This is a genomic window from Streptomyces sp. WAC 01529, from assembly GCF_003945545.1.
Taxonomy (GTDB): Bacteria; Actinomycetota; Actinomycetes; order Streptomycetales; family Streptomycetaceae; genus Streptomyces; species Streptomyces anatolicus.
On sequence record NZ_CP029617.1, the window covers coordinates 6,857,060 to 6,912,958 of the forward strand.

Consider the following 55,899-nt stretch of genomic DNA (forward strand, 5'->3'; position numbering starts at 1 on the left):
GCACCTTCCGGGTGGTCAAGCGCGCTCACCGCGGGATGCTGCGGGCCCGCAAGGGGCGCATCGTCCTCATCTCCTCGGCGGTGGCCCTCTACGGGGCAGCGGGTCAAGCGAACTACGCCGCCTCCAAGGCGGGTCTGGTGGGCTTTGCCCGATCCCTCGCCCGCGAACTGGGCCGCTGGAACGTCACCGTCAACGTTGTCGCCCCAGGGCTGACCTGCACCGATATGGCAGGGGCCTTGAGTCAGGAACAGCGGGACGAGCTTGTGCGCGGTGTCCCCCTGGGACGCATGGCCGAGCCGACAGAAATCGCCGGTGCCGTGCAGTTTCTGGCCAGCGACGACGCTTCTTACATCACCGGCGCGGTTGTTCCCGTGGACGGCGGCGCCGCCATGGGGCACTGACCGACCGCCCCATCCCCACCGCTCCCTCATCTCGGGCGCGAGCAGGAGGCCATCGCGGCCGCCTCGGGCAGGAGGCCGGCCCGTGATGCTTCCGCGTACGTAAGGACCCCCCATGTTTGTTCGGCGTGTCCGCAGGCGTGAGCAAGCCTGGCGCATGCGGACTGAGGTCCCCGAGCGCGAGCAGCGCATCCGGGACATCTGCGAGACCCAGCTTCAAGGCGTCCGTGTCTCCCGGCCCTTGGACATCGATCAGCTGTGCGCCAGCTTGGCCGTCAAGCGAGGCCGGCCGCTCATCCTCCATGAGCTGCCCGACCTGGTAGGGGCCGACGCTCCGTGTGGGCTGTGGTTGGCCTTCCCCGATGAGGACCACATCTGGCATGCCAAGGCCGTCAGCCAGCGTCAACGCACTCAGGTCATCAAGCACGAGATCGGTCACGTGCTCCTGGATCACCGCAGCGATCAGGTGGCCGCCCTGCTGGCTGCCCTGCCACCAGAGATCGCTCCTGAGAGAGTCCAGCGGATCTTCGGGCGAACCAGTTACGCGGATGAGCGAGAGCACGACGCCGAGCTTGCCGCTTCCGTCCTCGACGAGGTCATCGACAACATGCCCGCCGACACGTCCAGTTCGTGGCACAGCCTGGTCGCGCGAGCCGATGACGCGCTCAAATACCCACGGGAGAACCGTCGTTGATGACGCATCAGCTTGTCGTGGCGAGCCTGCTATGGGCGGTGGCCTTGTGGCGGCTGCCCTCCCTCAGCCACTCCCGTAAGCAGCGTGCTCTCGAAGTCGCCTTCCTGAGTCTGGCCGCCGCGATGACGTTCGAGGTGGCGCCCGTTGAGCGATGGACCGACGCGCTGACCGGCGCCCCCAGCACTGCCTACCTGCTGAAGCACCTTCTCGGTGTCGTTTCGGCAGCGGCCGTCCTCGACTTCGTCATTGCAGTGGTCCGCCCCCAGGGCCTTCTGCCACGCCCCCGCTGGGCAGTCCGGGCTGCGGCCCTCTTCCTCCTGACCGTCACCTTCCTGTTCGCGCCGCATGACCGCCGTGCCCCCGAAGACTTCCTCGTCGACCAGCGCAACTCCAACTGGGCCTTGCTGCACCTGGGCGTCTTCACGCTCTACATCGGCATCGCGATGGCCGTAGCGGCCTGGCTGTTCATCCAGGCCGCGCGCCATACCCCTGACCGGTGGGTCCGCGCTGGCCACGGCCTGCTGGGTGTCGGCTGCGCCATCGGCCTTCTGTACGCACTACAGCGCACTGCCTATCTCTGGAGCATGGCCAGCGGTCAGCCGACGGCAGCCCAGGCACACAGCGCCGCTCACACCTCCACGGTCCTGAAGGTGGCGGCCATCATCACCATCATTGTCGGCAGCTGCCTGCCGCCCCTCTCCCCGGTGGTGAAAACGACCAGCCAGCGCCGGGCGCTGGCCGCCCTCGACCCCCTCTGGCGCGGTCTTACCGCCGCAGTCCCGTCCGTCGTTTTGGAGACCGAGATCGCCGAGGGGCGCTGGGGCCTGCGCCTGAACCGCTGCCTCATTGAGATCGCCGACGCCTCACTCGCCCTGCGTGAGTACGTGCCGGCTGACATGCAAGCCAGAGCAGAGGCAATGGCGGCGAGCACTGGAGCCAAAGGCGAGCGCCAGGCCGCCATCGCTGAAGCCGGCTGGCTCAGAGCAGCCGCCGAAATCGCCGCGGTGTCCCGCCCATGTGCAGGAGATCACCCGGAACTCGGCGGAGTTGGAAAGGACCCCGACGCGGAGCTCCGTTGGCTGCGCCGAGTCAGCGCCGCCTACGACCGATCTTCGGCCGTGGCCGCCTTCGCAACGGCTGAAGCCGCCCGAGCGGGTACACAGGAAGACTTGGAGCCATCAGCACCATGAGCACCACGGAAATCTTCGGCACCGCCAACCGCGAACAGGCGCTTGCCCGGACGATCAGCGACCGCCTGCACCCGAAAACGTGGATAGTCGTGGTGTGCCTGCTGATCGGGTGGCACACCGACGGGTGGGCCGGAATGGCATGGAGCCTCATCGGAGTGCTCTTTGCCGCCGTCATCCCGATCCTCTTCATCGACCACGGCATCAAGAAGGGACGATGGAGCGACCGCAACGTCGGCGCCAAGCGAGCCCGCCTCCTGGTCATGGCGGTCATCTTGACATCCGTCCTGACCTGCTTCGCCCTCATGGCGGGTCTTGGGGCGCCCCGCATCCTCATCGCGCTCATCGCGAGCATGATGGTCACGCTGGCAGCACTTGCACTCATCACGCTCGCCTGGAAGATCTCCGTGCACCAAGCCGTCTCCGCGGGCGCCGTCGCCATGCTTGCCCAGACCTACGGCCCCTGGGCCCTCCTCGGCTACGCGCTCGTGGTCCTCGTCGGATGGTCGCGGATCGAGCTGAGGGACCACACACCTGCCCAGGTGATCGCCGGCACGGTCCTCGGATCCGCGGTCGCAGCGGCAACATTCGCGTCCCTGGGGTAATACACAACCCCGAGCGTCGGCCGAGGCGCCGTATGCGATCAAGGCATCGCACTGTGGAGGGCAAGCTGGGGTGAGAGGACGTACCGCAGCTTGCCCTCCAGCACTCTGGGGCCCTGGCAGGTGAGGCTGTAGTCCTCGTCATGATCAGGTTCTGGGCGGTCGATGCGCAGCACGTCCCCACGACCAGGTCGACCGTGTCCTCCAAGTCGTGGCCGAGCTGCGCAAACGGGTTTCCCAGCGCAACGGGATCTCGGACGTGCGCTCTGCAGTCTTGCAGCGGACCAGTTCGTCAATGTCCTGACGATGCACGTCGGCGACCTGGACACTCCGCTCGCGGGCCACGATGTCTAGGGCGGTGACTAGAACTGCCGTACCGTCTTCGAGCTGCCCCGCATTGGGGTCAGGCTCGTGAGCGGAGTGCTGGTCTGCCCAGAGCGGACCGAGTAAGGCGCGGGTTCGATCCCAGGCCGCAAAGGCCGCCGGCACTCGGTCCCCGTTTCAGCGGAGGCTGCAGTTGAGGCAGGGAGTCTCTCTGGCATCCTCCTTTTCTTCATTCCTGGATGAGCCCTGGAGGCGCGTAGTGACGTACTTCGTCCCCTTCTAAATAGGCCGTCTCGCCGGTGGCGAGGGCCTGTAATCCAACCAGGACCCGTAACCGTCCTGGCGTCGGAAGCTCGTCGACGACCCGCATGGTGGGCAGCACAAGTACATCAGCCCGTGGATCGCGGTAGATGAGCTGTCCGACGTCCTCGCGGGTCATCGGCTCCGTCGCCAGTACGTGCGTGATGACCTTCCTGCGGCGTGCCTGTACCCAGGCCAGGGCGACGCGCCGTAGAAGGGGGAGCCCGCCCGGGGTGCCGCGAAGAACGTCCTGGGCGGCCTGCTGCGGGGACTTGCCGTCGGGCACGGAGCCCGTGGGGATCATGAGGCCGCCGAGAAGGTCGACGACGACCAGCGCGTCCGCGCCTACCGGGACGAGTACGGACACTCCGATGATCGGAGGCCGCCAGTCCTCGTACGAGGCGGTCTTACGTGCGGGGAGGAGTGCGGGAGCTGTGATCGTCGGCATCAGTCATCGCCTGCCACAGCAGTAACGATCTCTTCGAGGTGCTGCGGTTGGCTTGTGCTCGGGATAGGGGCGACGTGGCTGCCGAGGTTGAGAAGCCAGAACAGAGGGGCGAGGACCCCATGAGTGCGGGTCAGGGCGCCGGCATCGAAGGGCCGGTACGGCACATACGGGATGTCGAGATCTCGGCAGAGCTCCAGGGCCAGGTCGTAAGGGTCGCTGATGTTGAGGACGTTCTGCACGGCCGCGACGGTGAGTCCCTTGGTCACGGTGCGAATGTCGTCCGGGGTGACCTTCGACAGGCCGATGTGCCCGATCTTGCCCTCGTCGCGCAGGGCCTGCAGAACGGCGATCTGATCGTTGAGGGCTACTTCGGGGTCGATGCGATGGAGGTAGCACAGCTCCAGCCGTTCGACACCAAGGCGGCGCAGGCTGGCTTCGACGCACGCACGGAGGTATGCAGGGTGGCCATGCGGGGCCCACACGTTCGGGGCGGGGCGGAGCATGCCGACCTTCGTGGCGATCAGTACGTGCTCCGGGTAGGGGTACAGCGCCTCGCGGATCAGGTGCTCGACGGTGTGGGGGCCGTAGGCGTCCGCGGTGTCGATGTGCGTGATGCCGTAGGTGTGCACAGCTTGGCGGAGCACGCTGAGTGCGGTGGGGCGGTCTTTAGGCTCACCCCAGATGCCGGGCCCGGTCAGGCGCATGGTTCCGAACCCGAGCCGCGAGACGGCCTTCCCCGCGATGGTGATGGTGCCGGCGGGCGGTGCGGCGGTCATACGGCGGCCTCCTGCGTGCACAGGTGCAGGGCCTGTTCGATGGCCTGCGACTGGCTGGCGGGGTCGCTGGTGACGCGGGTGTGCGGGATCGGGTCGTCGGAGAGGAGACCGTGGACGTGACGATCCACCAGGAGGCGATAGCGCGGGTCGTAAGCGTGGCGCTGGTCGACCGGTGTCTGTGGGTCGGGCACGGTGGCCAGGAGAAGGTCGTACTTAGGAAGCTGCGTCGAGGCGAGAAGCCGCAGCCGCTCCCTCTCCAGCCGGTGAAGGTGCTCGCCGCGGAACTCCATGGCGGCATGGAGGTAGGCGATGGCGTCGAGCGGTGCCCGGTCGGCGAGGATGACTTCGGCGCCCTGCGCGGCGGCCGTGATCTCGTCAGCGATGCCTTGCGTGATGATCCACTCGGTGGACGCCACGGTGTGCTGGTGCATCTTCGGCAAGCCGAGAGCGGCGGCGCGCTTGGCCAGCCGGCCGGTGCGGGCCACGGAGACGCCGTGACCGCGCAGCTCCATCTCTATCCGCTTCAGCAGCGTGGTCTTGCCGGTGGAGTGGGTACCGAGCACTCCAATACGAACGGGTGTGTTCACCACAGGGTCGGTTCCTCTTCGGGTTGGGGGGCTCCAGGCAGGCCGGGCGGCACTGCCGCGGCGACGAGCTGGTCCCAGGTGTCGTAGTGGGTGGCCATGGCGAGGAGGAGATGCGTCGTGGCGAAGGCATCGAACGTGGCACGGTGCCGCTGTGCGGGCGCCGCGCTCAGGTCCGGCTGGACGTGGTGGATCAGGGCGTCGAGGCTGTACTTCGACAAGCCGGGGTAGGTGGCCTTGGCCAGCCGGAGTGTGTCGAGCACTCCGGCTGGCTGCCACCGGGGAAGGTGCGCGGAGAGCACCTTGTAGTCCACATGTGCGTTGTGCGCGCAGATCCACGAATCACCGAGAAGGGTGTGGACCTGGTCGGCGATCTCCTCCCAGCCCGGCTCGCGTTCCAGCCTCTCGTTGGTCAGACCGTGGACGCGAGCGGCGAAGGGCGTCACGGGGCGACGCGGTTTGGTCAGCCACGCGCCCGCTGTGCTCGTGTCCGGCCGCCCTTCGACGACGGGCAGGGCAGCGACCTCTACCAGGTCGGGCGGGTTGGTGCCGTTGCCTTCGACATCGACGACGAACAGTGAGGGCCAGGAGGAGAAGTTCATGCGTTGGTGGTTCCGTTCTCCGCCTTCCAGCCGATGGGGGCCCGGCCGTGCTGGCGGTAGTGGTGGGGCTTGGCGCGGTCGTGGCACTGGTAACCGAAGCCGTGCTGGAGGAAGTAGCGCGGCGGCTCGTCCAGTCCCTCCACGACAATGGCACGGTCGTTGACCTGTACCTCACCCGTCGCGCCGAGGGCTCGGGCTTCTTGGGTGACCGTTGACAACTCCGGCTTGACCCAGGCGGCTCGGCATCGCGCGATCTGCTCCGAGGGGCAGATGTCGCACAGCTCCGGGACGCCGAAGTGGCCGTTGTAATCAGCCTCGCCATGCGCGTACGCCACCCCGCAGGAGGTCTTGCGGAACAAGGCGCCCCAGGAGTCGCCTTGCCCGAAGGCGTCGAGTATCCGCTGCTCGGCGGCCTCGGGCATGATCTTGCGCCGCGCTGTCTCCTCGTACGGCATGGGCAGATCGTGCGCCTCGTAGTAGGAGGCGATCTCCTCGCGGAAGAACAGACCGGTGAAGACCGTGGCGTGGGCGTGCTGGGACAGCTCCCTGGCCCGCTCGATGTCGGCGTCGGAGTCGTTCAGTCCTGGCACGATCGGCCGCCAGTACAGGACGGTGCGGTACCGCTCAGCGTGTGCGTGCAGGGTACGCAGGCTCTCCGCGGCGATGTGCGAGTCCACGGGCTCGATGGCGGGGTTAGCTATGTTGGAGTGGGTGACCAGCACGGTCAGACGCAGGTGCGTGAAGCTGTTGAGGACGGCGCAGTCCTCGGGGCCCACCCGCCAGCGCGTGATGATCAGGACGTGGTTCGTCAGACCCCGTTCGTCCAGCTTCCGCAGCACCTCGTACACGTGAGGCTTCACGATGGGCAGCATCGGGTCGGTGGCCCGGTTCAGGAGCTGGATCGGTGTCGTGTGCGCCCGGAAGTACGAGTGGCCGGTGAGACGGGCGACGGCCTCTCCGTCGCTCATGAGGCGTCGGGGAACCTTCATCTCGAAGTTGTCGAAGAGGTGCCGGACGCAGTATCCGCACTCCAGAGGGCAGCCGACGATCCAGTTCAGCGACAACCCCGACTTGCGGTACTCGATCACGTCGGCGAGTGCCGGCTTCAGACCGCGGATCTTCTCGGGGGAGAGGATCGGCAGGGCGCGGCGGTGCGGGGCAACGGGGACGTTCATGTGGTCCTCCAGAAGCAGGCGAAGGGAGTTACGCGTCAACGGGGGAGGTCTGGCGCGGCAGGGGTGCCAGCAGTTCGCGGCGGCCGGCACCGAACCAGGTGCCGAAGTCCCGACGAGCGGCGTCGGGGTCGTCGGAGGTGTGCACCAAATTCCGCACGAGACGCTTCTCAGCGAGGGCGGCGTTGAGGCTGTCCTCACCCAGGTCGCCGCGGATCGTGCCGGGAGCAGCGTGGGTGGGATCGAAGTGGCCGAGGAGCTGACGCAGACGGCCGTGGAAGCCGGGCTCGCCGTGCGCGAGCGCCACCGTGACGGGCCGCTCGGCGTACATCGAGTCCAGGCAGGCGGGAATGTCGCGGTCGGGGAACCAGTCGGCGTCCACCAGAAGGTCCCAGTAGTGCACGTGGATCTGCCACGCTTCCACGGTGACGTCGCGCCGGTCGGTGACGGTGAGGCCCGCGGCAGCGATCCGTGCGAGCACGGCGTCCACCTGTCCCTGCTCCACCGCGTCCGGCTTGCACAGGATGACGGCGCACCGCTCGAAGTCCGGGGCTGACGGGCGGGCTGCACCGAACCAGGTGCCGAAGTCGCGGCGGGCTGCGCCCGGGTTGTCCGAGGTGTGCACCAGGTTCCGGACCAGCCTGTTCTCCGCACGCGCAACGGCCAGGCTGTCGTCCCCGAAGTCGTGGCGGATCGTGCCGGGCGCGGCACGGGTGGGGTCGGTGTGGCCGAGGAGCTGTCGCAAGCGGGCATGCAGTCCCGGCTCCCCGTGAGCGAGGGCGACTACGACGGGCTGGCCGGCGTACGCGGCGTCGATGTGGGCGGGCAGGACCTGCGGGGCTGTACCGGTGCCCGCGAGCATGTCCCGGTAGGCGACGTGAGCTTGCCACGCCTGCGCAGTGAGATCGCGTCGCCCGGTGATGGTGACGCCTGCGGCTGTGATGCGTTCGAATACCGCGTCCACCAGCCCCCGCTCCACCGCGTCCGGCTTGCACAGGACGACTGCCCAGCGGGGGAAGTCGATGCCCGTCACCACGGCGCCGCTCGGCGGCTTGTCGTTCACTGCTCGGCTCCTGCGGTCGCGCACACCGGCCAGCGGTGCCCGAGCAGCCAACGCAGGCCCGGATGCAGTGCGTTGAGCACATCGCGGCTCACTGCCTCGGTCTTGTCGTGCTCGATCTGCCGGTACGCCTCGAACAGCAACACGGCCTGCTGCCAGTACGCGTCCACGTCGAGGCGGGCGATGTAACCCGCGCCGTACTGCGCCTTGTTCGTACGCAGCAGCTCCTCGTGCCGCAGGACCCGCCAGATGGTCTCGGGAGTGGTCTGCGCCGGCATCGCCGGGAACGGGAAGTGCTGAGGGCTGCGCCTGAGGGCCGCTTCGTCCAGGACCCTCTCCACGCGGTCGGCGTTCCTGTCGTTGACGTGCGCCGAACCGATGAAGTGGGTGTAGGTCCCCAACTCCAGCCCGAGCTGCACGGCGGCGTACTCCTGAACCATCGTGAAGCTGAACACGTCGGACAGCAGGCCGCAGTCCAGGTCATTGGCCCGCATGTTGCACACCATGTGCAGACGTCCGTCGCGCACGAGCAGGTGTAACCCGGCCAGGCACGCCACGTCGGGGTTGTCATCGACGGACAGCTCGGCGGCGGAGAAGACCGGCAGGTACCCGCGCTTGCTGTCGGTCTCCACGCGCAGCAGCTCCAGGACCCGGTCGAACGGCGAGATCGACTGTCCCTGGGCCGGGTTGAAGAGGGTGTAGCCATAGGCGGACCCGCCGAGATTGACCCCGTCGGGGGAGATGAAACGCATGGACGGCGCGTAGTAGCCGATCATTTCGAGGTCTCGACGGCCAGCGAGGTACCAGAGGGCTTCGGCGAACTGAAAGATCGGATTGGCCTTGCGTGCCACCAGGTACGGAAGCCTCTGGCGGGGATCGGTCAACCGGAAACCAACGCCAAGCACTTCGCGTGCTTGGTTGCCGCGGGCAGCGATGTGGTGTTCGTGCTCGCTGGTCGCCAGCTTGAGCAGGGCGAGGTACGCGGCTTCGACGCTGCGAAAGGTAGAGGTTGAGAGCATGCACGGCTCCTAAGACGTGGTGTTTGGTGACGGAGCGCTCAGGTGATCGGCCTTTCGGCGCTTCCACCGCGGCCGCGTACTGGGCCTGCTCACGGCCGGGGTGGGAGCGGGGGCGGTGTCTTCGGGGATCGGGCGGCAGGCGAGGAAGGTGGCCGCGGTGTCGGTGTCCGGGTGGCAGGGGCGTTTTCGGCGCCGGACCTGGTAGCCCGCGGTCGTGAGGGTTTTGGCGAGGTGTGCGAGGCCCCGTATCCAGTGGGTGTACGCGCCGGACGGCGCGGTCGGCTGGTCAGGGTCACGCTTGTAGGCCGGGTTCGGCTCCCAGGTGACAAGGGCGCAGTCCCGTGTTCCGGGGGGCCACAGGAACTCCTCGACCTCCCGCACGAGGCACCGTCCGACGGTGGTCGCCTTGTCACCCGCAAGGGACGGATCGGCTCGTGCGAGGAGGCTTGGGAGGCGCCAGGTGTTGATGGCGGCATGCGGCTTGAAGTTGGGGCGTGGAGGGTGGGCGTGGCGCAGGTCCTCGGCGGTTCGCGGGGATGGTTCGATGCCCTCGGGGAGCCGGTAGACGATGAGGTCGGCGCCCCCGTGCAGGTCCGGGGTCTTGGGCACGCCCCATTCCTCGACGACGAAGCCGCAGTCCGCCAGGGCGTCGGCGCACGCGTCGAGCCGTTCCGTCCAGTGCTGCATCGCGCCGGGTGGCACGCGCCCGGTTCTGTCGTCGCGGCGGAAGAGGGGGTCGGGGAAGAAGTGGACGACGGTGGCGAACTCGGCGTGGGCGGGCCACAGTTCCTCCGGCAGAGCTGCCGCCTGACACCAGCCGCGGCCCTCGGGGATATCCCGCGGAACCTTGGAGAAGTCCATGTACAGACCGCCGAGTTTCAACCACTTCAGGTGGTGGTTGACGAGAGCGCTACCGGACCGGCCGGGGTCGGCGGGGTCGAACAGCGGAGGTGTGCTCGCCGTCGTGTCCTTGACTGGGGGCTCAGGGGAACGATGCCGAGCATGGGCGCTCATACGGCGGCTCCGCGGGCGCTCGGTTCGGCGAACATCTTCAGCAGGCGTGCCTCGACGGTGCCGATCGTGATGGCCACAGGGATGGCGGCCAGGAGGCGATGGTGGAGCGGGAGCGGCATGAGGAGACCGCCGATCAGATCGAAGACGGCGTGGCCGATGATCAGCGGGAGTACGCGGCCGTGACGCAGGAAGATGGACAGTCGGCCGAGGGCGAAGAAGAGCATCCCAAGGGCGGGCGCTCCGAAGTACGCATGCAGGGCGACCTCGATCACGCAGACCGTGGTGTAGATCTGCCACGCAGGCCGTCCTGCGGCCGTCATCAGTGCGGCTGTGGCGGCCACGATCACGACATCCTCGACGGCGACGGCCACCACGAGCGCGGCCAGGAGATCGACCGGGCTCTTGACCCCGATGGCGGCCAGCTGGTCTCCCATGACGGGCAGGGCATCCACGTCGAACCAGCGCAGCGCCTGCACGCCCAGGAAGGACAGGGCCCCGCCGATCATGCAGAAGGCGAACACGCGCTTAGCGAGCTTGTATGCCTCGGCGTTCCTGAGCCGGGGACTCTTTTCGCGTGATGCTCTTTCCAGCGTGACGCCGTGGGAGCGGCAGACCTCCACCGCGAGCCACGCGAGCGTCACCCCGGTCACGACCGTTCCGGCATGGCCGAGGCTTGCGTCAGGGTCGGTGGCGCATAAAGAGAGAGCGCCGCAGCTCACCGCCGCGCAGCGGTGCAGCATCCGCTGGCGCGGGGACACCCGACCAAGGGGTGTGCGGGCTATGACCAGCCAGGGGAGCCAGAAGAAGACCACGATGCCCACGCCTATGCGGACCAGCGCGGTGTAGTGGAACGTGCGTTGCGACCAGTGAACGTCGTATAGCGCGCCGAGGCCCAGCCCTGCGTTGATCAGGGGTGTGATGGAGGCGAGTACCAGCAGCGCGCCGGCGTTGAGCAGGGCCCGCCGAGCTGCCGCACCGTGCAACTGGACGGGAGTGTGCGAGTGCGTCACGCCGCCACCATCGCGGCGGTCGCGGGCCGGTGCGGGGCGATGATCTGGCCGTCGGGCAGCAGCTCACCGGTGTCCTCGAAGAGCAGGACGTGGTTGCACAGCAGGCTCCAGCCCTGCTCCGGGTGGCTCGCCAAGGGGAGAGCGGCTTCCCGGTCGGTGGACTCGGCGCTCGGGCACGGCGGCTTGTGCTGGCACATCGTATGGCCTATCTGGGTCGGATCGGAACGGGGAGCGTGCACGGGGTGCGGCAGAAAAGATGGGGGTGGCCGACCGCCGCCTCGCACCCCTGAAGGGCGGCGGCCGGGGCGGCTCCCGCAGGTGCCGGCCTACGGGAGCGCCGCTTCCTCCCCGCGGTGGTCTCGGGCCGCTCCCGCACGGGGGCACGGTGGGCCAGCGAGACCGGGAGGAAGCCCAGTCTGGGAAGTGTTAGGTCTGTACGACGGTGCTGGTGCGCGGCACCGCCTTCAACAGGCCGTACTGGTGCGCCCGGGTTACGAGGTGCGCACGGGTATTGGCCTGCAAGGACGTCATCAGGTGCCGGGTGTTTCTGCGGATCTTTGAGGGCGGTCTGCGCGTCTTGGCTGCAATCTGGGCTTCGGTCAGGCTCTGCGCGAGCAGGAGTATCAACTCCTTTTGCTGTGGCGGAACGTAGACCGGGACGGGCTCGCGGGCGGGGGGTCGGATCAGCCCCAGCTCGTAGGAGCGGTTGACGAGAGCCGCCTGGCCCCGTACGCCCACCAATTTCGACGCCACGGTGATGTGGTGGCGCACCGTCGCCCTCGTGAGCCGAATGCGACCCGCGATCTCGCGGTCGGTCAGGCCCTCGGCGAGACCCTGCACCACCTGCCGCCCGCGGCGGGTGAACGAGACAGTCACGGCGTCAGCGGACACGTCAGTCCTCTCTTCGGTTTCCGGGTTGAGGGCCGCTCGATGAGCCGGGCGCGAAGTCTCCGGCTCACCGAGCGGCGGTCTGTGGTGGCCGCGCTCTGTCACAGGTCTTCCAGGTTGACGACCGTGAACGCCCGCACGGTGCGCACGAGCTGGGAGGCCACCATCCAGTCCAGGTCGGCGTGACCGTAGGGCACGGGGTCGCCGTCGAACGCCATGGCTTGGATGGTGCGGTCAACGGTGTACCGGTAGGGCGTGCCGACGACGCCGTACAGGGGTGCGCTCTGCGCCAGCAGCGCGACGCCGTGCTTGGCGAGGTGAGAGCACCCTTCCGGCGCCGTGCGCGCGTGTTCGCGGCAGAACGGCGGCTGGGTGGTGCGGAGCGAGGTGCTGGGGTCGAGCGCACCCGCCTTGGTGCTGTGGAGGAACAAGATCCCCTCGTCCGTCCTGGCCGGTTCGCGGCAGAACTGGCACAACAGCTGCGACATCGTCTCGCGCTGCCGGGCCGGGTTGATCATCTTCCAGCGCGGCGCGCCAGTCAGCACCCCGTGCTCGTCGAGCGACTGCGAGACCCGCGCCCACAAGACACCCTGCGCGTCGCGGTCCCTCCGCCTTTCGTCCGCGTACCTGACGCGGCTTCCCCCAGCGCTGCTGAAGGAAGCGCGTAAGGCGGAGAAGGACTCGTCCACCTCGCCCTCGCGGGCCGTGATATACGGGATCGGCGCCCGCGGCCGCGGGGCGCTGCCCCCAGTGCTGCTTCTGCCGTGCGGCCCAGCCGGTGCGGGAGGGCCAACCTCTCGGCGAGTAGCGGGACGTCGGAGCTGCCGGGTGGCCGTGCGCCGCCGCAGTACGAAGCGCAGCTGCGGGCGTAGTCCCCGGGATCGGCCCCCATCGGAGTCGTCATCGGCCGCGTCGGGGTCGGCGCTGGCGGGCTTGGACACAGACATGCGTGCTTTTCCTTTCGGACATGCTCAGACAAGGGGCCGCTCGGGCGAGAACACCGAGCAGGAGGCCGGGGGCGTGGTCGGCACCCGGGTGTGCTGGGCCGCCGTGTACTGGTCGATGGCGTCTTCGCTGTAGCCGTAGAAGCGGCCCAAGGTGGTCTCGTCGTGCCCCGGCCACCAGGGCATCGGTGGTCTTTCGCCCCACTCGACGACGCAGCCGTGGTCCGAAAAGACCGACCACCCCACCCGCACGAAGGGGAAGCCGGGACGCCCGCGCAGTGCGTCCCGGACGGCGAGCCCGAAGCACAGGCAGGGCACGGGGTAGTAGCCACCGCGGCGGCTGCCTCCGACGGGAACAACGAGCAGCGGTATTTGGATCATGCAGACTGCCAGGCTCTGCTTCAGCAGCTCCGGGTCAGCGAGTCGTTGCGTGTAGTACCCAAGGTCGTATGCTTCCCGCGCCTCCATCAGGACCGCGGCCACCGGCGGATGATCCTCGGCGTCGGGCGTATGCATCATTCGGTGTCCCGGAGGCCCGTGCCGAGTGCTTTCAGCAGGTCAAGGCTGGACCGTGCTTTCATGGCGCGTTGTCTCCCATCAGGTCGAGCACGTCGACGATGGCCAGGGCGAAGCGGAGGATGTACCGGTGGGCGTGCTGGGGCTGGGGTCGCTCGGCGCGCAGTTCGGTGAGGAGGTACATCGCATCGACGGGGTATGGCGTGACCGTGTACGGCACGAGCTGGATGAGGGAGAGCGTCGTCTGTCGGAACCGGGCGGCGAGTTCTTCGATCTCCTCTGGAGTGGGGCGCGCGTGTTCGCCGAGCACGGCTTCTAAGTCGGCGTACAGCGCCGGCGCGTCGATGCTGATCTGCGAGCGGCGCAGTGCGACGAGCAGCGGCCCCATCTCGTCGGGTGCGGTGGTGTACCGGCGGCGCATCAGCTCCGCGCAGACGCGTGCGGCGGTCATCGTGGCCGCCCCTCTGCGGTGGCGAGGGTGCACCACGTGGCCATGCCGTCGGGGCTGACGCCCCACTTGGTCGCGAAGGTGTCCACGAGGTACATCCCGCGGCCGTGCTCCTCCTCCGCGGACGCCTTATGCACCTGTGGCGTACTGACCGTGCCGTCGGTCACCACGATGGCGATCTCGTCCGTGGTGATGATCAGACGGAACCCGAGGACGATGCCGTACCGCAACGCGTTGGTGGCCAGCTCGCTGATCACCAGCATCGCTCTCTCGACGAGGACGGGGGACATCCCCCAGAGGTTCAGCTTGGCCATGCTGATCCGGCGGCAGCGCCCGGCCCACACGGCCTCGGACCGAGGGACGTCTGTGCCCGGGGCCCGGCGGTCGAGCTGGATGGCGAAACCCACGTCGTCGAGGACATCGTCCGCGTCCAGGGGGAGGTAGCCAGGAAGACGGTTGGTCGCGGTGCCCATCAGTTCCCGCCTCCGGTGATCTCCGCTGTTGACGACGAGCTGTACGCCCAAGGGGTGAGGGGACGCTTGCTTGTTCGCCGGTATCCACGACTCCTGAAGTGTCGGCTTCGTGGCTTTGAAGGTGACGTCGGTGATGGGCGTCATGGGGGAACTTCCCATCTGCTCAGTGCGGGGGACCCTGCAAGGTGTTGCACCGATTCCCGAGGCTGTGGTCGCCAACGGCATCCGTACGTAACGGCTGAGCGCCGGCGCTGGTGGTCCGGCCTGCGAGGTTCGGGGGTGTAAGGGTCGTCAGGAGGGCAGTCGGCAACAACCGTGACCCGAGGGCGTTTTACGGGTGCGCCGTCCGTTTCACGGTTTCGCGCCTCGGGACCGTGAAGAAGTCACGGATTCTCAACGCAGCGTTGCGGTCTGCTCACTACGCTCGTGGCGGGTGACCGCGTACGGAGAAGGGCCCGCTCATGAACCAGCGTTCGGTATCGCACAGCCCCTCGTGCGCCAAACGCATCCGCGAGACACGGTCCGAGGCGGGATACGGGCTGTCCCAGATCGCCTTAGAGATTCACCAGTGCTGCCACGTCAGTTTGCTCCGCGCCCAGCGGCTTGCGCGCGGGTGGACTCAGACCGAAGCCGTTGATCATTTGCGCGCCTTGGCGGAAGACCTGGGGCTGACCGCGCCACGTACTGATGCCGACCAACTGCGGCTGTGGGAGATGGGCATGCACCAGCCACGACAGGGAGCGATCTCCTTGCTGTGCCGACTGTACGACTGCTCGGCCCATGATCTTGGCTTCGCTGTTCCGGCGGGGAGCGCCTGGACGCCGGAACGGCAGCCCGAGAGAGCTGGCGCACTGGTCGATCTGATCGACGGCCGGATTGAGGCCGCCCGCCGTTCCATGGACCGGACTCTGGCGCTTGGCAGTGTCACCGCCGCGCAGATGGACTTGCTCGACGAACGCATCCTCGATGTCCGGCGGCAGTACCTCTACGCCCCACCCGCGAAGATGCTCACCGAACTCCTCGATGAGTTGGAGGAAGTCAAGAACCTGGCGGTGGACCGGCAGCCTGCCGCGGTGCAAGTCCGGCTGTCGGAGATGACGGCGGTGCTCGCCACACTGATCGCCGATGCCCTGATGAAGCTGGGGCGCCTCTCACCGTCTCGCGCCTGGTACGACACTGCGCAGAGCGCGGCTGACGACAGCGGCAACATCGAACTCAGGGCCCGGGTCCGCGCCCAGCGCGCCATGCTGCCGTACTACTACGGGCCCCTGGAAGGCGCCGTCACCCTGGGCCGGGAAGCCCGTCTGCTCTCGCGGGGCCGACAGACCGCGACAGCCGCCTTCGCGACCGCGGCAGAAGCCCGAGCCCTGGCCCGTCAAGGGAATGCCGCCGCAGCGGAAACCGCCATCGCCGCCGCCCAGCGCTTGTACGACCGTTGTGACCCCGGCGACCAAGACGATGCCTTCAGCTTCCCTGAGCGGCGGATGCTGCTGTACCTCAGCGGCGCCTTCACCGCCCTTGGCCGGAGCAGCCAGGCCCGCCGAGTTCAGGAAGAAGCACTCGCCATGTACCCGGCCCGCACGGGAATCGACCCTGCCCTCCTTCAATTGGAGGCGGCGATCTGCCTGGCACACGACCGCAGTCCAGCCGAGGCATGCCAACTCGCGGGCGCCACCTACCTCCGGGTACCGGCCGGCCACCGCACTCACATCCTGGAGGAGCGGGCCCGGGACGTCCTGGAAGTGCTCCCACCAGGGATACGCCGAGGACGCGCCGCACGCGAACTCACCGAAATCCTCGCGCTGCCCAAGGGCCCCGCGTGACAGCGCCCGGGATCGTCAGCCAGCCTGAACCCCATGACAGCTCCAGCACCGGCACCCGGCGGCTTCGACGAAACCGCACTGCGCCACATCGTCATGCGCACCTGCGAGGTAGCAGACCTCGACGGGTCGAATGCACGCCTCCTACGCGGACACACCAACGCCGTCATCCTGCTACCCGAGGCCGCCGCAGTGGTCAAGGTCGCCCGCCGCGGCACCCCGGCCAGCAACGTGCAACGCACCACCCGCTTCGTACGCTGGCTGATGGACTGCGGCTTCCCCACCGTGCCGCTGCACCCTGGACCGGAACAACCTCTCCTGGTGGACGGACACGCCGTCACCATCTGGACCTACCTCCCGCAGCCAGACCACCCAGTCAGCGCCGCACAGATTGCCAAGCCCCTCTTCCACCTCCACAACCTGCCCACACCACCCGTCGAGCTGCCAGAACACGACAACGTCCGTGCCATCCGCAAGTCCATCGCCGCGATCACCGCCTTCCCCACAGCGACTCTCCGGTTCCTCACCGAACACGTCGACCGGCTCGAAGCCGAACTCGCCAAAGTGAACTTCGCTTTGCCGACCGGCCCCTTGCAAGGCGACCCTCAGCACCGCAACGCCCTGCATCATGGCGATGAAGCAGTGCTGTGTGACTGGGACACCGTGGCGTATGGCCACCCGGAGTGGGACCTGGTCACCATCGAGGTTCACTGCCGACGCTTCGGTTACGGCCCGGAGCACTACGAGGACTTCGCCACAGCCTATGGGTACGACGTCACGACGCTGGCCGGTTATGCGACCCTGCGTGACCTCCGCGAATTGCGCATGGTCACTACAAATGCGCGCAAAGTGCACCACGCGCCGGAGAGCATCCACGAAGTTCTGCGCCGCGTACACGGTCTGGAAAACGAAGACTTGGGCATGCGCTGGCGCATTCTCTGACGAAGGCCCCGCGCGTTTTCAGTGATCCGTGCTCGCGGGAAGTCGCACCAGTCAGCGTCCCTGCCGAGCGGTAGCGGCATGGAGTTCCTTGACTCCGCTGGTGTGGGGGTGGCGTTGTGCCAGCTCGTCGACGATGCTGCGGATCGCGGGGCGGTCTCGGACTTCGCCGGGGCTGGCTCGGTAGGCGTCCAGGAGGGAGCGGGCGGTCTGCTCTGGCCGTCCCCAGGCCCACCAGGCGCGTGCCATGTCGGTGCCCATGCGGGCCTTGCGTTCAGCTGTGGGGAATTGGGCGGGGCGGAGGTTCTTCCCGGCTTCCAGGGCGGCTCCTGCATCTCCGAGCGCCCAGTGCACGCCGACGGCGTACAAGTCCACGGCGGCCGGGCTGATGGGGAACAGTCGGCCCGCTGGGGCGGCGGCCGGCAGCCGATGAGCGGCGCGGCGGGCTTCCTCGGTCATCGACAGGGCTTCGGCGCGGTGGCCGCCACGGGCAGCGGTGTAAGCCAGGGTGCAGAGCATCTGTGCATAGGCCGACGCGGTCGCATCGGTGCGCAGGCCGGTCGCCTCGACGGCAGAGGCTGCTGTCGTCATGAGGCGCTGGGCTTCGGCGCCGCGGTCCTGGTGGCGCAGGACGATGGCCAGCTCCCGGGCGGCGGCCGCGGAGGCGAGCGGAGAACCGGCGACCTCGGCCCAGGTGCGGGCCCGGTCCGCGGTGAGCCGGGCCTGGCCGTAGGAGCCGAGCTTGGTCAGCACCGCAGCGGCCAGGCTGTAGACGGAGGAGAGCCGGGCCTGATCGAGTTCGCGACGGGAGGAGGCCGCGGCATGTCCGTCAGCGATGAGGCCGGGCAGCGCGGCGAGGAGACGGGAGTGCGCGCCCTTGTCGTACAAGTCGCGGGCGGCCGCCATCCGGCCATGTAGGGGGCCTTGGCCGGTCGGGGCCGGTGTGTCGGCCAGGGCCTCGTCGAGCCCCATCATCAGGGCGACGGGCCCGGCGGCAGCCGTGGCGGTGAGCAGCGTACGGCGGCGCATCGGGTCCTCCTCGGCGTGCGGACTGGCCGTCACTCTAGTGGCCGTCGGCACCTTCGGGGCGGGTGGCGCCAGGGAAGTCATCAGGATGTGTGGCGGAACGCCGACCTCTTGCGCGGCGCGGTGGACCAGGTCCAGGTCGACGACCCTGCGGCGCCGCTCCAGCCGGGAAACTGTTGCGGGTGCGCAGCCGAGCCGGTCTCCGAGGGCGGCGAGTGTCCAGGAGAGGTGTTCACGGCCGAGACGGATGAGCGCGCCGGCGCGCCGCTGCTCGGCTAACTCGCGTGCCTTGGGGGTGCTCCAGAACGGGTCAACGGGCACAGGTCCTCCCACGCCGCACGACCGGGGCCCTCCACGGTACGGACGCTTCTTATCGTGGTCGAGGCTGTTTGCACGACGTGCAAAGCCCTTGCACGACATGGTTGGCGATCACCGTAGGAGGAGGCGTTGCGGTGTGCTGGGTGCAGCGCCCCGAACCACGGGGCACGTCCATCGGAGGCATCATGGCAACGGCTGTTGCAGCTCCTCTGGCCACGAACCCGATGAGCGGCCCGGTCCGCTCAGCTCGGGAGGTCGTATCGAGCGGTCTGTGGGACAAGCAGGTCGGGCTGCTCGTGCGCGACTACCCGTACGACTCGATCATGGCGGCCCGGGTTCTCGAACAGGGATACGCCTACCTGCTGACCGCGATGCGGCACCGGGGCGAGGGGCTGGGGCTCGCGCCCAGCAAGCTCGTCGACATCGGCGTCCACACGATCATCCTCGACACCGTGGCGTACGCCGAACTGTGCGAGCGCTTCAACGGCGGCAGCTTCTTGCACCACGTGCCCGAAGTCGAGATGAAGAACGACGGCTCGGTGATGCGGACGGCCCACATCGTCGCCGCCGACGGATGGGACGTCGACCTTCCGCTGTGGGCGGACGCCGCCCCGTGCGGCCCCTGCCACCCGGGCAGCGACTCGCACTGACCAGCGCCAGAGCCGTGCCCCGGCCGACGGCCGGCTGGGGCACGGCACTCGGCCGGGTGGGATTGACGGGAACCAGCCCGGCGTCGGGCCGCACTCGCCAAGATGGTGCGGATGACGACCACGGCAGATCTCTGGCACCACTACGGCCGCATCCGTGCCGAGCGCGACCGTGCCGTCCCTGATTCCTTTCACTGGATCTGGAGTCAGGATGGCGGCCCCGGCTCGGAAGTGCTGGGCGATCTTGCGGGGCGAGTGATCGGCGACCTCGGCGCCGGAGCCGCCCGGCACGCCGCACATCTGGCCGTCCGCCACGACCCCGCCGAGATCGTTGCCATCGATGCTTCCCCCGCGCAGTACGAGATGGCCACCGACCTGTTCGCCCACCTCGCTCCGCGCCTGCGTATCACCTCCTCCGACGCCGTACCTCACCTCCAGGCGGCGGAAAACGTCTACGACGTGCTGTACAGCGTGTTCGGAGCCGTCGACTTCACTGACCCGCGCGCACTGCTGCCGGCCGCCGCCGCTGCGCTGAAGCCGGGCGGGCGCCTGGTCTTCTCCACCCTGGCCCACTACCTGAACGGCTCCCCGGCCCAAACGGACCTGGTGGCAGCCGACATCCCCGCCAAAACCCCCGAGGGTGACAGGGCCTCGCTGCGTCGCTGGGTCCTCCAGGAGCAAGTGTGGGTGAAGGCCCTTGACGAGGCCGGATTCACCGACGTCACCGTGGAGATGCTTCCGGCAGGGTCCGACGGACCGCGACCGGTGGACACGTTGCTGGTAATTGCTGACCGGCAGCGTTGAACTTGCCGCCTGCATCGAGCTGTCACACCGTCGTCTTAGCGGTGTTTGGTCCGCTGGCCGTAGCTAGTCACCCTCGCGATACCGCAATTGAGGTCAGCGCTCGACAAGCCGATTGATCACTTGCGGCCTAGTCGAACTGCTGGTTTGCCGCCATGGGACCGCTGCAGCGATGAATCCGCCCACGGCAGACAAGAAAGAGCACCGAAAGAGTGGATAGCTGCGCGATGGCTATGTCAACGTACAACGTCCCGCAAAAAGCCCACACCAGAAGGTGCTGCTTCGCGATTCGCTCAGGCTCCAACAGCTGCTCGAAATCACGTGCAGCGTAGATCGACCCGATGGCGTGGCTCCTACCTGGGAGGTCCGCCTGTCCGAATTTGCTATCCGATCTGCTCGCTTCACCTCACCCGTGCCATTTGCCCTCGGGGGGCTGAACGCTTGGGTCGGTCAAACGGCAGGTGACTACCTCGCGGTCTCGACGGGCCCATGTATTGCGTCTGTGCCGCCGGCCTATTCGGTGAAGATCTATTGCAGCGGGGGTACCGCAGCGACCGGCTCGTCCTCGCGCACGTGGCACGGCATCCGGGAACCACAACCAGGGAAGTGGCACAGGCTTTGGGAATTCCTGAGTGCCGCGTCACGGCCAACCTCGACCGGCTCGCCGGCGACGGCCTGCTAACGGTCGCCTCGGGGCAGCGCTCCCGGAGCCCCGCGCTCGTATCTTCTCCCACCCGTCGACGGTGTTACCAAGCAGAGGTCGAGCGCATGATGCGGCGGGCAACATAGCCGACGATCGCCGGTTAGCCAAACCGGGCATCGTGTGGACTATTGGTTTCGTTCGCACCGGCTGCTTGGCGGTGGACTTGGAGCGGACAGCGCCGTGCTTTCACCGGGGCATCCCCGACCGTCCTGAACTTCCCCGCAATGCCTAGGAACCTCCATGCCTACTCGCCCTCCCTCTGTTGCCTCCGTGATACAAAATCCCACCAGTGCCACTCGCACAGCATTCCTCAATGTGCGGGGTGCTGCCGAGTACCTCGGCCTGTCACCCCGAACCCTCTACGTCTGGCGGCATCGACGACATGGCCCGCCCAGCTTCCGTATGGGGCCGAGAGGTCGCGTGATGTACCGGATCGAAGCGCTCGACGCATGGATCTGCGAACAAGAGCGGGTCGACTCCCGCTGCAACCCTGCCCTGAATCCGGTTAGCGCCACCCCTCGACGCCGCGCCGACTCGCGACTAGCTGACGCCAGGTAGCCAGCTCCTGTCCCCTACTTGAAAGGAAGTACTTGGCCGGCTACATCGAAGACCGCTGGATCAAAAAGAAGAAGGACCCTGTTACTGGCAAGCGGGAACGTACCGCCCGCTATGGGAAGGGTTCGCGGTATCGCGTCGGAGGAATCCCCGGTGTCCGGGACATGTCCTTCGACACGCTGGAGGACGCAAAGGCGTGGCTTCGCAGGGCCGGTACCGACAGCGAGCGCGGTGAGTTCGTCGACCCCCGTGACGGCTCCATCACCGTGGCCGACTACGTCACTCACCACTGGCAGGCCGGCGTCCGTGGTGCTCCCGGAACCGTCAAGCGCATCGACGAGCGCGTACGCCTCCACGTCCTTCCGCACCTCGGCGATGTGGCGCTGAGGGATGTCTCCGCGACCGTCCTGCGCGGCTACATTGCCACGCTCGAAGGCGAGTGTTCGCCCCGCTACGCCCGCCAGATTCTCACCACCCTCTCGAACATCTTCGAGACCGCCATCGACGACAAGCGCCTTGTCCGCAACCCGATGCGCGCCAAGTCGGTGCGCTGGCCCAAGCCGCCGGAGGACCAGCGGGAGGCATGGCCCCTGGAGACCGCGCGGAGGGTGCGGGATGTCATCAACCCGCGGTACCGGATCGCTGTCGTGGTCGCTCTCGGATGCGGGCTCCGTCAGGGCGAGGTCTTCGGCCTCTCACCGGAAGATGTCGACTTCGAGCGCGGCCTCATCCGTGTCCGCCGCCAGGTGCAACTTCTGCATGGTCGCTTGTACTTCACCCTTCCTAAGGGCGGGAAGACGCGCATCGTCGACATGCCTCCGTCGGTCGCCGACGAGCTGGCCGCGTACTTTCTGCAGTACCCGGCCGTCGAGGTCGAGCTGCCCTGGGGCGGCCCTGAGCCCGAGCGGGAGAAGCAAACGTTCCCGCTCGTCCTGACCACGACGTATGGCAATGCGATCCGTGCCAACATCTTCAATGTCGAGGTCTGGAAGCCGGCGCTCGCGAAGGCCGGCGTCATCCCCATGCGAGAGAAGGGGCAACGCTGGAAGGCATCTCGCAAGGACGGCTTCCACGTCCTCCGACACACCTATGCCTCGATCATCCTCGAAGCAGGTGAGTCCGTCGTCACACTCGCCCGATGGCTCGGCCACTCCAGCCCGACCATCACCCTCGACCACTATGCCCACTTCATGCCCGAGGCGGGCGGCAAGGGGCGAGCGGCCGTCGACGCACTACTCGGCATGGTCCCCGAGTACGTCCCAGAGAACCTCGCCCTGACATGAGAGAACGGGTGGCACAGCACACGCTGTGCCACCCATTCTCGTTACGTTGCGTAGCCATGCGCTGATGAGGGCAGCTGCGCCGTTAGACGTGGAACAGGGTGGGCGCGAGAGAAGCGACTGGAGCAGCGGAGCGGCGCATTCTCCCCAGATTCTCCCCAGAGGGCCAGAACGACCGCTCCGTAACGTTCGCGGACGCGAATCGATGTCGGCGTACCCGGCTAAACCTCTACAGCCAGTCCCGTTTCTTGAAGATCACGTACAGGCTCGAACACACCAATGCCATCAGCAGGATTGCGAAAGGATAGCCGTACACCCAGTGCAGCTCGGGCATGTGATCGAAGTTCATGCCGTAGATCGTTCCCACGAGTGTGGGTGCAAACAGAATGGCCGCCCACGACGAGATCTTCTTGATCTCCTCGTTCTGTTCGAAGCCCGCCTCCGCCAGCGCCCGCATCTCCGCGTTCTGCTGCTGCGTCACCAGCGTCGCGTTGACCGTGAGGATGTCGGTCAGGGCCTGGCGGAAGCCGTCGACGCGTTCGCTGGTGTGGGTGACGTGGTCGGCCACGTCCCGTAGGTAGCGCTGGAGTTCCTCGTCCGTGCCGTACTTCGCGAAGCCCGCCATCAGGGCGTGCAGCATGCCGACCAGGGGGCGGGTGGCGCGCTGGAACTCGACCATTTCGCGCGAGAGTTCGTAGATGCGGCGGGAGACCTCCGGGTCGCCGCTGAAGACCTCGGTCTCGATCTCGTCGATGTCGTTCTGGACGCCCGCGACGACCGGGGCGTAGCCGTCGACCACCGCGTCGAGGATCGCGTAGAGCACCGCCTCGGGGCCGAGTTTGAGGAGGTCGGGGGTCTCCTCCATGCGGCGGCGGACCCCGGACAGGTCGGGGGCCGCGGCATGCCGGACCGTGATGACGAAGTCGGGGCCCACGAAGACGTGCAACTAGCCGAAGTCGACCTCCTCGGGGGCGTCGAGGTAGCGGGCGGCGCGCAGGACGACGAAGAGCGTCTCGCCGTACCGCTCCAGCTTCGGGCGCTGGTGGGCCTCCATCGCGTCCTCGACAGCCAGCTCGTGCAGGTCGAACTCGGCGGCCAGGGAAAGGAGTTCGTCCTCCGTCGGCCGGGCGAGGCCGATCCACGCCATGCCGTCCCGCTGCTCGCGCAGCTCACGGAACGTGTCCGCGAGGGAGGAGGGCGTCGCCACGCGGACTCCCTCGCGGTACAGCGCCGCCTCCACGACACTGCCCGCCTCCCGATTCGCCGCGGTGGGACCGGAGGGCGGTGCGGGCCGGGTCTCCTCGGGCGGCGGGGCCGCCGGGGGCCGCGTCGCGCGCCGCCACGCGTGCTTCTTCGCGGGCGATGCCGGACGGGGTCGGCGCTCCGCCATGCTGGCCGCCTCCAGGTTGATGAGTCGTTGACTCGAGTCGAGTGTGAGTCGAGTCGCGTGCGAGTCGGTGTCGAACGTATGGTCTAGATGGCCATTGAGCAGGATATACGTCCTAAAAGGCGCGGGCGGGCAGCGCGGCCCCTCGGAGAAGCGGTCGGCCTGCGGCGTGCCTCGTGAGGCGCACTACCCCCGCGCCGGCCCCCTTGCGGACCGTACGTGTCCGCAACCCCCGCTAGCGTGACCCGCATGACCAAGACGACCAGGGCCCGGACCGGCACCGCCCCCGTGCTGGGGGCCCGCGCGCTCAACCGGGCCACGCTCGACCGGCAGCTTCTCCTGCGCCGCTCCCGCGATCTGTCCGTCAAGGACGCCGTCGCCCATCTCGTCGGCCTCCAGGCGCAGAACGTCAAACCGCCCTACTACGCCCTCGCCGCACGCCTGGAGGACTTCGACCCCGCCGAACTCTCCGCGCTCCTGGAAGCGCGCGAGCTGGTCCGCATGGTCACCCTGCGCTCCACCATCCATCTGCACACCGCCGACGACGCCCGCACACTGCGGCCGTTCGTACAGGACGCACTCGCACGCGAACTGGGCGTGTTCCGCGACGGGCTCACCGGCGTCGACCTGCACGAACTCGCCGGGATCGCCCGCGAGGCCGTCGAGGCCGAGCCCCGCACGATGAAACAGCTCCGCGAGATCCTGCTCGTGCGGTGGCCCGGCGCCGACCCGCAGTCCCTCGCCGTCGCCGCGCGCTGCCTGCTGCCGCTGGTCCAGGTGACCCCGCGCGGGCTGTGGCGGCGCAGCGGGCAGGTCTGCCTCACTACCCTCGAACACTGGCTCGGGGGTACGGACGCCGAGGCGCCGTCCCCGGACACCCCCACCCCCGACGCCACCGTCCTGCGCTATCTCGCCGCCTTCGGGCCCGCCTCCGTCAAGGACATGCAGACCTGGGCGCGGCTCACCCGTATGCGGGAGGTCTTCGAACGGCTGCGGCCACGCCTGCGGACGTTCCGCGACGAGAACGGCGTCGAACTGTTCGACCTGCCCGACGCGCCGCGCCCCGCCGCGGACACCCCGGCTCCGCCCCGCTTCCTCCCCGAGTTCGACAACCTCCTCCTCTCGCACGCCGACCGCACCCGCGTCGTGCCCGCCGCGTACAAGGGGCGTACGTGGAAGGGGAACTTCGCGTACTGCACCTTCCTCCTCGACGGGTTCCTCGCCGGAGTGTGGCGGCTGGAGGAGGATGCCAGGAGCGGGAGCGCCGTGCTCACCATCGAGCCGTTCGGGAAACCGGGGCGCGCCGAGCGGGACGCGCTGACGCGGGAGGCCGAGCGGATGCTGACGCGGATCGCCGAGACCCCGGCTGCGGCAGCGGCGGCGGCAGCGTCTTCGTCCGCCTCGTCCTCGGCCTCGTACGACATTCGCTTCGGGGTCGTCGTCGGAAGCTGAGCCGCCGCCGCGACCGCGGGCTGCCGCCGGCCGCGGCCGCCGTATGGCGACACCCTGCTTCGGGGGTAGTGGGACAGCGTCACGGACTACACGATGTTACGTAGCCGAAGTGGTCCCGGATATCAGGAGTGAGCTATGCGGACACCGATGACCGTCACGGATTTCCTCGACCGGGCGGAGCTGGGCTTCGCCGCCGCCCCCGGTGTGATCGACGAGCCGCACCAACCCGCCTCGGTGGTACCGGATTCCACGTACGGGCGGCTCGGGGAGCGGATCCGCGCCTGGCAGGCGGGGTTCGACGCGCTGGGAGTGGGGGAGGGGGAGCGCGTGGCGGTGGTGAGCCATAACTCCGCCCGGCTCCTCGAGCTGTTGTTCGCCGTGCCGATGAGCGGGCGGATCTGCGTGCCCGTCAACTTCCGGCTCAAGCCGGACGAGGTCGATTACGTGGTGCGGCAGAGCGGCGCCTCCGTCCTGCTCGTGGACCCGGAGCTGGACGACGCCCTGTCGGGCGTCAAGGCACGCCACCGCTTCGTGCTCGGTGAGCGGACCGAGACCGATCTGATGCGGTTCGGCGTCGAGCCGCGCCCCTGGGCGAACCCCGACGAGGACGCCACCGCGACGATCAACTACACGTCGGGAACCACCGCCCGCCCCAAGGGGGTTCAGCTCACCCACCGCAACATCTGGGTCAACGGGCTCACCTTCGGCCTGCACACCCGCGTGTGGGAGCGGGACGTCTATATGCACACGCTGCCGATGTTCCACTGCAACGGCTGGGGCATGCCGTTCGTGATGGCGGGGCTCGGTGTGAAGCAGGTGGTGCTGCGCAAGGTGGACGGCGCCGAGATCCTGCGCCGCGTGGAGGAGCACGGCGTCACGCTCATGTGCGGGGCGCCCGCGGTGTGGAACGCGGTGCTCGACGCGGCCACGAGCTGGCGCGGCGAGGTGCCGGGCCGTGACCGGGTGCGGATCGTCTGCGCGGGCGCACCGCCGCCGAGCAAGATGATCCAGCGCGTGGAGGCCGAGCTGGGCTGGGAGTTCACGCAGATCTACGGCCTGACCGAGACCTCCCCGCTGCTCACCTTCAACCGGGCGGTGCCCGCCGACGCGGAGCTGCCCGCCGAGGAGCGGGCGCGCAAACTCTCCCGCGCCGGGCTGCCCGCGCTCGGCGTCAAGCTGAAGGTCTCCGACGCGGGCGAGGTGCTGGCCCGCTCGAACGTCGTACTCGAAAGCTACTGGGAGAAGCCGGAGGAGACCGCGGCGGCGCTGGAGGACGGCTGGTTCCACACGGGCGACGGCGGCACTCTCGACGAGGCGGACGGCCATCTGACCATCTCCGACCGGAAGAAGGACGTCATCATCACCGGCGGCGAGAACGTCTCCTCGATCGAGGTGGAGGACGCGATCTTCAGTCACCCGGCGGTCGCCGAGGTCGCGGTCATCGGGGTGCCGCACGAGAAGTGGGGCGAGACGATCAAGGCGCTCGTCGTCCTGGCGGAGGGGGAAACGGCGGGGGAGGCGGACATCATCGCCCACTGCAAGCAGCGGATGGCCGGTTACAAGGCGCCGACGAGCGTCGAGTTCCGCGACGCCATCCCGCGCACGGCCACGGGCAAGATCCAGAAGTTCAAGCTGCGGGAGCCGTACTGGGCGGGCCGTGGCCGGGGCGTGAACTGACGACGCGTCGGCGTCCTCATCACGTCCCCTTCGGCGACGATTCGGCATGACGTCCCCTTCGGCGGCGATTCGGCACGCCTTCAATGAACCTGCACATCGAATGCGCAGTCCGGTCACGCAATTCGACGCATGCACCGCACGAATTCCCGTGCAGGGGCCATAGAAAGCTCTCTTTGGCGGGAGAGTGTCCGATTTGTTGAAGGGAGTACCGCCGTGCGGTCGATTCCCTTCTGTGAATGTTGTGAAGGAGCTGCCACCTCGCGGTGAAACCGCCTGCACGCAGCGGAGATGCGCCGTCACAACCTCACCTGACGGGCGCTTCATCGATTGGATGTGCGAGCTGCGAACGTGCTTTGATCCTGGCCCACGCGGAATTCGCCCCGCAGGTAAGGCGGATTCCGCTGGTTGGAAACACCTTTGCGACATTCATGAGAAGGGCAGCTCACACCATGAACAACACCCCGCAGGTCGAGACCCTCGAAATCTCCGACGCCGACCTCGACAACGTCTCCGGTGGCCTCGTCGCCCAGGTCGCGGGCAACGTCACCAGCACCGCCGACTCGATCGCCCCGGTCTCCGGCGTGGTCGCCGGTGTCGCCGGCACCGTCGAGAACGTCACCGGCGTGAACGTCGGCGCCGTCACGGGCCTGGCCTCCGGCCTGACCGCCGGTCTCTGAGCCTTCCGCTCACCGAGACACCGTGATCCCTGAGCCCCGGAGCCACTGGTTCCGGGGCTCACGGACGCCACGGGCAAGCCGTCGCGGGCCCAGTAGGTCAGGCGGGCCCAGCAGGCCCAGCGGGCCGAGCCGTCACAGGCCAACCGGGCCAAGCGGCCCCCGGCACAGTAAGGGAAGCGTTCCGTGCAGTTCCGCCAACAGGCCCTGTCCAAGCTGCAGTCGCCCGAGGAACTCGACCTGCCGGTGCGCTACGCCCGCCCCCAGGGCCTGCTCGTCCTCGCCGTCACCCTCGTCGTCATGGCCGCCGCGAGCGTCTGGGCCGTCACCGGCTCGGTCTCCTCGACCCTCAGGGCGCCCGGCATCCTCACGCACGGCCAGGGCAGTTACGTCCTCCAGAGCCCCGTCACCGGCCAGGTGACCCGCGTCCTCGCCGAGGAGGGCAAGCGCGTCGCCGCGGACGCTCCCGTGCTCGAAGTCCGTACGGACCGGGGCGACAGGGTCGTACGCGCCCTCGCCGCGGGCCGCGTGACCACACTCGTCGCGAAGATCGGCACCGTCGTCACCACCGGCGCCGACGTCGCGACCGTCGAGCGCGTGGCGGGCCCCGGGGATCCGCTTCTCGCCATGCTCTACGTGCCCGCCGACAGCGCGGCCACCGTCCCCGTCGGCGCCTCGGTGGACCTCACCGTCCAGTCCGTGCCCACCCAGGAGTACGGCACGCTGCGCGGTCGCGTGAAGGCGATCGGGAGGGCGGCGCAGACCCGGCAGAAGATCACCGGCTTCCTCGGCGACGAGGAGCTGGCCGGGCAGTTCACCAAGGACGGGCCGCCCGTGGCCGTCCTCGTGCGGCTCCAGAAGTCACCCCGCGCCACGTCCGGCTACACGTGGTCCACTTCCGGCGGCCCACCCTTCGCGCTCACCTCCATGACCCCGGCCACCGGCGCCCTCCACCTCGCCGAGCAGCGCCCGATCGATTGGCTGCTTCCGTGACCGCACCCCACACTTCCCCGGCCGCACCCCACACCCCCTCCCCGGCCGCACCCCACCCCTCCCCGGCACACCAGCAGCAGCTGCCACCCCCCGGCGGCCGCCGCAGGCACCGCCCCGAGCCGCCGAAGCGCGGCCGCCGCGCCGCACCGCGCCCCGCGGCGAAGGGCCGGCGCCCGAAGACCGTCCGCACGCCCACCGTCCTCCAGATGGAGGCCGTGGAGTGCGGCGCCGCCGCCCTCGCGATGGTCCTCGCCCACCACGGGCGGCACGTGCCCCTGGAGGAGCTGCGCATCGCGTGCGGCGTCTCCCGCGACGGCTCGCGGGCCAGCAACGTCCTGAAGGCGGCCCGCAGTTACGGCCTCACCGCCAAGGGCATGCAGATGGAGCCCGCCGCGCTCGCCGAGGTCAAGGCGCCCGCGATCCTCTTCTGGGAGTTCAACCACTACGTCGTCTACGACGGCATGGGGCGCCGCCTCGGCCGCCGGGGCGTCCACATCAACGACCCCGACAAGGGCCGCCGCTTCGTGCCCTCCGAGGAGTTCGACACGAGCTTCACCGGCGTCGTCCTCGTCCTCGAACCGGGGGCGGAGTTCCGGCCGGGAGGCCGCAGACCCGGCGTGATGAAGGCGCTCCCGGCGCGGCTGCGCGGCACCACGGGCACGATGCTCGCCGCCCTCCTCGCCAGCCTGCTGCTCGTCGCGGTGGGCGCCGCGCTGCCCGCGCTCAGCCGGACGTACATCGACCTGTTCCTGATAGGCCATCAGACCTCCCTCCTCGGCGCCCTGTTCGCGTCGATGGGCGCGATGGTGGCGCTCACCGTGGTGCTGACCTGGCTGCAGCAGGCGAACCTGCTGCGCGGCCGCATCATCTCCTCCACCCTCGGCAGCGCCCGCTTCTTCCGGCATCTGCTGCGCCTGCCCGTCACGTTCTACGCCCAGCGCAGCCCCGCCGACCTCGTGCAGCGCCTCGCCTCCAACGACGCGGTCGCCGAGACCCTGGCCCGCGATCTCACCGCGGCCGGGGTCGACGGAGTCGTCGTACTCCTCTACGCCGCCCTGCTGTGGACGTACGACCCGCAGCTCACCCTCGTCGGCGTCGGCATCGCGCTGCTGAACATCGTGGCGATGCGCGTCGTCATCCGGCTGCGCGCCACCGGCACCCAGAAGCTGCGCGCCGACAGCGCCAAGCTCACCAACACCTCCTACACCGGCCTTCAGTTGATCGAGACCATGAAGGCGACCGGCGGCGAGAACGGCTACTTCCGGCGCTGGGCGGGCCAGCACGCCACCACCCTGGAGGAGCAGCAGCGCCTCGGGGTGCCGAGCGCCTGGCTCGGTGTCGTCGCGCCGACGCTCGCGACCCTCAACAGCGCGCTGATCCTGTGGATCGGCGGCCTGCGCGCGGTCGAGGGACATCTGTCGATCGGCCTCCTCGTCGCCTTCCAGGCCCTCGTCACCCGCTTCACCGCGCCGATCACCCGCCTCAACGGCGTCGCGGGCCGCATCCAGGACTTCGCCGCCGACGTCGCCCGCCTCAAAGACGTCGAGAACTTCCCCGTCGACTCCCTCTACTCGCGCCCCGAGCCGGCCGCGAGCACCCGCCGCCTCAAGGGCCACGTCACCCTCGACGACATCACCTTCGGCTACAGCCCCCTCGACAAACCGCTCCTGACCGGCTTCTCCCTGTCGGTCGGCCCGGGGCAGCAGGTCGCGCTCGTCGGCGGCTCGGGCAGCGGCAAGTCGACCGTGTCCCGGCTGATCTCGGGGCTCTACAGCCCGTGGGAGGGCACGATCCGCATCGACGGGCAGCGCCTGGAGGACATCCCGCGCGGCGCGCTCGCCGCCTCCGTCTCCTTCGTCGACCAGGACGTGTTCCTCTTCGAGGGCACGATCCGCGACAACGTCGCCCTGTGGGACCCCTCCATCCCCGACGACGCCGTGATCGCCGCCCTTGAGGACGCCTGCCTGTACGAGGTCGTGGCCCGCAGGCCCGGCGGCATCCACGGCCGCGTCGAACAGGACGGCCGGAACTTCTCCGGCGGGCAGCGCCAGCGCCTGGAGATCGCCCGCGCCCTGGTCCGCCGTCCCAGCGTCCTCGTCCTCGACGAGGTGACCAGCGCCCTGGACGCCGAGACCGAACAGGTCATCATCGACAACCTGCGCCGCCGCGGCTGCGCCTGCGTCGTCATCGCCCACCGCCTGAGCACCGTGCGCGACAGCGACGAGATCGTCGTACTCGACCACGGGCAGGTCGTGGAGCGCGGCCGCCACGAGCACCTCGTCGCCGCCGGTGGGCCTTACGCCGACCTGGTCAAGGAGTACTGAGGTGACCCAGGAGCAGTACGTCCCCGCGCACGACACGGTCGCCGCCGCCTTCGGCGGGCTCGGCACGCCGGTCGACTGCGCGGGTCTGCGCAGCGTCCACCTGGAGGGCCCGCAGGTGCTGTGGCTCGTCGTGGCGGGCGCGCTCGACCTGTTCGCCGTCGACGCCGTGCAGCAGGGCCACTGGCACTTCCTCGGCCGCCTCGAACCGGGCACCCTCCTCCTCGGCCCCGTCGAAGGCCCCCAGCACACCCTCGTCGGCCGCCCCCTGGCGGGCTGCGAGCTGCGCCGCGTCCCGCTGCGCGAGCTGTACCGCCCCGACTACGGCGACGCCTGGGCGTACGAGCAGCAGTACCCCACGGCGTACGACACCCAGGACGCGGCCCTGAGCCTCCTTGAGCACGCCTTCGCACTCGGCATCGGGCGCGGCCACCGAGTCCTGTTCGAAGCCCCGCTCGACGGCCGCACCCTGGGCGAGGACCCCGACGGCGCCGTCACCGACGACGACATCCTCTGGATGCCGGTCGCGCCGGGCAGCGTGCGGTACGGCTCCGCCTACAGCGCCGAGGCCGCGGGCGATCTGCTCGTGGACCCCGCGATGTGGCAGCGCATGGTCAACCAGCAGTACCGACTGCTCGCCACGCTCGACCGCTGGATCGAACGCCTTGAGCGGGCCCACGAGGACCGCACGGCGGCCGGTATCAAGGCGGGCGAGAACGTCCGCGAGCAGGCCGACCGGACCCTCATCGCCTCCATCGGGCGCGCGGGCAGGGGCAGTTCACGCCGAGTCGGCGCGCGGGGCGGCGATGACGCCACGTACGCGGCCTGCCGTCTTGTCGCCGAGGCGGCGGGCATCACGCTGACCGGCCGGGCGGACGGCGGCGCGGTGAACGACCGGCTCGACCCGGTGGAGCGGATCGCGGTGGCCTCCCGGATCCGCACCCGCGCGGTGCGGCTCGACGGGCGCTGGTGGCGCGAGTACGCGGGCCCGCTGGTGGGGCACCGGGCCGCGAGCGGCGCGCCGGTCGCGTTGCTGTGGCGGCGCGGCGGCTACGAGTCGGTGCATGCCACCTCCGAGCGGCGCACCCGCGTCGACAAGACCAACGCGGACGAGTTCGAGCCGCAGGCCGTCATGTTCTACCGGCCGCTGCCCGAGCGGAGACTGACGCCGTGGCGGCTCTTCCGCTTCAGCCTGCGGGGCACCGCCGGCGATGTGCGCAACCTCGCGCTCGCCTCGCTCGTGACGGTCGCGATCGGTGCGCTGGTGCCGATCGCGACGGGGCAGGTGCTCGGCGTGTTTGTGCCGAACGCGGAGAAGAGCCTCATCGTCCAGGTCTCCGTCGCCGTCATGATCACCAGCATCGTCTCGGCGGCGTTCATGCTGCTCCAGAACCTCACCATCCTGCGGCTGGAGGGCCGCATGGAGAGCGCGCTCCAACCAGCCGTCTGGGACCGGCTTCTGCGGCTGCCCACCCGCTTCTTCACCTCCCGCTCCACCGGTGAACTGGCGAGCGCGGCCATGGGCGTCAGCGCCATTCGCCGGGTCCTTTCGGGCATCGGCCCCGTCGCCCTCCAGTCGAGCACGGTCGGCGCGATGAACCTCGTCCTGCTGCTGCTCTACAGCGTCCCCCTCGCCCTGGCCGCGCTGGCGATGCTCGCCGTCATCGCCACCGTCTTCCTCGCCCTCGGCCTGTGGGAACTGCGCTGGCAGCGGCGCCTGGTCGAGCTGGGCAACAAGCTCAACAACCAGGCCTTCCAGACCCTGCGCGGCCTGCCCAAACTCCGGGTGGCAGGCGCGGAGAGCTTCGCGTACGCGGCCTGGGCGGGGGAGTTCGCCCGCAGCCGCGAGCTGCAACAGCGGGCGGGCCGCGTCAAGAACGCCACGACGGTCCTGAACGCCGTCTACCTCCCCCTGTGCACGCTCGTCATGTTCATGCTCCTCGCGGGCCCGGCCCGCGGCAGCCTGACCGCGGGGGAGTTCCTCACCTTCAGCACCGCCGTGACGATGCTGCTCACCTCCGTCACCCAGCTCACCGGCGCGCTCATCTCGGCGGCCTCGGTGCTGCCGATGTTCGAGCAGATCAAGCCGGTCCTCGACGAGGCTCCGGAGGTGCGGGAGTCGAGCACTCAGCCGGGAGAGCTGCAGGGCGGTATCGAGGCCCGCGGCCTGTCCTTCCGCTACACCGACGACGGCCCCCTCGTCCTCGACGACGTGTCGCTGACCATCCGCCCGGGCGAGTTCGTCGCCGTCGTCGGCCCCAGCGGCTGCGGCAAGTCGACGCTGCTGCGCCTGCTCATCGGCTTCGACAGGCCGGTGGCGGGCAGTGTGCTCTACGACGGTCAGGACCTGGCCGCCCTCGACCAGTCGGCCGTACGCCGCCAGTGCGGGGTCGTCCTGCAGAACGCCCAGCCGCTCAGCGGCTCGATCCTGGACTGCATCCGCGGCGCGGAGTCGTTCACACAGGAGGAGGCGTGGGAGGCCGCCGCGATGGCGGGCCTCGCCGAGGACATCAAGCGGATGCCGATGGGCCTGCACACGATGATCTCCGGCGGCGGCGCGGTCTCGGGCGGGCAGCGCCAGCGGCTGATGATCGCCCAGGCCCTGATCCGCCGCCCGCGCGTCCTCTTCTTCGACGAGGCGACGAGCGCCCTGGACAACGAGACGCAGCGCACGGTCATCGACAGCACCCGCGCCCTCAACGCCACACGCGTCGTGATCGCCCACCGCCTCTCCACCGTCATGGACGCCGACCGGGTGGTCGTCATGGCGGAGGGCCGGATCGTGCAACAGGGCCCGCCCGCGCAGCTGTTGGCGGACACGTCCGGTCGCCTGCACGAACTGGTGCGCCGTCAGATGCGGTGACTCAGTCGTCCAGATGCGGTGACTCAGTCGTCGGGGAGGAGCCTGCCGTCCTCGTCCATCGTGGGATGCATCTTCATGGGGCCGTAGGAGTCCACGTCCGAGGGGCGGGGCGGCTCCGGGCCGTCGGGGCCGACGCGGACGAGCCGTTCGGTACGGCAGATGCGGTACAGGGAGTCGCCCACGCGCGCCTCGTTGGCGTGGCCCGCGGCCTTGAACTCCTCGGCGGCACGCGCGTGCGCCGCCCTCTCCTCGGCGTCGAACTGGTGCAGCAGCGGCCAGGACTCCGTCATCGCGTCGTACAGCATCCGGCGGGCGTCGTGCGGGGTGGGCATCAGCGTGGTCCGCGGCCGCCACCCCTTGTCGCGGCGCTCGGCCACGCCGAAGCCGACGGGCAGCAGGACGATGCCGGGGTGGGTATGGACGGCCCGCTCGGAGTCCCTGCGCACGTCGGCGGGGAACCGCGCGCCGGTGTAGGTGAACTGCCGCAGCCCCATCTTGAGGGCGCTCGACATGAGGCCCGGCGTGTCCTCGGTGGGGTCGAGGGCGAAACCGGGGTCCGTGGACGGGGCGTTGTGCCGCCCGGTCCACGAGCGGTCGGCCGGTTCCGGGTCCGTCGGCCGGGGCGGCTCCAGACCGTCGGCTCCCGTACGCGCGAACTCGTCGCCGCGCACCACGCGGTAGCGCACGCCGCGGACCTCCAGCTCGTTGACGGGCCGGCGTTCGAGGATCGCGACCGCCGCCAGCAGATCGCGGCGCTCGGCGGGGTCGTCGGTGTCGTCCTTGGCCTTGAACCACAGCAGCGAGTTGAGCGTGTCCCTCGCCTGCTGGGCCATGCCGTCCACGATCGGCCTCACCACCCGCCAGTGGGGCCCGGCCGCGGGATCCAGCGCGGCGATGCCGAAGACGGGCCCGCGGACCGCGAGGTGCGGATAGCGGTACGACGCGTCGACGGCGTCGGCCTCGGTCACCAGCTCGGCGGGATCGTCGCGCTGCACCAAACCGGCGTGGAGCTGGTCCAGTTGTCGCTTCCAGTCATCACCCATGCGCACATTGTGGTGGCCTCGAAGGGGTGAGCGGGCTCAAATGCCGCAAGTGACCCGGTGTCGCGGCGCGGTGATCACGGGGAGGGGTAGGCGGCGGAGGATCTCCGGGGCATTCTTGACGCCATGTTGAACAAGGCGAATGAGGGGCGTGCCCACGTGACCGCGGAGACCGGACTCTCGTACGCGCACGGCACCAGCGGCACCCCCCTCCTCGGGGACACCATCGGGCGGAACCTCGACCGGGCCGTCGCCGCCTGGCCCGAGCGGGACGCCCTCGTGGATGTCGCGGCGGGCACCCGGTGGACGTACGCCGAATTCGGCGCCGCCGTCGAGCGGTTGGCACGCGGGTTCCTCGGGTCGGGGGTCGGCAAGGGGGACCGTGTCGGAATCTGGGCGGTGAACTGCGCCGAGTGGGTGCTCGTGCAGTATGCCACCGCCCGCGTCGGCGCCATCATGGTGAACATCAACCCGGCCTACCGGGCGCACGAGCTGGAGTTCGTGCTCAAGCAGGCGGGTGTCTCCGTCCTGATCGCCTCACAAGCCCACAAGAGCAGCGACTACCGCGCGCTCGTCGACGAGGTGCGGCCTCGCTGCCCTGAACTGCGCGCCGTCCACTACATCGGCGACGGCTCGTGGGACGTACTGCTCGACGCGGCCGCCTCCGTCGGAGCGGATGAACTGGCCGTGCGGGAAGCGGGGTTGAGCTGCGACGACCCGGTCAACATCCAGTACACGTCGGGCACCACCGGCTTCCCCAAGGGGGCCACGCTCTCCCACCACAACATCCTCAACAACGGCTACTGGGTGGGCCGCACGGTCGGCTACACCGAGCAGGACCGGATCTGTCTGCCCGTGCCCTTCTACCACTGCTTCGGCATGGTGATGGGCAATCTGGGCGCCACCTCGCACGGCGCCTGCATCGTCATCCCGGCGCCGTCCTTCGACCCCGTCGCCACGCTCCACGCCGTCGAACGCGAGCGCTGCACCTCGCTCTACGGCGTGCCCACCATGTTCATCGCGGAGCTGAACCTCGCCGACTTCGCGACGTACGACCTGAGTTCGCTGCGCACCGGCATCATGGCGGGCTCGCCCTGCCCGGTCGAGGTGATGAAGCGGGTGGTCGCCGAGATGCACATGGAGGAGGTCTCCATCTGCTACGGCATGACCGAGACCTCACCCGTCTCCACGCAGACGCGCCGCGACGACGACCTGGAGCGCCGCACGGGCACCGTCGGCCGCGTCCTGCCGCACATCGAGGTGAAGATCGTCGACCCGGCGACCGGCGCGACCCTGCCGCGCGGCGCCTCCGGGGAGCTTTGCACGCGCGGCTACGGCGTCATGCTCGGCTACTGGAACGAGCCCGAGCGCACCGCCGAGGTCATCGACTCCGGGCGGTGGATGCACACGGGCGACCTCGCGGTCATGCGCGAGGACGGTTACGTGCAGATCGTCGGCCGCATCAAGGACATGATCATCAGGGGCGGCGAGAACATCTACCCCCGCGAGATCGAGGAGTTCCTGTACGCCCACCCGAAGATCGCCGACGTCCAGGTGGTGGGCGTCCCCGACGAGCGGTACGGCGAGACGCCGCTGGCCTGCGTGATCCTGCGGAGCCCCGACGACGTACTGACACTGGAGGAGCTACAGGCGTACTGCAAGGGGAAGCTGGCCCACTACAAGGTCCCGGCCGCGCTGCGGATCCTGGACTCCTTCCCGATGACGGTCTCGGGCAAGGTACGCAAGATCGAACTCAGGGAGCGGTACGGGGAGTGACGCCCGCCGCGAGGGCGCGGTGCATGCAGAGGCGGGGCCACCGGTCGAGACCCAGCTCCGCCTCGTGCGCGCGGATCTCTCTGAGGGCGGGGGTGAGTTCGGCGTCCGTGAGCGGGCGGAAGCCGATGCGGGCGTAGTACGGGGCGTTCCACGGCACGTCCGCGAACGTCGTCAGGGTGAGGGCGGTCCGGCCCTCCGCGCGGGCCCGCTCCGCGAGGTGCTCGATCAGCGCGCGGCCGACGCGGCGGCGGGCGGCGCTGGGGTGCACAGTGATCTGCTCGATGTGCTCGGTGCGCTCGGTGTGCTCGGTGGGCTCGCTGAGTACGTACGCGACCGGGGCGTCGTCACCGTCGGTGGCGACCCATGCCCGGCCCGCCCGGCGGAAACGCTCCAACTCCGCTGTCGTGGGCGGTTCGTCGTCCGCGACGGCGTCCATGCCGAGGGCGCGGAAGGCTTCGCCCGCGGCGCGTTCGATCTCCTGGAGGGCGGGGAGTTCGGCGGCGGTGGCGGGGCGGATCGGGAGGGGAGTCGGCAGGGGGGCGAGCGAGGGCATGGGCCGAGTATGCCCCGGCGAAATCCGGTTGTGCCGACGCGGGTCACCGGGGATCGTGTGCCGGTGATCCAGAGAGCGACGGGACGTGGTGGGCGGGCCCCGGTGAAGTCGAGCGCGGGTGCCGTCGACCCGCCCGGGCTCGGGCGCGGCATGGTGTTGCTGCTCGCCGTCGTGTGCGGGGTGGCCGTCGGCAACGTCTACTTCCCGCAGGCCGTCAGCCCGTTGGTCGCCGAGGGGCTGGGCGTGTCCGCCGACACCGCCACGCTGGTGGTGACGGCCGTCCAGTTCGGCTACGCGGCCGGCATCTTCCTCCTCGTACCGCTCGGCGACCGCGTCCCGTACCGGCCGCTCATCGTCTCGCTGCTCTCGCTCGCCGGGCTCGGCCTGCTCGGCGCGGGACTCGCGCCGGGGCTCGTGCCGCTGCTCGCGGCGAGCGCCCTCGTCGGCGTCACCACCGTGATCGCCCCGATCCTCGCGCCCATGGCGGCGGGGCTCGTACCGGCGGACCGGCGCGGCGCCGTCACCGGCACCCTGCTCAGCGGGTCGATCGGCGGCATGCTCCTGTCCCGCGCCTTCGGCGGGGCCCTCGGCGAGTGGCTGGGCTGGCGCGCCCCGTATCTGACGACGGCGACCCTCGCCCTGCTCCTCGCGCTCGTCCTCTCCCGCGCGCTGCCGAGGACCACCGCGCCTTCCCGGCAGAGCTACCCCGCGCTGCTCGGCGCGTCCCTACGCCTGCTGCGCACCGAGCCGGAGCTGCGGCGCTCCGGCTTCTACCAGGCGATGCTCTTCGGCGGGTTCTCCGCGCTGTGGACGGGCGTCGCGCTCCTGCTGACCGGTCCCGCGTACGGGCTCGGGGCCTCGGCGGTCGGCCTGCTTGCCCTGGTCAACGCCGGGACCATGATCTGTACGCCGGTCGCGGGGCGCCAGGTGGACCGGCGGGGGCCCGACGCGGTCAACCTGGCCGCCATGCTCGCGGTGCTCGCCGCGGCCGCCTTCCTGCTGCTCGGGGGCGTCGGCGGCGCGGTCGGGCTCACCGCGCTGGCGGTGGGGTCGCTGCTGCTCGACGTCGCGATGCAGTCGGGCATGGTCGCCAACCAGGTACGGATCTTCGCGCTGAGCGACGAGGCGCGCTCACGGCTCAACACGGCGTACATGACGTGCGCCTACCTCGGCGGAAGCGTCGGTTCCTGGCTGGGGGCGCGGGCCCATGGCGTCTTCGGCTGGCCGGGGGTCTGCGGGCTCGTGGCGGTGCTGGCCGCGCTGGCCCTCGTACGGCATCTGCTGCATCTGAGGACCGTGGCGCGGGGCCCTGCCTGAGGACCGCGCCGCCGAGGGGGTGGTCAGCGGACTCCGTGCGGGCGGAACTGGACGCTGATGCGGCCGCCCGTGGCGCGGGTCGATTTGGGGACGGCGTGTTCCCAGGTCCGCTGGCAGGAGCCGCCCATCACGATCAGGTCACCGTGCCCGAGGGGGTGGCGGACCGTCCCGCCGCCGCGGCGCGGGCGGAGCAGCAGGTCGCGGGGGGCGCCCACGGAGAGGATGGCGACCATCGTGTTCTCGCGGGCGCCACGGCCGACGCGGTCGCCGTGCCACGCCACGCTGTCGCGTCCGTCGCGGTAGTGGCACAGGCCGGCCGTCGTGAACTCCTCGCCGAGTTCGGCGGCGTAGTACGCGGACAGGGCGCGGCGGGCCTCGTCGAGCACGGGGTGGGGCAGGGGTTCACCGGCGCGGTAGAAGGCGAGCAGGCGCGGTACGTCCACGACCCTCTCGTACATCTGCCGGCGCTCGGCCTGCCAGGGGACGTCCGCGGCGAGACGTTCGAACAGGGCGTCGGCGCCGGTGAGCCAGCCCGGCAGGAGGTCGATCCACGCCCCGTCGCCGAGGACCGTCCTGCGGATCCCCTGCAGGGGGCGTAGGTCGGGGTCCTCGCTCTGATCGAAGAGTGACCCTTGGAGCTGGTGCCGTGCCATGGGTCCAGGGTACTCCTCACTCGAACAGGTGTGCCAATTCCTGTGCGGGCTGTCGGCGGGGGCCGCCTCAGGCGCCGGTCGCGATGAGTTCGTGCGCGGCGGTGTTGACCGGCCGGGGCGTGCCGGTGAGGTCCAGGGTGAACAGCGGCACGCCGAGCGCGTCCGCGCGGGAGCGGGCCTCGTCCGTGTATCCGGCGAGGGAGAAGAAGGCGCAGGTGACGGGGGTGTCACCGGCCCCGGCCAGGGCGGTGAGCCACAGGCACTCGATGTCGCGCGGCGTGGTGCGGCGCAGCCCGGGGTCGACCTGGGCCAGCATCCCGCGCGCGGTGATCCGCGCCCCGGAGGGCGGGCGCCGGGCGGCACTACGGGTATCGGGAAACCCGAGCCACCGCAGATACAGCGCGGCCACGGTGACGGCGTCCCGGGCATCCCGGATGGCGACGGGCCGGAAGGCGGGCCGGGGGCGGGGGGCGGTACGGGAAGAGGGGAGCGCCGTCGGAGGCCCGCCGGGCGGCGGGGGCCCGTCCAGAGCCGGAGGCTCCCCCGGCGCCGCCGAGGGCGGGCCCAGCGCGGACGGATGACTGCCTGGCGGCGGGGCGTCGCCGGGGATCGGCGGGACTCTGCCGGGCGAGGGAGACCCGGCCGGGGTCGGCGGGCCCCCGCCCGGAGTCGGCGCAGGCCCGCCCACTGTCGGCGGCGCCTCACCCGACGAGGGCGAGCCGCCGGGGATCGGCGGGCCTCCGCCCGACGAGGGGGGTCCACCCGGCGTCAGCGGCACCTCGCTCGGAATCGGCGCGGAACTGGATGGCCTCGGCGCAGGCCCGCCCGCCGTCGGCGGCATCCCACCCGGCGAGGAAGGCCCGCCGGGTTTCGGCCGGAACTCGCCCCGCGAGGAAGATCCGCCCGAGGTCGGTGGCGTCTCGCCGGGAATCGGTGCGGATCTGTCCGGGGCGGGTGGCGCCCCGCCCGGAATCGGTGCGGATCCACCCTGCCTCGGCGCAGGCCCACCCACCGTCGGCGGCACTCCGCCCGGCGAGGCAGGCCCGCCGGGTTTCGGCCGGAACTCGCCCCGCGAGGGAGGCCCGCCCGAGGTCGGTGGTGCCCCGCCCGGAGCCGGGGCGGACCCGTCCGGGGCCGGTGGCGCCCCACCGGAAGCCGGCACAGACCCGCCCGCCGCCCGCGCCGACCCTCCCGCGGCCCGAGGGAACCCGTCCGCGCCCCGAGGGAAGCCGTCCGCGTCCCGAGGGAAGCCGTCCGCGCCCCGAGGAAAGCCGTCCGGAGCCGGAAGGGGAGCGTCACCCGGCGGTGCCGGGGTGCTGGGCGCTGGGGTTACCGGGACTCGCAGGACCGCCCCGCAGTCGCAGTCCAGTTCCGGCTGTGGCCACTGGCACCGGCGCCCGCAGGCCCAGCAGCGGACCGTGACCCACTCGTCCGCCCAGCTGCGGTCCGTGACCGGCGTCGCGGGCGCGCCGCGTGCCACCGGCGCCGTCACGGGGGCGCCGCACGCGCAGGGCAGGGGCGGGGGAGCGTACAGATGCCGCCGCAGACAGTCCGGGCACCGGACCGGTACACCGCCACCGCAGTCCGTCATCTCGCCACCGCCCGCCGCACCACCGTGCCGTCGCGCTCACCGGGGCGTGGCGTCACATGACCCTCGCCCCTCGCGCCGTCTCCCGCCATCCTCCACCCGACCGGCGCCCGGCGAAGGCAAGTTGACGCAAACCCGAGGGGCCCGCCCAGGGGTGGCCCGGGACGGGCCGGTTCGCGGAGGTCTCTTGACGGTGTCCGGCACCCGCCCTTACATTGCTTCCATATAGCAGAACATCTTTTCCATAATGCGGAAACACGAGCTCGCCGCGGGGCGCGACGGGAGCCGGATCCGCCAGCCGCATCCAGCCGTATCCAGCCGTATCCGGCAGCCGAAAAGCAGTCGAAGCACTCGAAGCTGTCGAAGCAGTCGAAGCAGGAGAACCCCATGGCTCGTATGACCGCTGCCCGCGCGGCAGTTGAGATCCTCAAGCGCGAGGGCGTCGTCAACGCGTTCGGCGTGCCGGGCGCCGCGATCAACCCCTTCTACAAGGCGCTCAAGGAGGGCGGTGGCATCGACCACACCCTCGCGCGCCACGTCGAGGGCGCCTCGCACATGGCCGAGGGCTACACCCGCACCACCCCGGGCAACATCGGCGTCTGCATCGGCACGTCGGGCCCCGCCGGCACGGACATGATCACCGGTCTGTACTCCGCCACCGGCGACTCGATCCCGATCCTCTGCATCACCGGCCAGGCGCCCACGCACCTCCTGCACAAGGAGGACTTCCAGGCGGTCGACATCGCGACGATCGCCAAGCCGGTCACGAAGATGGCCGTCACCGTCCTGGAGGCCGCCCAGGTCCCCGGCATCTTCCAGCAGGCCTTCCACCTGATGCGCTCGGGCCGCCCGGGCCCGGTCCTCATCGACCTGCCCATCGACGTGCAGCAGACCGAGATCGAGTTCGACCCGGACACGTACGAGCCGCTGCCGGTCTACAAGCCGTCCGCGACCCGCGCCCAGATCGAGAAGGCCATCGGCTTCCTCCTGGAGTCCGAGCGCCCGCTGATCGTCGCGGGCGGCGGCATCATCAACGCCGACGCCTCCGACCTCCTGGTCGAGTTCGCCGAGATCACCAACACGCCGGTCGTGCCCACCCTGATGGGCTGGGGCACCATCCCCGACGACCACGACCTGAACGCCGGCATGGTCGGCCAGCAGACCGGCCACCGCTACGGCAACGCCACGTTCCTGGAGTCGGACTTCGTCCTCGGCATCGGCAACCGCTGGGCCAACCGCCACACCGGCTACAAGCTGGACGTGTACACCGAGGGCCGTAAGTTCGTGCACGTCGACATCGAGCCGACCCAGATCGGCAAGATCTTCGCGCCGGACTACGGCATCGCCTCGGACGCCAAGGCCGCCCTCGAACTCTTCGTCGAGGTCGCCAAGGAGCTGAAGGCCGCGGGCAAGCTGCCCGACCGCTCGGAGTGGGTCGCCTCCCACCTGGAGCGCAAGTCCACGCTCCAGCGCCGCACGCACTTCGACAACGTCCCCATGAAGCCGCAGCGCGTCTACGAGGAGATGAACAAGGCCTTCGGCCCCGAGACGCGGTACGTCACCACGATCGGCCTCTCGCAGATCGCGGGCGCCCAGATGCTGCACGTCTACCGGCCGCGGCACTGGATCAACTGCGGCCAGGCGGGCCCGCTCGGCTGGACCATCCCGGCCGCGCTCGGCGTCGCGAAGGCCGACCCGCAGAGCCCGGTCGTGGCGCTCTCCGGTGACTACGACTTCCAGTTCATGATCGAGGAACTGGCGGTCGGCGCGCAGCACCGCATCCCGTACGTCCACGTCCTGGTCAACAACGCCTACCTGGGCCTGATCCGCCAGGCGCAGATCGGCCTGGACATCAACTTCCAGGTCAACCTGGAGTTCGAGAACCAGAACTCCCCGGAGCTCGGCGTCTACGGCGTGGACCACGTCAAGGTCGCCGAGGGCCTGGGCTGCAAGGCGATCCGCGTCACCGAGCCCGACGATCTGCTGCCCGCCTTCGAGCAGGCCAAGAAGCTCGCGGCGGAGCACCGGGTGCCGGTGGTCGTCGAGGCGATCCTGGAGCGCATCACGAACATCTCGATGAGCCCGACGGCCGACATCAGCGCGGTCAAGGAGTTCGAGGAGCTGGCGACGGAACCGGGCCACGCGCCGACGGCGATCCGCTCGCTGCAGGTCTGACCACTTCCCATCACGCCGACAGGGGCGGCTCACCCGAGAGGGTGGGCCGCCCCTTGGCGATGCCCTTACGGATCTTCTTACAGGGGCACACGTGTTCCCGTAGCGTGGCCGGATGGACTCGCTCGATGGCCTGAAGGTCATGACCTGCACGGATGAACCCCAGCTGGCGGCCTGGCTGGAAGAGCACCACGACAGCCCGCCGGGTGTCTGGGTGAAGCTCGCCAAGAAGGGGTCGGGGGTGGCATCGGTGACGGCCGCGGAGGTCAACGACGCGGCGCTCTGCTACGGCTGGATCACCGGCCACCGCAAGGCGTACGACGACGTGCACTACCTCCAGAAGATCACCCGCCGCCGCCCGCGCAGCCTGTGGTCGAAGGTGAACATCGACCGCGTCGCGGAACTGACCGCCGAGGGCCGCATGCGCGAACCGGGACTCGCCGAGGTCGAAGCGGCGCGGGCGGACGGCCGCTGGGCGGCGGCGTACGAGTCGCAGCGCAACGCCACGGTGCCGGACGACCTGACCGCCGCGCTCGCGGCGAGACCGGCGGCGCGCGAGACGTTCGACGGCCTCACCAAGTCCCAGCGTTACGTGGTCCTGCACCGCCTGATGACGGCGAAGACCCCGGCGACGCGCGCCGCGCGCCTCGAACGGATGCTGGCGAAGCTGGAGTCGGGCGAAGCGGTCCGCTGACGCCGGCCGGTGCGGCGGCGCATCCCGGGCCGCCGCGGCACGCGAAAGAGCGCCGGGGTACGGGACCGTCCGTACCCCGGCGCTCTCGCGTTCCCGCCGTGGGATGTGGAGTTGTTGCCGTCCGACGGCGCGCGACTGGCGGAACATGCGTACGCGCTGCCGGACGGAGTGTGGGGCGTCCCGAAAGGGACGGGACCCGCGGCGGCTGCGACGGACCACCGGTCTCCCTCCCTCAGGTCGAGAAGGAGCCGCCGGACCTTGACCACCGCACTGGCTCGCAGAGCCGCCGCGGACCGTGCCCGCCCGCACCCGTCACGTACCACCCCTCATCCGGGTCCGTGACAGCGGTGCGGACTCAGCGCCGGTGGGTCGACCTCCCGTCAACTCACCGGCGCAGCCTGGGTTGTGACGCTCGCTCAGTCCTCGCGCAGGGCACGGACGGCCTCCTCGACGCGCTTGCCGTAGTCGGCGTCGGCGGCGTGGAAGTGGGCGAGGTTCTTCTCGATGACGTCGTCGCGGGAGACCTGGGAGAGGCCGCCGGCGATGTTCGCCACCAGACGCGCCTTCTCGTCCTCCGACATCAGGCGGTACAACTCGCCCGCCTGGAAGAAGTCGTCGTCCTTGGTGTGCGTCGGCGCGGCGTGCGTGCCCGTGTACCCGGCGACCGCGAGCGGCGCGGAGAGCGGCTGACCGGTCTCGGCGGGGCCGTCGTACGAGTTGGGCTCGTAGTTCTTGCGGTCGCGGCCGTAGGCGTTGGACGCCATCAGGCCGTCGCGGCCGTAGTTGTCGGCCTTCGCCGCCTTGGGGGCGTTGACCGCGAGCTGGGTGTGGTTGACGCCCAGGCGGTAGCGGTGCGCGTCCGCGTAGGCGAACAGGCGGCCCTGGAGCATCTTGTCCGGCGAGGGGCCGATGCCCGGCACGAAGTTGTTCGGGGAGAACGCGGCCTGCTCGACCTCCGCGAAGACGTTGTCCGGGTTGCGGTCGAGGACCAGGCGGCCCACGCGCTGGAGCGGGTAGTCCTTGTGCGGCCACACCTTGGTGAGGTCGAACGGGTTGAAGCGGTAGTCCGCCGCCTCGGACGCGGGCATGATCTGCACGTGCAGCGTCCAGGAGGGGTTGACGCCCCGCTCGATCGCCTGGAGCAGGTCGGTCTGGTGCGAGTTCGGGTCCTTGCCCGCGATCTCGGCGGCCTGCTCGCTGGAGAGGGAGCGGATGCCCTGGTTCGTCTTGAAGTGGTACTTGACGAAGAAGGCCTCGCCCTTGGCGTTCGTCCACTGGTAGGTGTGCGAGCCGTAGCCGTTCATGTGGCGGTACGAGGCCGGGATGCCGCGGTCGCCCATCAGCCAGGTGATCTGGTGCGTGGCCTCGGGGGAGTGCGCCCAGAAGTCCCAGACGTTGTCCGGCTCCTGCTTGCCCGTGAAGGGGTCGCGCTTCTGGGAGTGGATGAAGTCGGGGAACTTGATCGGGTCCTTGATGAAGAACACCGGGGTGTTGTTGCCGACGAGGTCGTAGTTGCCCTCTTCGGTGTAGAACTTCAGCGCGAAACCGCGCGGGTCACGGACCGCGTCCGCGCCGCCGAGGTTGTCGGCCACGGTCGAGAAGCGCAGGAAGACCTCGGTGCGCTTGCCGACCTCACCGAGGAAGTCCGCGTGCGTGAAGCCGGTGACGTCGTCGGTCACCTCGAAGTAGCCGTACGCGCCCGAGCCGCGGGCGTGCACCACGCGCTCCGGGATGCGCTCGCGGTTGAAGCGGGCCAGCTTCTCGAGGAGGTGCTGGTCCTGGAGCAGGATCGGGCCACCGACGCCGGCGGTGGCGGAGTTCTGATTGTCGGCGACCGGGGCGCCGGACTCGGTCGTAAGCACGCGCTTCGACATGGTGACCTTCCGTGCTGTGACTGCTGAGGTGCTCGGAGCGTAAGGAGCCCTGAACTGCTACGTCAACAGTTTGTTGAATTTGAGGTTGTGGTTCCGGGCCGCGGCGGCGCCTGGGCGCGACAGGACAGGTGTCAGCGCCGCCACGGCCCGGAAGTTCATGAGGAGCTGTTACAGCTCGGCGCCCGAGAGCCGCTCGACGGAGCGCAGCAGGGCGGAGTGGTCGAGGCCGCCGTCGCCCTGCGCGCGCAGCGAGGCGACGAGCTGGGCGACGACCGCGCCGACGGGCAGGGCGGCGCCCACGTTGCGGGCGGCGTCGGTGACGATGCCCATGTCCTTGTGGTGCAGGTCGATCCGGAAGCCGGGCTTGAAGTCCCGGTTCAGGAAGTTGTCCTTCTTGCGGGTCAGCACGGTGGAGCCGGCGAGGCCGCCGTTCAGGACGTCGAGCGCGGCCGTCAGGTCCACGCCGGACTTCTCCAGGAAGACCACGGCCTCGGCGCACGCCTGGATGTTGACGGCGACGATGAGCTGGTTGGCGGCCTTCACGGTCTGGCCGGAGCCGTGCGGACCGCAGAGCACGATGGTCTTGCCGAGGGCTTCGAGCAGCGGCTTGGCCTCGTCGAAGTCGGCCTGCTCACCGCCGACCATGATGGAGAGGACCGCCTCGATGGCACCCGCCTCGCCACCGGAGACCGGGGCGTCCAGGACGCGCAGGCCCTTCTCCTTGGCGGCCTTGGCCAGGTCCACGGAGGTCTGCGGCGTGATCGACGACATGTCGACGATCAGGGCGCCGGACCGCGCGTTCTCCAGGATGCCGTCAGGACCGTACGCGATGGCCTCGACCTGCGGGGAGGCGGGCACCATCGTGACGATCACGTCGGCGTCCTTGACGGCCTCCGCGATGGACTTCGCGGCGGTGCCGCCGGCGGCCGAGAGCCGGTCCAGCTTGTCCTGCTCCAGGGTGAAGCCGGTGACGGAGTAACCCGCCTTGATCAGGTTCTCGGACATGGGGGAGCCCATGATGCCGAGTCCGATCCACGCGATCTTCGGGAGGTTGCTCATGAGGTGCCTTTCTGACTGCGGTACTACGTCGTTCCTGCGGCGAGGTTCTGACGCGGAGTGACGGGTGGGTGGGTGGGAGGCATCCGCCGTGAAGCGGCGGGCTAGTTCGCCCCGGACAGCCAGCCGAAGGACTCCTCGCTGGGCCGGTCCCCGGCCTTGTACTCCAGGCCGACCCACCCCTCGTAACCCGCGTCCCGCAGCTGATCGAGCAACGCCTCCAGAGGCAGGGACCCCGTCCCGGGCGCCCCCCGCCCGGGGTTGTCCGCGATCTGCACATGCCCGGTCTTCGCGGCGTACCGCGAGATGACTGAGGGCAAGTCCTCCCCGTTCATGGACAGGTGGTACAGGTCCATGAGGAACTTCGCGTTACCGAGCCCGGTCGCGGCGTTCACCTTGTCGACGATCTCGATCGCCTTGGGCGCGCTCACGATCGGGCAGAGCGGCGACTCGGGCTTGTTCAGCGCCTCGATGAGCAGCACCGCGCCCACACGAGAGGCCTCGCGGGCCGCCAACACAAGGTTCTCCAGGGCGAGTTCGTCCTGGACGGCCGGGTCCACGCCGTCGACCCGGTTGCCGTACAGCGCGTTGAGCGCCTTGCAGCCGAGCGACGCGGCGAAGTCCGCCGCGACCGCGAGGTTCGCGCGGAACTTCTCGCTCTCCTCGCCGGGGATCGACAGGGCGCCGCGGTCGGGACCGGGCAGCTGCCCGGCGTAGAAGTTCAGACCCACCAGCTGCACGCCCGCGTCCTCGATCGCCTTCTTCAGGGCGTCGAGCTCGGACTGCTCGGGGGTGGGGGCGTCGACCCAGGGCCACCACAGCTCGACCGCGCCGAAGCCTGCCTTCGCGGCGGCCGCGGGGCGCTCCAGGGGCGGGAGCTCGGTGAAGAGGATCGACAGGTTCACATTGAAGCGCTGGTCGGAGTATCCCATGGGGCTTCCGCGCTCCTTCCGTATTGCGGAAGTTCATTTCTGCTTGATGGAAGACTGCCTCCGATCTGCGGAAGCTGTCAAGAGGGGGCTGCCGAAAAATCCCGACCCGGCAGTAGGTTGGCCGCGTGCGATTGAGAGTGGAGTTCACGACCGAACCGTTCGACCTCGACGAGGCCCCGGCGCATGCGCTGGTGGCCCGCGAGGTCATCCAGGGGGCCCCGCTGGACGCGGTGGATGTAGGCCCCTTCGGCAATACGGCCGAGGGCGACGTCGACGCCGTGCTGACCGCCGTCGACGCGATGCTGCGCCAGTCCCTGGGGGCGGGAGCCACCCGCGTCTCCCTCCAGGTCAACGTGATCGGCGAGCCGGGCGCCCCGGGCGGACCCGGCCAACCGGGTGAACCGGGGGAGCCGCGGCAGTCGGGGGAGGCGGATAAGTGACCGGCTTCGGGGACGACCCCTTCGTCACCGCGGTCAAGCCGCTGGTGGACGCCATGGGCGGCCGGCTGATGCCGCCGGACCAGGCGGGGACCGACGACGTGGTCCTGTCCTGGGAGGGCGAGGACGTGGTGGCCGTACGGCTGCCGCAGCTCGCCGACTCCCTGGACCACATCCTGCTCGCCCTGGAGCGCAAGCAGGGCCGCCCCCTCGCGGAACTCGACCGCAAGGCGAAACAGGAGGTCGTGCGGATACTGGAAGCGAGAGGTGCCTTCTCCGTCCGCCACGGCGTGGAGACGGTGGCCGCCGCGCTCGGGGTGAGTCGCTTTACGGTGTACAACTACCTGAACCGCTCCACCTGAGCGGGGCGGCGCCACCCGTCCTCGCCCAGCCCCCAGAAGGCCGCTCTCCGTTAACCGGAGGGCGGCCTTTGTTACTCGAAGTTTTCAACAAAGTGTTGACGTGGTGTTTCGGCTGGCGTTAGCTATCCGCAGCCCGACCCGCACAAGGCCACGGAGGTACCCGTGACTTCGAGTACGACCCTGGGCCTCGCCCGGTTCAACGCCTCCACGGAGCCCGTGGCCACCGCCGCGCTCCACGAGGCCTGCGCCTCTTCGGCGTGGGGGAGCAGACTGCTCGCCCAGCGCCCCTACGCCACCGTCGAGGACCTCTTCGCCGCGAGCGACGCCGCCATGGCCGAGCTGACCGCGGACGATCTGGGCGAGGCGATGGCGGGACACCCGCCGATCGGCCGCCCGAAGCCGGGGGACCCGACCTCGTCCCGCGAGCAGCGGGGCATGGCGGGCGCCTCCGAGGAGCTGAAGGCCGAGATGCTCGAACTGAACCTGGCGTACCAGGAGAAGTTCGGCCACGTCTTCCTGATCTGCGCGACCGGCCGCACCGGCGAGCAGATGCGGGACGCGGTCAAGGAACGGATCGGCAACTCGCCCGAGCAGGAGCGGGAGATCGTCCGCACCGAACTTGGCAAGATCAACCGCATCCGCCTGACCCGCCTCGTCGAAGACTGGGAAGAGGAAGAGACCGCATGAGCACGGAAACGACCGCGTCGGTGTCCACGCACATCCTGGACACCAGCGTCGGACGCCCCGCGGAGGGCGTCGCCATCTCCCTGTCCGCCCGCAGCGGCCCGGACGCGGAGTGGAAGCCGCTCGGCGGCAGCGCGACCGACGCGGACGGGCGCTGCAAGGACCTGCCGGCGCTGCCGGAAGGCGTCACCCACGTACGCCTCGACTTCGAGACCGAGGCGTACTTCCTGACCAAGAACAACCAGCAAGCCGAGGCGCAGCAGGACGCCCCCGCGAATCGGGACAGCGGTGCGAGCGGCGTGTTCTTCCCGGAGGTGGCGATCACGTTCGCCGTCACGCCGGGCGAGCACTACCACGTACCGCTGCTGCTCAACCCGTTCGGCTACTCCGTTTACCGAGGGAGCTAGCAGACATGCCCACCATTCTGGGACAGAACCAGTACGGCAAGGCTGAGAACCGGGTCGTAAAGATCACGCGGGACGGCGACACCCATCACATCAAGGACCTGAACGTCTCCGTCGCCCTCTCCGGCGACCTGGACGACGTCCACTACAACGGCTCGAACGCCAACTGCCTGCCGACGGACACGACGAAGAACACCTGCTTCGCGTTCGCCAAGGAGTACGGCATCGAGTCGGCCGAGCAGTACGGCATCCACCTCGCCCGGCACTTCGTGGACAGCCAGCCCTCGATCCACCGCGCGCGGATCCGCATCGAGGAGTACTCCTGGGAGCGCATCGGCGGCTCCGACAGCAACGCCAAGTTCATCGGCGCCGACGAGGTCAAGCACTCCTTCGTCCGTAAGGGGCAGGAGACGCGGCTGGCGCAGATCACGTACGACGGCGAGAAGTTCGAGGTCCTGTCGGGCCTGAAGGACCTCACCGTGATGAACTCCACGAACTCCGAGTTCTGGGGTTACATCAAGGACAAGTACACGACGCTGCAAGAGGATTACGACCGCATCCTCGCCACCTCCCTTTCCACGTGGTGGCGGCACAACTGGACCAGCGACGAGCAGCGCATGCCCAGCTGGGAGCGGAGCTACGAGCAGGCGAAGAAGCACATCCTGCACGCCTTCGTGGAGACCTACTCGCTCTCCCTCCAGCAGACGCTGTACCAGATGGGTTCGCGGGTCATCAACAACCGCAGCGAGATCGACGAGATCCGCTTCTCCGCGCCCAACAAGCACCACTTCCGCCAGGACCTCTCGCCCTTCGGCCTCGACAACGAAGCCAAGGACGGGGCCGTCTACTACGCCGCCGACCGTCCCTACGGCCTCATCGAGGCCACCATCCTGCGGGACGGCGTCGAGCCGAAGATCCCGGTCGACATGACCAACCTCTGACGCGGGACGCGCGCCCCCTCCTCCCCGCAGTGGGAGGGGGCGCGCCACACCGGAGGGAACAGCAATGGCACAGCCTGCAAAGGGGCCGGCAGAAGGCCCGTGTTCCACCCCACCCGTAGGTGACGAAGGATCAACTCCCGACTGTCACCCGGTGGATGAGAAGCTCCACCCCTCGCGGCTCGTCCCCGCCGCGCTCCAGCACATCGCCGCCATGTACGCGGGTGTCGTCACCCCCCCGCTCATCATCGGCCAGGCCTGCGGCCTGGACACCGTGGCCCAGACCCGGCTCATCGCCGCCGGGCTGCTCATCGCCGGGCTCGCCACCATCCTGCAAACGCTCGGCGTCAAGGGCTTCGTCGGCAACCGCCTGCCCTTCGTCAACGCCGCGTCCTCGGCGGGCATCGCGCCGATCCTCGCCATCGCCGAGACCAACGCCAAGGGCGAGCAACTCCCCGCGATCTACGGCGCGGTGATGGTCGCGGGCGTCTTCTGCCTCGTGATCGGCCCCTTCTTCGGCAGGCTCCTGCGCTTCTTCCCGCCGCTGGTCACCGGCGTCGTCATCACCCTCATCGGCGTCACGCTGATGCCCGTACCCGTCAAGTGGGCGCAAGGCGGCGACGAGACGCACCCGGACTTCGGCGACATGAGGTACCTCGCGCTCGCCGCCTTCACACTCGTCGTCATCCTCATGTTCCAGCGCTTCGGGCGCGGCTTCCTCAAGCAAGTCGCCCTGCTGGCGGGCATGTTCATCGGCACGCTGGCCGCGATCCCGTTCGGGATGGCCGACTTCACCTCCGTGCAGTCGGCGCCGCTGGCCGCGCTGCCCACGCCGTTCGCCGCGGGCGCCCCCGTCTTCCAGCCCGCCGCGATCCTCTCGCTCTGCATCGTCATGCTGGTCCTGATGACCGAATCGGCGGCCGGGATGCTCGCCCTCGGTGAGATCTGCGAGCGAAAGACCGACGGGAAGACCATCACCCGCGGCCTGCGCACCGACGGCATCGCCACGCTCGTGGGACCCGTCTTCGGCGGCTTCCCGACCTCCGCCTTCGCGCAGAACGTCGGCGTCGTCTCGCTCACCCGGGTCCGCAGCCGCTACGTCGTCGCCGTCGCGGGCGCCACGCTCCTCGTCCTCGGCGCCTTCCCCGTGCTCGGCGCGGTCGTCAACGTGGTCCCCATGCCGGTCCTCGGCGGCGCGGGCATCGTCCTCTTCGGCTCCATCGCGGTCAGCGGCATCCGTACGCTCTCCGAGGCGGGCCTGGACGACAGCTCCAACATCATCCTCGTGGCCGTGTCGCTCGGCGCGGGCATCATCCCGCTCGCCGCGCCCACCTTCTACGCGGACTTCCCCGCCTGGGCGCAGACCGTCCTCGGCTCCGGCATCAGCGCCGGCGCGCTCGTCGCGGTCTCGCTCAACCTGTTCTTCCACCATCTCGGCACCCGCGGCAGCGCCCAGGGCGCGGCCGCGGCACTCAAATCTCCCTAGGGTCATGCCGTGCCCACATCGCCACTCACCAGTTAGGAAGCACCATGGCACCTTCGGCTGACCGCATCGTCATCGAGAACGTCGCCATCGCGACGGTCGACGCCCAGGACACCGAGTACGCCTCGGGCCACATCGTCGTCGCGGGCAACAGGATCGAGTCCATCGGCGCGGGCAAGGCGCCCGAGGGCCTGGAGAACGTCGTACGCCGCATCGACGGCACCGGCCACCTCGCCACGCCCGGCCTTGTCAACACCCACCACCACTTCTACCAGTGGATCACCCGCGGCCTCGCCACCGACCACAACCTCTTCAACTGGCTGACGGCGCTGTACCCGACGTGGGCCCGCATCGACGAGCGGATGACGTACGCGGCGGCCCAGGGCTCCCTCGCCATGATGGCCCGCGGCGGCGTCACCACCGCCATGGACCACCACTACGTCTTCCCCCAGGGCTCCGGCGACATCTCCGGGTCGATCATCCGCGCCGCCTCCGAGATGGGCGTGCGCTTCACCCTGGCCCGCGGCTCCATGGACCGCAGCGAGAAGGACGGCGGCCTGCCCCCGGACTTCGCCGTGGAGACCCTGGAGGGCGCGCTCGCCGCGACCGAGGAGACCGTCAAGAAGCACCACGACGCCTCCTTCGACGCGATGACCCAGGTCGCCGTCGCGCCCTGCTCGCCGTTCTCGGTCTCGACCGAACTCATGAAGCAGGGCGCCGAGTTGGCCCGCCGTCTGGGCGTACGTCTGCACACCCACGGCAGCGAGACGGTCGAGGAGGAGAAGTTCTGCCACGAGCTTTTCGGCATGGGCCCCACCGACTACTTCGAGTCGACCGGCTGGCTCGGTGACGACGTGTGGATGGCGCACTGCGTCCACATGAACGACTCCGACATCGCCGCGTTCGCCCGCACCGGCACGGGCGTCGCCCACTGCCCCTCCTCCAACGCGCGCCTCGCGGCCGGCATCGCCCGCGTCCCCGACATGCTCAAGGCGGGCGTCCCCGTCGGCCTCGGCGTCGACGGCACCGCCTCCAACGAGTCCGGCGAACTCCACACCGAGCTGCGCAACGCCCTGCTCATCAACCGCCTCGGCGCCCACCGCGAGGCCGCCCTCAACGCCCGTCAGGCCCTGCGCCTCGGCACCTACGGCGGCGCGCAGGTCCTCGGCCGGGCCACGCAGATCGGCTCCCTGGAGGCCGGCAAGCTCGCCGACCTCGTCCTGTGGAAGATCGACGGCATCGGGCACGCCTCGATCGCCGACCCGGTGACCGCCATCGTCTTCGGCGCGGCGGCCCCGGTCACACTCTCCCTCGTCAACGGCAGGCCGGTCGTCGAGAACGGCCGCCTGCTCCACGCCGACGAGGACGCCATCGCCCGCTCCACGCGGGAGGAGGCGCAGCGCCTCGCGCGGATCGCCGCCGAGAGCTGAACCCAAGAACTCCGGTCAGGGGGGACGGCCCTTGACCGGACTTGAGCAGCCGAGCGGGCTGCTCAAGTGCCGCCCCGGAACGTGGCCCAAAGCTTCACGTTCCCGGGGCGGTCAGTACTACCTGGGCGCATTTCCACAACCGAATACCGAGCAAGTCCTTGCACCAAGCCCCACCTCCCAGAAGCGAAAAGTGCCGGCGCCCAGCCGGGGCTGGAAAACAACCGGAGGAGCCACCGTGGCCACTCAGCCCAGGTTCACCAAGCAAGGCACCACCCCACAGACGTCCGAGGGCGACGGCGAAGCCGCCACACCCCCGGCCGTGCACCCGGTCGACGAGAAGCTCCCGCCCCTGAAGATGGCGACCACCGGCCTCCAGCATGTGGCCGCCATGTACGCGGGCGTCGTCGCCCCGCCCCTCATCGTCGGCGCCGCCGTCGGCCTCTCCGCGAAGGAACTCACCTTCCTGACCGGTGCCTGTCTGTTCACCGCGGGCCTCGCCACCTTCCTTCAGACCCTCGGCATCTGGAAGGTCGGCGCCCGGCTGCCCTTCGTCAACGGCGTCACCTTCGCCGGTGTCGCACCCATGCTCGCCGTCGTCGACTCGACCGACAACAAGGACGACGCGCTGCCGATCATCTTCGGCGCGGTGATCGTCGCCGGTGTGCTCGGCTTCATCGCCGCCCCCTTCTTCTCCAAGATGGTGCGCTTCTTCCCGCCCGTCGTCACCGGTACGGTCATCACCCTCATCGGCATCTCACTGATGCCGGTCGCCTTCGGCTGGGCGCAGGGCCCGGTGCCGGGCGCCGACGACTACGGCTCGACCAAGAACCTCGCCCTCGCCGGCATCACGCTCGTCATCGTCCTTCTCCTGCGCCGCTTCACCACCGGTTTCGTCAAGCAGATCGCGGTCCTGCTCGGCCTGGTCGTCGGCACGCTCGTCGCGATCCCGTTCGGCGTCACGGACTTCAGCCCGGTCGGCGAGGCGGACATCGTCGGCTTCCCGACGCCCTTCCACTTCGGGGCCCCGCAGTTCGCCGCCGCCGCGATCGTCTCGCTCTGCGTCGTCATGGTCGTCTCGATGACCGAGTCGACGGCCGACATGCTCGCCCTCGGCGAGATCGTGGACCGCCCGGCCGACGAGAAGACCATCGCGGCGGGCCTGCGCGCCGACTGCCTCGGCTCGGCGGTCAGCCCGCTCTTCAACGGCTTCATGTGCAGCGCCTTCGCGCAGAACATCGGCCTGGTCGCGATGACGAAGATCCGCAGCCGGTACGTGGTCGCGGCGGGCGGCGGCTTCCTCGTCCTGATGGGCCTGTGCCCGATGGCAGCCTCGCTGATCGCGGTCGTGCCGCGCCCGGTGCTCGGCGGCGCGGGCGTCGTCCTCTTCGGCTCGGTCGCGGCGAGCGGCATCCAGACGCTGGTCAAGGCGAACCTGGAGAAGGACAACAACGTCCTGATCGTGGCCGTCTCACTGGCCGTCGGCCTGATCCCGATCGCGGCGCCGGAGTTCTACCACGCGTTCCCGGAGACCGCGAAGATCATCCTCGACTCGGGCATCTCGACGGGCTGTGTGGCGGCCGTGCTCCTGAACCTGGTCTTCAACCACATCGGCGGGGGCCGCGACGACGACGAGGTCACGGCACCGATGGAGCCGGGCGGGGAGATCGCGGAGACGCGGGTGCCGGGGCAGGCGGTGGTGCGCTGAACCGGCCCGGGGGGCCGGGGTGGTCCTCGCGCGGTCAGGTCCCGCGCGAGGGTCCGTCCCCGGCTTGCTCTGCCGCCAGGGCGCGACTGACCTCTTCCATGTCCTCATGGGCCGCGCGTGTGATCCTGCTGTCCTGGTCGGGACTCGCGAGCAGTTCTTCGTAGAGGGCGAGGGCGCTCTGGCAGGAGCCTGCCGCGTACGAGGCACGGGCTCGGCACAGCAGGGAGAGGGGGCGCCATCTGGCGGTGTCCTCCTCACGCGATTCCAACGCGGCTTCCGCCAGATCCAGTTCGCGGGCGGCCGCACTGTGCTGCCCACACCTGCGGTGGAGGTCGCTGAGATGGAAGCGGGTCCCCAGGACCGTCGGGTGGTGGGGCGGCAGGAAGACGAGCAGCTGGTCCAGGACGAGGCACAGCTCGGCCGCGGCCTCCTCGTCACGGTGAGCCCGGCTCAGCAGCCGGGCCCGCTGCCGGTACAGCGTCACCACAGTGCGGTCCGGCGTCTCCCTCGGCCTCGGCGCTGATTCGTACCGCTCCAGGAGCTTGTCGAGGATCGCCAGCGCCTCCGGGTCGCGTTCCTGGTGGATGAGGTTGTCGCAGAGCAGTGACGAGATGTTGAGGTACAGGTCCGAGTCCTGTTCGCCCGCCCGCTCCAGTAGGCCCAGCTGATCGCGGTGCACCTGCTCGGTCTCCGGCAGCAGGCCTGCCTCTTGCAGGGCCTGTGCCACGACATGGAGCGCCGCCACGTCGACGACGTCCTTGGGCCCCGCGTCCAGCTCGCGCAGAAGCTCACGCGCCTCGGTCTGCGCGGTCTCGGTGCTGCCCGCCTTGGCGAGTACGTGTACGTAATCGGCGTGGACCATCACGGTGCTCCGAAGGTCGAGGTC

General features: G+C 69.6%; 53 protein-coding genes and 3 pseudogenes (2 of these 56 only partly in view). 29 read left to right on the plus strand and 27 right to left on the minus strand.

Annotated features, from left to right (window positions below; genetic code table 11):
• The 4 genes from fabG to DMA15_RS30575 all read left to right on the plus strand — a co-directional run.
• Nucleotides 1-401 carry the 3' portion of a 3-oxoacyl-ACP reductase FabG gene (gene fabG, locus DMA15_RS30560; protein ID WP_125515933.1) on the plus strand. The gene continues 319 nt to the left of window position 1, outside the view, so the window shows 401 of its 720 coding nt (coding positions 320-720); its start codon lies beyond the left edge, outside the window; its stop codon occupies nt 399-401.
• A 154-nt stretch (nt 402-555) separates the two neighbouring features.
• On the plus strand, nt 556-1,092 hold the full coding sequence (locus DMA15_RS30565; RefSeq protein ID WP_125515934.1) for a secondary metabolite protein: 537 nt from the start codon (nt 556-558) through the stop codon (nt 1,090-1,092).
• Entirely contained in the window at nt 1,092-2,282 is a 1,191-nt protein-coding gene (locus DMA15_RS30570; RefSeq protein ID WP_125515935.1) for an MAB_1171c family putative transporter, read from the plus strand. Before DMA15_RS30565 ends, DMA15_RS30570 begins: the two co-directional genes overlap by 1 nt.
• Entirely contained in the window at nt 2,279-2,884 is a 606-nt protein-coding gene (locus DMA15_RS30575; protein WP_125515936.1) for a hypothetical protein, read from the plus strand. The genes DMA15_RS30570 and DMA15_RS30575 overlap by 4 nt, the downstream gene beginning before the upstream one ends.
• A 550-nt stretch (nt 2,885-3,434) precedes the next feature.
• Here DMA15_RS30575 and DMA15_RS30580 read toward each other — a convergent pair.
• The 15 genes from DMA15_RS30580 to DMA15_RS30650 form a co-directional block, all read right to left on the minus strand.
• On the minus strand, nt 3,435-3,953 hold the full coding sequence (locus DMA15_RS30580; protein ID WP_125515937.1) for a hypothetical protein: 519 nt from the start codon (nt 3,951-3,953) through the stop codon (nt 3,435-3,437).
• Nucleotides 3,953-4,729, minus strand: coding sequence for an aldo/keto reductase (locus DMA15_RS30585; protein ID WP_125515938.1), 777 nt, complete (start codon nt 4,727-4,729; stop codon nt 3,953-3,955). Before DMA15_RS30585 ends, DMA15_RS30580 begins: the two co-directional genes overlap by 1 nt.
• Nucleotides 4,726-5,316, minus strand: a complete 591-nt coding sequence (locus DMA15_RS30590; RefSeq protein ID WP_240660032.1) for an AAA family ATPase — start codon at nt 5,314-5,316, stop codon at nt 4,726-4,728. The genes DMA15_RS30585 and DMA15_RS30590 overlap by 4 nt, the downstream gene beginning before the upstream one ends.
• On the minus strand, nt 5,313-5,915 hold the full coding sequence (locus DMA15_RS30595) for a 3'-5' exonuclease (RefSeq protein ID WP_125515939.1): 603 nt from the start codon (nt 5,913-5,915) through the stop codon (nt 5,313-5,315). The genes DMA15_RS30590 and DMA15_RS30595 overlap by 4 nt, the downstream gene beginning before the upstream one ends.
• Nucleotides 5,912-7,090: a radical SAM protein gene (locus tag DMA15_RS30600; protein WP_125515940.1), complete on the minus strand. Its 1,179-nt coding sequence runs from the start codon at nt 7,088-7,090 to the stop codon at nt 5,912-5,914. Before DMA15_RS30600 ends, DMA15_RS30595 begins: the two co-directional genes overlap by 4 nt.
• Before the next feature lie 28 nt (nt 7,091-7,118).
• Entirely contained in the window at nt 7,119-8,150 is a 1,032-nt protein-coding gene (locus DMA15_RS30605) for a nucleoside-diphosphate kinase (RefSeq protein WP_240660033.1), read from the minus strand.
• Nucleotides 8,147-9,166, minus strand: coding sequence for a thymidylate synthase (locus DMA15_RS30610; protein ID WP_125515941.1), 1,020 nt, complete (start codon nt 9,164-9,166; stop codon nt 8,147-8,149). The genes DMA15_RS30605 and DMA15_RS30610 overlap by 4 nt, the downstream gene beginning before the upstream one ends.
• A gap of 9 nt (nt 9,167-9,175) precedes the next feature.
• Nucleotides 9,176-10,180: a hypothetical protein gene (locus DMA15_RS30615; protein WP_125515942.1), complete on the minus strand. Its 1,005-nt coding sequence runs from the start codon at nt 10,178-10,180 to the stop codon at nt 9,176-9,178.
• The gene (locus DMA15_RS30620; RefSeq protein WP_125515943.1) at nt 10,177-11,190 is read right to left on the minus strand and encodes a hypothetical protein; all 1,014 of its coding nucleotides are present in this window, start codon (nt 11,188-11,190) and stop codon (nt 10,177-10,179) included. Before DMA15_RS30620 ends, DMA15_RS30615 begins: the two co-directional genes overlap by 4 nt.
• On the minus strand, nt 11,187-11,387 hold the full coding sequence (locus DMA15_RS30625; RefSeq protein WP_125515944.1) for a DUF5999 family protein: 201 nt from the start codon (nt 11,385-11,387) through the stop codon (nt 11,187-11,189). Before DMA15_RS30625 ends, DMA15_RS30620 begins: the two co-directional genes overlap by 4 nt.
• Before the next feature lie 229 nt (nt 11,388-11,616).
• The gene (locus tag DMA15_RS30630) at nt 11,617-12,081 is read right to left on the minus strand and encodes a LuxR C-terminal-related transcriptional regulator (protein ID WP_164551857.1); all 465 of its coding nucleotides are present in this window, start codon (nt 12,079-12,081) and stop codon (nt 11,617-11,619) included.
• Between the two features lie 98 nt (nt 12,082-12,179).
• Complete coding sequence (locus DMA15_RS30635; RefSeq protein WP_125515946.1) at nt 12,180-12,662, minus strand: hypothetical protein; 483 nt, start codon at nt 12,660-12,662, stop codon at nt 12,180-12,182.
• 387 nt (nt 12,663-13,049) lie between these two features.
• Entirely contained in the window at nt 13,050-13,505 is a 456-nt protein-coding gene (locus DMA15_RS30640; protein WP_164551858.1) for a DUF6302 family protein, read from the minus strand.
• A 94-nt stretch (nt 13,506-13,599) separates the two neighbouring features.
• Nucleotides 13,600-13,989, minus strand: a complete 390-nt coding sequence (locus DMA15_RS30645) for a hypothetical protein (protein ID WP_125515948.1) — start codon at nt 13,987-13,989, stop codon at nt 13,600-13,602.
• Nucleotides 13,986-14,603 carry an ATP-binding protein gene (locus DMA15_RS30650; protein ID WP_125515949.1) on the minus strand — a complete coding sequence of 206 codons (618 nt, stop codon included), beginning with the start codon at nt 14,601-14,603 and terminating at the stop codon, nt 13,986-13,988. The genes DMA15_RS30645 and DMA15_RS30650 overlap by 4 nt, the downstream gene beginning before the upstream one ends.
• Before the next feature lie 317 nt (nt 14,604-14,920).
• Here DMA15_RS30650 and DMA15_RS30655 point away from each other — a divergent pair, with 317 nt between their 5' ends.
• Nucleotides 14,921-16,282 carry a helix-turn-helix domain-containing protein gene (locus DMA15_RS30655; RefSeq protein WP_240660034.1) on the plus strand — a complete coding sequence of 454 codons (1,362 nt, stop codon included), beginning with the start codon at nt 14,921-14,923 and terminating at the stop codon, nt 16,280-16,282.
• A gap of 33 nt (nt 16,283-16,315) precedes the next feature.
• Nucleotides 16,316-17,221 (plus strand): phosphotransferase, encoded by a 906-nt coding sequence (locus DMA15_RS30660; RefSeq protein ID WP_125515950.1) that lies wholly within the window; start codon nt 16,316-16,318, stop codon nt 17,219-17,221.
• 51 nt (nt 17,222-17,272) lie between these two features.
• Here the strand turns inward: DMA15_RS30660 and DMA15_RS30665 are convergent, their stop codons facing one another.
• Entirely contained in the window at nt 17,273-18,565 is a 1,293-nt protein-coding gene (locus DMA15_RS30665; protein WP_240660035.1) for a helix-turn-helix transcriptional regulator, read from the minus strand.
• Nucleotides 18,566-18,747: 182 nt separating this feature from the next.
• Here DMA15_RS30665 and DMA15_RS30670 point away from each other — a divergent pair, with 182 nt between their 5' ends.
• The 5 genes from DMA15_RS30670 (at nt 18,748) to DMA15_RS30690 (ending at nt 22,551) form a co-directional block, all read left to right on the plus strand.
• On the plus strand, nt 18,748-19,212 hold the full coding sequence (locus tag DMA15_RS30670) for a hypothetical protein (protein ID WP_240660036.1): 465 nt from the start codon (nt 18,748-18,750) through the stop codon (nt 19,210-19,212).
• Nucleotides 19,213-19,323: 111 nt separating this feature from the next.
• Complete coding sequence (locus DMA15_RS30675; protein WP_125515952.1) at nt 19,324-20,013, plus strand: class I SAM-dependent methyltransferase; 690 nt, start codon at nt 19,324-19,326, stop codon at nt 20,011-20,013.
• A 486-nt stretch (nt 20,014-20,499) separates the two neighbouring features.
• Nucleotides 20,500-20,799 (plus strand): helix-turn-helix domain-containing protein, encoded by a 300-nt coding sequence (locus DMA15_RS30680; protein ID WP_240660037.1) that lies wholly within the window; start codon nt 20,500-20,502, stop codon nt 20,797-20,799.
• A gap of 154 nt (nt 20,800-20,953) precedes the next feature.
• On the plus strand, nt 20,954-21,271 hold the full coding sequence (locus tag DMA15_RS30685) for a helix-turn-helix domain-containing protein (protein ID WP_125515953.1): 318 nt from the start codon (nt 20,954-20,956) through the stop codon (nt 21,269-21,271).
• 32 nt (nt 21,272-21,303) lie between these two features.
• On the plus strand, nt 21,304-22,551 hold the full coding sequence (locus DMA15_RS30690; protein WP_125515954.1) for a site-specific integrase: 1,248 nt from the start codon (nt 21,304-21,306) through the stop codon (nt 22,549-22,551).
• A gap of 226 nt (nt 22,552-22,777) precedes the next feature.
• Here the strand turns inward: DMA15_RS30690 and DMA15_RS30695 are convergent.
• Nucleotides 22,778-23,938 (minus strand): annotated as a pseudogene (locus tag DMA15_RS30695) (magnesium and cobalt transport protein CorA).
• 246 nt (nt 23,939-24,184) lie between these two features.
• On the opposite strand from DMA15_RS30695, the gene DMA15_RS30700 reads away from it, so the two are divergent.
• The 6 genes from DMA15_RS30700 to DMA15_RS30725 all read left to right on the plus strand — a co-directional run bounded on the left by DMA15_RS30700 (nt 24,185) and on the right by DMA15_RS30725 (nt 33,915).
• Nucleotides 24,185-25,387, plus strand: a complete 1,203-nt coding sequence (locus DMA15_RS30700; protein ID WP_125515955.1) for a winged helix DNA-binding domain-containing protein — start codon at nt 24,185-24,187, stop codon at nt 25,385-25,387.
• A 135-nt stretch (nt 25,388-25,522) separates the two neighbouring features.
• Nucleotides 25,523-27,064 (plus strand): AMP-binding protein, encoded by a 1,542-nt coding sequence (locus tag DMA15_RS30705; protein ID WP_125515956.1) that lies wholly within the window; start codon nt 25,523-25,525, stop codon nt 27,062-27,064.
• Between the two features lie 449 nt (nt 27,065-27,513).
• A complete protein-coding gene (locus DMA15_RS30710) occupies nt 27,514-27,741 on the plus strand; it encodes a type A2 lantipeptide (RefSeq protein WP_125518110.1) in 228 nt (75 codons plus the stop codon).
• Between the two features lie 183 nt (nt 27,742-27,924).
• Nucleotides 27,925-28,731 carry an HlyD family efflux transporter periplasmic adaptor subunit gene (locus tag DMA15_RS30715; protein WP_125515957.1) on the plus strand — a complete coding sequence of 269 codons (807 nt, stop codon included), beginning with the start codon at nt 27,925-27,927 and terminating at the stop codon, nt 28,729-28,731.
• Between the two features lie 80 nt (nt 28,732-28,811).
• Nucleotides 28,812-31,055, plus strand: a complete 2,244-nt coding sequence (locus tag DMA15_RS30720; RefSeq protein WP_125518111.1) for an NHLP family bacteriocin export ABC transporter peptidase/permease/ATPase subunit — start codon at nt 28,812-28,814, stop codon at nt 31,053-31,055.
• Between the two features lies 1 nt (nt 31,056).
• A complete protein-coding gene (locus tag DMA15_RS30725) occupies nt 31,057-33,915 on the plus strand; it encodes an NHLP bacteriocin export ABC transporter permease/ATPase subunit (protein WP_125515958.1) in 2,859 nt (952 codons plus the stop codon).
• A 23-nt stretch (nt 33,916-33,938) separates the two neighbouring features.
• On the opposite strand, the gene DMA15_RS30730 is transcribed toward DMA15_RS30725, so the two are convergent.
• Entirely contained in the window at nt 33,939-34,958 is a 1,020-nt protein-coding gene (locus DMA15_RS30730) for a DUF5954 family protein (protein ID WP_125515959.1), read from the minus strand.
• Between the two features lie 123 nt (nt 34,959-35,081).
• On the opposite strand from DMA15_RS30730, the gene DMA15_RS30735 reads away from it, so the two are divergent.
• Entirely contained in the window at nt 35,082-36,731 is a 1,650-nt protein-coding gene (locus tag DMA15_RS30735; RefSeq protein ID WP_125515960.1) for an AMP-binding protein, read from the plus strand.
• Here the strand turns inward: DMA15_RS30735 and DMA15_RS30740 are convergent.
• Nucleotides 36,709-37,284 (minus strand): GNAT family N-acetyltransferase, encoded by a 576-nt coding sequence (locus DMA15_RS30740; RefSeq protein ID WP_125515961.1) that lies wholly within the window; start codon nt 37,282-37,284, stop codon nt 36,709-36,711. The genes DMA15_RS30735 and DMA15_RS30740 overlap by 23 nt on opposite strands.
• Nucleotides 37,285-37,434: 150 nt before the next feature.
• Between DMA15_RS30740 and DMA15_RS30745 the strand changes: the two genes are divergently transcribed.
• Nucleotides 37,435-38,601, plus strand: coding sequence for an MFS transporter (locus DMA15_RS30745; protein WP_125518112.1), 1,167 nt, complete (start codon nt 37,435-37,437; stop codon nt 38,599-38,601).
• Between the two features lie 23 nt (nt 38,602-38,624).
• Here DMA15_RS30745 and DMA15_RS30750 read toward each other — a convergent pair whose 3' ends face one another.
• The 3 genes and pseudogenes from DMA15_RS30750 to DMA15_RS37720 all read right to left on the minus strand — a co-directional run.
• Complete coding sequence (locus tag DMA15_RS30750; protein WP_125518113.1) at nt 38,625-39,254, minus strand: alpha-ketoglutarate-dependent dioxygenase AlkB; 630 nt, start codon at nt 39,252-39,254, stop codon at nt 38,625-38,627.
• A gap of 67 nt (nt 39,255-39,321) precedes the next feature.
• A pseudogene (locus DMA15_RS36855) lies at nt 39,322-39,720 on the minus strand (hypothetical protein); the annotation flags it as partial.
• 858 nt (nt 39,721-40,578) lie between these two features.
• Nucleotides 40,579-40,845, minus strand: a pseudogene (locus DMA15_RS37720) (hypothetical protein); the annotation flags it as partial.
• A 393-nt stretch (nt 40,846-41,238) separates the two neighbouring features.
• On the opposite strand from DMA15_RS37720, the gene gcl reads away from it, so the two are divergent.
• Both gcl and DMA15_RS30760 read left to right on the plus strand, forming a co-directional pair.
• Nucleotides 41,239-43,017, plus strand: a complete 1,779-nt coding sequence (gcl, locus tag DMA15_RS30755) for a glyoxylate carboligase (RefSeq protein ID WP_164551968.1) — start codon at nt 41,239-41,241, stop codon at nt 43,015-43,017.
• Between the two features lie 112 nt (nt 43,018-43,129).
• Nucleotides 43,130-43,708, plus strand: a complete 579-nt coding sequence (locus DMA15_RS30760) for a YdeI/OmpD-associated family protein (protein WP_125515963.1) — start codon at nt 43,130-43,132, stop codon at nt 43,706-43,708.
• 416 nt (nt 43,709-44,124) lie between these two features.
• Here the strand turns inward: DMA15_RS30760 and DMA15_RS30765 are convergent, their stop codons facing one another.
• From DMA15_RS30765 to DMA15_RS30775, 3 genes are all read right to left on the minus strand, one after another.
• Entirely contained in the window at nt 44,125-45,582 is a 1,458-nt protein-coding gene (locus tag DMA15_RS30765; protein ID WP_125515964.1) for a catalase, read from the minus strand.
• 168 nt (nt 45,583-45,750) lie between these two features.
• Nucleotides 45,751-46,641, minus strand: a complete 891-nt coding sequence (locus tag DMA15_RS30770) for a 2-hydroxy-3-oxopropionate reductase (protein ID WP_125515965.1) — start codon at nt 46,639-46,641, stop codon at nt 45,751-45,753.
• 101 nt (nt 46,642-46,742) lie between these two features.
• Entirely contained in the window at nt 46,743-47,570 is an 828-nt protein-coding gene (locus DMA15_RS30775; RefSeq protein WP_125515966.1) for a TIM barrel protein, read from the minus strand.
• Nucleotides 47,571-47,695: 125 nt separating this feature from the next.
• Between DMA15_RS30775 and DMA15_RS30780 the strand changes: the two genes are divergently transcribed.
• The 8 genes from DMA15_RS30780 to DMA15_RS30815 all read left to right on the plus strand — a co-directional run bounded on the left by DMA15_RS30780 (nt 47,696) and on the right by DMA15_RS30815 (nt 55,013).
• Entirely contained in the window at nt 47,696-48,010 is a 315-nt protein-coding gene (locus DMA15_RS30780; protein ID WP_240660038.1) for a thiamine-binding protein, read from the plus strand.
• Nucleotides 48,007-48,369 (plus strand): helix-turn-helix domain-containing protein, encoded by a 363-nt coding sequence (locus tag DMA15_RS30785; RefSeq protein ID WP_125515967.1) that lies wholly within the window; start codon nt 48,007-48,009, stop codon nt 48,367-48,369. The genes DMA15_RS30780 and DMA15_RS30785 overlap by 4 nt, the downstream gene beginning before the upstream one ends.
• A 162-nt stretch (nt 48,370-48,531) precedes the next feature.
• On the plus strand, nt 48,532-49,056 hold the full coding sequence (uraD, locus tag DMA15_RS30790; RefSeq protein ID WP_125515968.1) for a 2-oxo-4-hydroxy-4-carboxy-5-ureidoimidazoline decarboxylase: 525 nt from the start codon (nt 48,532-48,534) through the stop codon (nt 49,054-49,056).
• Entirely contained in the window at nt 49,053-49,460 is a 408-nt protein-coding gene (gene uraH / locus DMA15_RS30795) for a hydroxyisourate hydrolase (RefSeq protein ID WP_125515969.1), read from the plus strand. Before uraD ends, uraH begins: the two co-directional genes overlap by 4 nt.
• 5 nt (nt 49,461-49,465) lie before the next feature.
• Entirely contained in the window at nt 49,466-50,398 is a 933-nt protein-coding gene (pucL, locus tag DMA15_RS30800; protein ID WP_125515970.1) for a factor-independent urate hydroxylase, read from the plus strand.
• 64 nt (nt 50,399-50,462) lie between these two features.
• Nucleotides 50,463-51,881 (plus strand): nucleobase:cation symporter-2 family protein, encoded by a 1,419-nt coding sequence (locus DMA15_RS30805; RefSeq protein ID WP_125515971.1) that lies wholly within the window; start codon nt 50,463-50,465, stop codon nt 51,879-51,881.
• 44 nt (nt 51,882-51,925) lie between these two features.
• On the plus strand, nt 51,926-53,308 hold the full coding sequence (locus DMA15_RS30810) for an 8-oxoguanine deaminase (RefSeq protein ID WP_125515972.1): 1,383 nt from the start codon (nt 51,926-51,928) through the stop codon (nt 53,306-53,308).
• Nucleotides 53,309-53,663: 355 nt separating this feature from the next.
• Nucleotides 53,664-55,013 (plus strand): nucleobase:cation symporter-2 family protein, encoded by a 1,350-nt coding sequence (locus DMA15_RS30815; RefSeq protein ID WP_125518114.1) that lies wholly within the window; start codon nt 53,664-53,666, stop codon nt 55,011-55,013.
• 34 nt (nt 55,014-55,047) lie between these two features.
• On the opposite strand, the gene DMA15_RS30820 is transcribed toward DMA15_RS30815, so the two are convergent.
• Nucleotides 55,048-55,875 carry a hypothetical protein gene (locus DMA15_RS30820; RefSeq protein WP_164551860.1) on the minus strand — a complete coding sequence of 276 codons (828 nt, stop codon included), beginning with the start codon at nt 55,873-55,875 and terminating at the stop codon, nt 55,048-55,050.
• Nucleotides 55,875-55,899, minus strand: the final stretch of a protein-coding gene (locus tag DMA15_RS30825) for an XRE family transcriptional regulator (protein ID WP_125515974.1). It continues 1,226 nt past the right edge of the window; 25 of the gene's 1,251 nt are visible here — the last part of the coding sequence; its start codon lies beyond the right edge, outside the window; its stop codon occupies nt 55,875-55,877. The genes DMA15_RS30820 and DMA15_RS30825 overlap by 1 nt, the downstream gene beginning before the upstream one ends.

Excerpts from the sequence above, each read along its gene's own strand:
- DMA15_RS30565 (WP_125515934.1), top strand. The coding sequence starts at position 556 with ATGCGGACTGAGGTCCCCGAGCGCGAGCAGCGCATCCGGGACATCTGC.
- DMA15_RS30570 (WP_125515935.1), top strand. The coding sequence starts at position 1,092 with ATGACGCATCAGCTTGTCGTGGCGAGCCTGCTATGGGCGGTGGCCTTG.
- DMA15_RS30575 (WP_125515936.1), top strand. The coding sequence starts at position 2,279 with ATGAGCACCACGGAAATCTTCGGCACCGCCAACCGCGAACAGGCGCTT.
- DMA15_RS30580 (WP_125515937.1), bottom strand. The coding sequence starts at position 3,953 with ATGCCGACGATCACAGCTCCCGCACTCCTCCCCGCACGTAAGACCGCC.
- DMA15_RS30585 (WP_125515938.1), bottom strand. The coding sequence starts at position 4,729 with ATGACCGCCGCACCGCCCGCCGGCACCATCACCATCGCGGGGAAGGCC.
- DMA15_RS30595 (WP_125515939.1), bottom strand. The coding sequence starts at position 5,915 with ATGAACTTCTCCTCCTGGCCCTCACTGTTCGTCGTCGATGTCGAAGGC.
- DMA15_RS30600 (WP_125515940.1), bottom strand. The coding sequence starts at position 7,090 with ATGAACGTCCCCGTTGCCCCGCACCGCCGCGCCCTGCCGATCCTCTCC.
- DMA15_RS30610 (WP_125515941.1), bottom strand. The coding sequence starts at position 9,166 with ATGCTCTCAACCTCTACCTTTCGCAGCGTCGAAGCCGCGTACCTCGCC.
- DMA15_RS30615 (WP_125515942.1), bottom strand. The coding sequence starts at position 10,180 with ATGAGCGCCCATGCTCGGCATCGTTCCCCTGAGCCCCCAGTCAAGGAC.
- DMA15_RS30625 (WP_125515944.1), bottom strand. The coding sequence starts at position 11,387 with ATGTGCCAGCACAAGCCGCCGTGCCCGAGCGCCGAGTCCACCGACCGG.
- DMA15_RS30645 (WP_125515948.1), bottom strand. The coding sequence starts at position 13,989 with ATGACCGCCGCACGCGTCTGCGCGGAGCTGATGCGCCGCCGGTACACC.
- DMA15_RS30650 (WP_125515949.1), bottom strand. The coding sequence starts at position 14,603 with ATGACGCCCATCACCGACGTCACCTTCAAAGCCACGAAGCCGACACTT.
- DMA15_RS30655 (WP_240660034.1), top strand. The coding sequence starts at position 14,921 with ATGAACCAGCGTTCGGTATCGCACAGCCCCTCGTGCGCCAAACGCATC.
- DMA15_RS30660 (WP_125515950.1), top strand. The coding sequence starts at position 16,316 with ATGACAGCTCCAGCACCGGCACCCGGCGGCTTCGACGAAACCGCACTG.
- DMA15_RS30670 (WP_240660036.1), top strand. The coding sequence starts at position 18,748 with ATGGCAACGGCTGTTGCAGCTCCTCTGGCCACGAACCCGATGAGCGGC.
- DMA15_RS30675 (WP_125515952.1), top strand. The coding sequence starts at position 19,324 with ATGACGACCACGGCAGATCTCTGGCACCACTACGGCCGCATCCGTGCC.
- DMA15_RS30680 (WP_240660037.1), top strand. The coding sequence starts at position 20,500 with ATGTATTGCGTCTGTGCCGCCGGCCTATTCGGTGAAGATCTATTGCAG.
- DMA15_RS30685 (WP_125515953.1), top strand. The coding sequence starts at position 20,954 with ATGCCTACTCGCCCTCCCTCTGTTGCCTCCGTGATACAAAATCCCACC.
- DMA15_RS30700 (WP_125515955.1), top strand. The coding sequence starts at position 24,185 with ATGACCAAGACGACCAGGGCCCGGACCGGCACCGCCCCCGTGCTGGGG.
- DMA15_RS30705 (WP_125515956.1), top strand. The coding sequence starts at position 25,523 with ATGCGGACACCGATGACCGTCACGGATTTCCTCGACCGGGCGGAGCTG.
- DMA15_RS30710 (WP_125518110.1), top strand. The coding sequence starts at position 27,514 with ATGAACAACACCCCGCAGGTCGAGACCCTCGAAATCTCCGACGCCGAC.
- DMA15_RS30730 (WP_125515959.1), bottom strand. The coding sequence starts at position 34,958 with ATGGGTGATGACTGGAAGCGACAACTGGACCAGCTCCACGCCGGTTTG.
- DMA15_RS30735 (WP_125515960.1), top strand. The coding sequence starts at position 35,082 with ATGTTGAACAAGGCGAATGAGGGGCGTGCCCACGTGACCGCGGAGACC.
- DMA15_RS30740 (WP_125515961.1), bottom strand. The coding sequence starts at position 37,284 with ATGCCCTCGCTCGCCCCCCTGCCGACTCCCCTCCCGATCCGCCCCGCC.
- DMA15_RS30745 (WP_125518112.1), top strand. The coding sequence starts at position 37,435 with ATGGTGTTGCTGCTCGCCGTCGTGTGCGGGGTGGCCGTCGGCAACGTC.
- DMA15_RS30750 (WP_125518113.1), bottom strand. The coding sequence starts at position 39,254 with ATGGCACGGCACCAGCTCCAAGGGTCACTCTTCGATCAGAGCGAGGAC.
- gcl (WP_164551968.1), top strand. The coding sequence starts at position 41,239 with ATGACCGCTGCCCGCGCGGCAGTTGAGATCCTCAAGCGCGAGGGCGTC.
- DMA15_RS30760 (WP_125515963.1), top strand. The coding sequence starts at position 43,130 with ATGGACTCGCTCGATGGCCTGAAGGTCATGACCTGCACGGATGAACCC.
- DMA15_RS30765 (WP_125515964.1), bottom strand. The coding sequence starts at position 45,582 with ATGTCGAAGCGCGTGCTTACGACCGAGTCCGGCGCCCCGGTCGCCGAC.
- DMA15_RS30770 (WP_125515965.1), bottom strand. The coding sequence starts at position 46,641 with ATGAGCAACCTCCCGAAGATCGCGTGGATCGGACTCGGCATCATGGGC.
- DMA15_RS30775 (WP_125515966.1), bottom strand. The coding sequence starts at position 47,570 with ATGGGATACTCCGACCAGCGCTTCAATGTGAACCTGTCGATCCTCTTC.
- uraH (WP_125515969.1), top strand. The coding sequence starts at position 49,053 with ATGAGCACGGAAACGACCGCGTCGGTGTCCACGCACATCCTGGACACC.
- pucL (WP_125515970.1), top strand. The coding sequence starts at position 49,466 with ATGCCCACCATTCTGGGACAGAACCAGTACGGCAAGGCTGAGAACCGG.
- DMA15_RS30805 (WP_125515971.1), top strand. The coding sequence starts at position 50,463 with ATGGCACAGCCTGCAAAGGGGCCGGCAGAAGGCCCGTGTTCCACCCCA.
- DMA15_RS30810 (WP_125515972.1), top strand. The coding sequence starts at position 51,926 with ATGGCACCTTCGGCTGACCGCATCGTCATCGAGAACGTCGCCATCGCG.
- DMA15_RS30815 (WP_125518114.1), top strand. The coding sequence starts at position 53,664 with ATGGCGACCACCGGCCTCCAGCATGTGGCCGCCATGTACGCGGGCGTC.
- DMA15_RS30820 (WP_164551860.1), bottom strand. The coding sequence starts at position 55,875 with ATGGTCCACGCCGATTACGTACACGTACTCGCCAAGGCGGGCAGCACC.